51 protein-coding genes and 3 pseudogenes (1 of these 54 only partly in view) are annotated in these 56,442 nt (G+C 70.1%); 27 read left to right on the top strand and 27 right to left on the bottom strand.

The features are described from left to right. The 6 genes from ACYVDG_RS04685 to ACYVDG_RS04660 form a co-directional block, all read left to right on the top strand. Positions 1 to 494: the 3' portion of a tripartite tricarboxylate transporter TctB family protein gene (locus ACYVDG_RS04685; protein WP_460747040.1), read on the top strand. 13 nt of this gene lie to the left of the window's left edge; 494 of the gene's 507 nt are visible here — the last part of the coding sequence; the start codon falls outside the window, past its left edge; the stop codon is at positions 492 to 494. After that, on the top strand, positions 491 to 1,999 hold the full coding sequence (locus ACYVDG_RS04680) for a tripartite tricarboxylate transporter permease (protein ID WP_460747039.1): 1,509 nt from the start codon (positions 491 to 493) through the stop codon (positions 1,997 to 1,999). The genes ACYVDG_RS04685 and ACYVDG_RS04680 overlap by 4 nt, the downstream gene beginning before the upstream one ends. 51 nt (positions 2,000 to 2,050) lie before the next feature. Continuing rightward, positions 2,051 to 2,920, top strand: a complete 870-nt coding sequence (locus ACYVDG_RS04675; RefSeq protein WP_460747038.1) for a dihydrodipicolinate synthase family protein — start codon at positions 2,051 to 2,053, stop codon at positions 2,918 to 2,920. Positions 2,921 to 2,963: 43 nt separating this feature from the next. After that, positions 2,964 to 4,667, top strand: coding sequence for a dihydroxyacetone kinase family protein (locus tag ACYVDG_RS04670; RefSeq protein WP_460747037.1), 1,704 nt, complete (start codon positions 2,964 to 2,966; stop codon positions 4,665 to 4,667). 204 nt (positions 4,668 to 4,871) lie between these two features. Continuing rightward, positions 4,872 to 5,693 carry an SAM-dependent methyltransferase gene (locus ACYVDG_RS04665; protein WP_460747036.1) on the top strand — a complete coding sequence of 274 codons (822 nt, stop codon included), beginning with the start codon at positions 4,872 to 4,874 and terminating at the stop codon, positions 5,691 to 5,693. A gap of 80 nt (positions 5,694 to 5,773) precedes the next feature. Continuing rightward, positions 5,774 to 6,160 (top strand): hypothetical protein, encoded by a 387-nt coding sequence (locus ACYVDG_RS04660; RefSeq protein WP_460747035.1) that lies wholly within the window; start codon positions 5,774 to 5,776, stop codon positions 6,158 to 6,160. A gap of 38 nt (positions 6,161 to 6,198) precedes the next feature. On the opposite strand, the gene ACYVDG_RS04655 is transcribed toward ACYVDG_RS04660, so the two are convergent. Then, positions 6,199 to 6,639 (bottom strand): MerR family transcriptional regulator, encoded by a 441-nt coding sequence (locus ACYVDG_RS04655; protein ID WP_460747034.1) that lies wholly within the window; start codon positions 6,637 to 6,639, stop codon positions 6,199 to 6,201. A gap of 61 nt (positions 6,640 to 6,700) precedes the next feature. On the opposite strand from ACYVDG_RS04655, the gene ACYVDG_RS04650 reads away from it, so the two are divergent. Together ACYVDG_RS04650 and ACYVDG_RS04645 are read left to right on the top strand one after the other, a co-directional pair. Beyond that, on the top strand, positions 6,701 to 7,579 hold the full coding sequence (locus tag ACYVDG_RS04650) for an NAD(P)-dependent oxidoreductase (RefSeq protein ID WP_460747033.1): 879 nt from the start codon (positions 6,701 to 6,703) through the stop codon (positions 7,577 to 7,579). Positions 7,580 to 7,631: 52 nt separating this feature from the next. Next, positions 7,632 to 7,937 carry a hypothetical protein gene (locus tag ACYVDG_RS04645; protein ID WP_460747032.1) on the top strand — a complete coding sequence of 102 codons (306 nt, stop codon included), beginning with the start codon at positions 7,632 to 7,634 and terminating at the stop codon, positions 7,935 to 7,937. Positions 7,938 to 8,072: 135 nt separating this feature from the next. Here the strand turns inward: ACYVDG_RS04645 and ACYVDG_RS04640 are convergent, their stop codons facing one another. Continuing rightward, the gene (locus tag ACYVDG_RS04640; protein WP_460747031.1) at positions 8,073 to 9,143 is read right to left on the bottom strand and encodes a LacI family DNA-binding transcriptional regulator; all 1,071 of its coding nucleotides are present in this window, start codon (positions 9,141 to 9,143) and stop codon (positions 8,073 to 8,075) included. A 166-nt stretch (positions 9,144 to 9,309) separates the two neighbouring features. On the opposite strand from ACYVDG_RS04640, the gene ACYVDG_RS04635 reads away from it, so the two are divergent. The 4 genes from ACYVDG_RS04635 (at position 9,310) to ACYVDG_RS04620 (ending at position 15,085) form a co-directional block, all read left to right on the top strand. Next, complete coding sequence (locus ACYVDG_RS04635) at positions 9,310 to 10,596, top strand: ABC transporter substrate-binding protein (protein ID WP_460747030.1); 1,287 nt, start codon at positions 9,310 to 9,312, stop codon at positions 10,594 to 10,596. A gap of 69 nt (positions 10,597 to 10,665) precedes the next feature. Next, the gene (locus ACYVDG_RS04630; RefSeq protein WP_460747029.1) at positions 10,666 to 11,547 is read left to right on the top strand and encodes a carbohydrate ABC transporter permease; all 882 of its coding nucleotides are present in this window, start codon (positions 10,666 to 10,668) and stop codon (positions 11,545 to 11,547) included. Positions 11,548 to 11,552: 5 nt separating this feature from the next. Next, positions 11,553 to 12,437, top strand: a complete 885-nt coding sequence (locus ACYVDG_RS04625) for a carbohydrate ABC transporter permease (protein WP_460747028.1) — start codon at positions 11,553 to 11,555, stop codon at positions 12,435 to 12,437. Between the two features lie 17 nt (positions 12,438 to 12,454). Beyond that, positions 12,455 to 15,085: a family 78 glycoside hydrolase catalytic domain gene (locus ACYVDG_RS04620; protein ID WP_460747027.1), complete on the top strand. Its 2,631-nt coding sequence runs from the start codon at positions 12,455 to 12,457 to the stop codon at positions 15,083 to 15,085. 142 nt (positions 15,086 to 15,227) lie between these two features. On the opposite strand, the gene ACYVDG_RS04615 is transcribed toward ACYVDG_RS04620, so the two are convergent. The 10 genes from ACYVDG_RS04615 to ACYVDG_RS04570 form a co-directional block, all read right to left on the bottom strand. Next, positions 15,228 to 15,647, bottom strand: a complete 420-nt coding sequence (locus ACYVDG_RS04615; RefSeq protein WP_460747130.1) for a DUF418 domain-containing protein — start codon at positions 15,645 to 15,647, stop codon at positions 15,228 to 15,230. A gap of 124 nt (positions 15,648 to 15,771) precedes the next feature. Then, positions 15,772 to 16,734: an alpha/beta fold hydrolase gene (locus ACYVDG_RS04610; protein ID WP_460747026.1), complete on the bottom strand. Its 963-nt coding sequence runs from the start codon at positions 16,732 to 16,734 to the stop codon at positions 15,772 to 15,774. 120 nt (positions 16,735 to 16,854) lie between these two features. Next, positions 16,855 to 17,664, bottom strand: a complete 810-nt coding sequence (locus ACYVDG_RS04605) for an ABC transporter permease (RefSeq protein ID WP_460747025.1) — start codon at positions 17,662 to 17,664, stop codon at positions 16,855 to 16,857. Beyond that, complete coding sequence (locus ACYVDG_RS04600; RefSeq protein ID WP_460747023.1) at positions 17,661 to 18,551, bottom strand: ATP-binding cassette domain-containing protein; 891 nt, start codon at positions 18,549 to 18,551, stop codon at positions 17,661 to 17,663. The genes ACYVDG_RS04605 and ACYVDG_RS04600 overlap by 4 nt, the downstream gene beginning before the upstream one ends. A gap of 92 nt (positions 18,552 to 18,643) precedes the next feature. Continuing rightward, a complete protein-coding gene (locus ACYVDG_RS04595) occupies positions 18,644 to 19,600 on the bottom strand; it encodes a tyrosine-type recombinase/integrase (RefSeq protein ID WP_082768409.1) in 957 nt (318 codons plus the stop codon). 299 nt (positions 19,601 to 19,899) lie between these two features. Beyond that, positions 19,900 to 21,327 carry a chromate efflux transporter gene (gene chrA, locus ACYVDG_RS04590; protein WP_061081137.1) on the bottom strand — a complete coding sequence of 476 codons (1,428 nt, stop codon included), beginning with the start codon at positions 21,325 to 21,327 and terminating at the stop codon, positions 19,900 to 19,902. Further along, positions 21,324 to 21,755, bottom strand: a complete 432-nt coding sequence (locus ACYVDG_RS04585) for a chromate resistance protein ChrB domain-containing protein (protein WP_061081138.1) — start codon at positions 21,753 to 21,755, stop codon at positions 21,324 to 21,326. The genes chrA and ACYVDG_RS04585 overlap by 4 nt, the downstream gene beginning before the upstream one ends. Continuing rightward, positions 21,752 to 22,249: a Chromate resistance protein ChrB gene (locus ACYVDG_RS04580; protein ID WP_358504899.1), complete on the bottom strand. Its 498-nt coding sequence runs from the start codon at positions 22,247 to 22,249 to the stop codon at positions 21,752 to 21,754. The genes ACYVDG_RS04585 and ACYVDG_RS04580 overlap by 4 nt, the downstream gene beginning before the upstream one ends. Then, positions 22,246 to 22,461 carry a DUF378 domain-containing protein gene (locus ACYVDG_RS04575; protein WP_168443873.1) on the bottom strand — a complete coding sequence of 72 codons (216 nt, stop codon included), beginning with the start codon at positions 22,459 to 22,461 and terminating at the stop codon, positions 22,246 to 22,248. The genes ACYVDG_RS04580 and ACYVDG_RS04575 overlap by 4 nt, the downstream gene beginning before the upstream one ends. A gap of 49 nt (positions 22,462 to 22,510) precedes the next feature. Then, positions 22,511 to 23,476: a DUF1259 domain-containing protein gene (locus ACYVDG_RS04570; protein ID WP_358504903.1), complete on the bottom strand. Its 966-nt coding sequence runs from the start codon at positions 23,474 to 23,476 to the stop codon at positions 22,511 to 22,513. 104 nt (positions 23,477 to 23,580) lie between these two features. Here ACYVDG_RS04570 and ACYVDG_RS04565 point away from each other — a divergent pair, with 104 nt between their 5' ends. Together ACYVDG_RS04565 and ACYVDG_RS04560 are read left to right on the top strand one after the other, a co-directional pair. Beyond that, positions 23,581 to 24,234, top strand: coding sequence for an ABC transporter ATP-binding protein (locus tag ACYVDG_RS04565; RefSeq protein ID WP_106247094.1), 654 nt, complete (start codon positions 23,581 to 23,583; stop codon positions 24,232 to 24,234). Then, positions 24,231 to 24,350: pseudogene (locus tag ACYVDG_RS04560) on the top strand (hypothetical protein); the annotation flags it as partial. The gene ACYVDG_RS04565 and the pseudogene ACYVDG_RS04560, both read left to right, overlap by 4 nt. Before the next feature lie 48 nt (positions 24,351 to 24,398). Here the strand turns inward: ACYVDG_RS04560 and ACYVDG_RS04555 are convergent. The 5 genes and pseudogenes from ACYVDG_RS04555 to ACYVDG_RS04535 form a co-directional block, all read right to left on the bottom strand. Then, a pseudogene (locus ACYVDG_RS04555) lies at positions 24,399 to 25,184 on the bottom strand (IS30 family transposase); the annotation flags it as partial. Between the two features lie 280 nt (positions 25,185 to 25,464). After that, a complete protein-coding gene (locus ACYVDG_RS04550) occupies positions 25,465 to 25,986 on the bottom strand; it encodes a hypothetical protein (RefSeq protein WP_358504906.1) in 522 nt (173 codons plus the stop codon). A 49-nt stretch (positions 25,987 to 26,035) separates the two neighbouring features. After that, the gene (locus tag ACYVDG_RS04545; RefSeq protein WP_061081144.1) at positions 26,036 to 28,657 is read right to left on the bottom strand and encodes a DUF2309 domain-containing protein; all 2,622 of its coding nucleotides are present in this window, start codon (positions 28,655 to 28,657) and stop codon (positions 26,036 to 26,038) included. A gap of 140 nt (positions 28,658 to 28,797) precedes the next feature. Then, positions 28,798 to 30,369, bottom strand: coding sequence for a proton-conducting transporter transmembrane domain-containing protein (locus tag ACYVDG_RS04540; protein WP_358505034.1), 1,572 nt, complete (start codon positions 30,367 to 30,369; stop codon positions 28,798 to 28,800). Positions 30,370 to 30,374: 5 nt separating this feature from the next. Beyond that, positions 30,375 to 30,701 carry a hypothetical protein gene (locus tag ACYVDG_RS04535; RefSeq protein WP_358504910.1) on the bottom strand — a complete coding sequence of 109 codons (327 nt, stop codon included), beginning with the start codon at positions 30,699 to 30,701 and terminating at the stop codon, positions 30,375 to 30,377. 126 nt (positions 30,702 to 30,827) lie between these two features. Between ACYVDG_RS04535 and ACYVDG_RS04530 the strand changes: the two genes are divergently transcribed. The 5 genes from ACYVDG_RS04530 to ACYVDG_RS04510 all read left to right on the top strand — a co-directional run bounded on the left by ACYVDG_RS04530 (position 30,828) and on the right by ACYVDG_RS04510 (position 35,276). Then, complete coding sequence (locus tag ACYVDG_RS04530; RefSeq protein ID WP_460747022.1) at positions 30,828 to 31,127, top strand: MarR family transcriptional regulator; 300 nt, start codon at positions 30,828 to 30,830, stop codon at positions 31,125 to 31,127. Continuing rightward, entirely contained in the window at positions 31,124 to 31,996 is an 873-nt protein-coding gene (locus tag ACYVDG_RS04525; protein ID WP_061081146.1) for a DUF6671 family protein, read from the top strand. Before ACYVDG_RS04530 ends, ACYVDG_RS04525 begins: the two co-directional genes overlap by 4 nt. After that, positions 31,993 to 33,006, top strand: coding sequence for a TerC/Alx family metal homeostasis membrane protein (locus tag ACYVDG_RS04520; protein ID WP_460747020.1), 1,014 nt, complete (start codon positions 31,993 to 31,995; stop codon positions 33,004 to 33,006). The genes ACYVDG_RS04525 and ACYVDG_RS04520 overlap by 4 nt, the downstream gene beginning before the upstream one ends. A gap of 443 nt (positions 33,007 to 33,449) precedes the next feature. Then, complete coding sequence (locus tag ACYVDG_RS04515; RefSeq protein ID WP_061081148.1) at positions 33,450 to 33,749, top strand: winged helix-turn-helix domain-containing protein; 300 nt, start codon at positions 33,450 to 33,452, stop codon at positions 33,747 to 33,749. Between the two features lie 138 nt (positions 33,750 to 33,887). Then, entirely contained in the window at positions 33,888 to 35,276 is a 1,389-nt protein-coding gene (locus ACYVDG_RS04510) for a UDP-N-acetylmuramoyl-tripeptide--D-alanyl-D-alanine ligase (RefSeq protein WP_061081149.1), read from the top strand. Here the strand turns inward: ACYVDG_RS04510 and ACYVDG_RS04505 are convergent. From ACYVDG_RS04505 to ACYVDG_RS04495, 3 genes and pseudogenes are all read right to left on the bottom strand, one after another. Beyond that, positions 35,263 to 36,288 (bottom strand): L-threonylcarbamoyladenylate synthase, encoded by a 1,026-nt coding sequence (locus ACYVDG_RS04505; protein ID WP_358504919.1) that lies wholly within the window; start codon positions 36,286 to 36,288, stop codon positions 35,263 to 35,265. The two genes, ACYVDG_RS04510 and ACYVDG_RS04505, sit on opposite strands and share 14 nt — an antisense overlap. Before the next feature lie 267 nt (positions 36,289 to 36,555). Further along, entirely contained in the window at positions 36,556 to 39,594 is a 3,039-nt protein-coding gene (locus ACYVDG_RS04500; protein WP_061081151.1) for a Tn3 family transposase, read from the bottom strand. A gap of 144 nt (positions 39,595 to 39,738) precedes the next feature. Beyond that, a pseudogene (locus tag ACYVDG_RS04495) lies at positions 39,739 to 39,900 on the bottom strand (ATP-binding cassette domain-containing protein); the annotation flags it as partial. Between the two features lie 113 nt (positions 39,901 to 40,013). On the opposite strand from ACYVDG_RS04495, the gene ACYVDG_RS04490 reads away from it, so the two are divergent. Next, positions 40,014 to 41,102, top strand: coding sequence for a TetR/AcrR family transcriptional regulator (locus ACYVDG_RS04490; RefSeq protein WP_460747019.1), 1,089 nt, complete (start codon positions 40,014 to 40,016; stop codon positions 41,100 to 41,102). Positions 41,103 to 41,130: 28 nt separating this feature from the next. Here ACYVDG_RS04490 and ACYVDG_RS04485 read toward each other — a convergent pair whose 3' ends face one another. From ACYVDG_RS04485 to ACYVDG_RS04475, 3 genes are read right to left on the bottom strand one after another with little or no spacing between them, the layout of a single operon-like run. Beyond that, positions 41,131 to 41,883 (bottom strand): hypothetical protein, encoded by a 753-nt coding sequence (locus ACYVDG_RS04485; protein WP_460747018.1) that lies wholly within the window; start codon positions 41,881 to 41,883, stop codon positions 41,131 to 41,133. 40 nt (positions 41,884 to 41,923) lie between these two features. Further along, the gene (locus tag ACYVDG_RS04480; RefSeq protein WP_460747017.1) at positions 41,924 to 43,165 is read right to left on the bottom strand and encodes a vWA domain-containing protein; all 1,242 of its coding nucleotides are present in this window, start codon (positions 43,163 to 43,165) and stop codon (positions 41,924 to 41,926) included. Then, entirely contained in the window at positions 43,162 to 44,274 is a 1,113-nt protein-coding gene (locus ACYVDG_RS04475) for an ATP-binding protein (protein ID WP_460747016.1), read from the bottom strand. The genes ACYVDG_RS04480 and ACYVDG_RS04475 overlap by 4 nt, the downstream gene beginning before the upstream one ends. A gap of 201 nt (positions 44,275 to 44,475) precedes the next feature. Between ACYVDG_RS04475 and ACYVDG_RS04470 the strand changes: the two genes are divergently transcribed. Beyond that, a complete protein-coding gene (locus ACYVDG_RS04470; RefSeq protein WP_460747015.1) occupies positions 44,476 to 45,690 on the top strand; it encodes a PP2C family protein-serine/threonine phosphatase in 1,215 nt (404 codons plus the stop codon). A gap of 19 nt (positions 45,691 to 45,709) precedes the next feature. On the opposite strand, the gene ACYVDG_RS04465 is transcribed toward ACYVDG_RS04470, so the two are convergent. From ACYVDG_RS04465 to ACYVDG_RS04450, 4 genes are all read right to left on the bottom strand, one after another. Continuing rightward, the gene (locus tag ACYVDG_RS04465; protein WP_460747014.1) at positions 45,710 to 46,510 is read right to left on the bottom strand and encodes a cyclase family protein; all 801 of its coding nucleotides are present in this window, start codon (positions 46,508 to 46,510) and stop codon (positions 45,710 to 45,712) included. Between the two features lie 220 nt (positions 46,511 to 46,730). Then, the gene (locus tag ACYVDG_RS04460) at positions 46,731 to 47,171 is read right to left on the bottom strand and encodes a hypothetical protein (RefSeq protein WP_460747013.1); all 441 of its coding nucleotides are present in this window, start codon (positions 47,169 to 47,171) and stop codon (positions 46,731 to 46,733) included. 126 nt (positions 47,172 to 47,297) lie between these two features. Next, a complete protein-coding gene (locus ACYVDG_RS04455) occupies positions 47,298 to 48,017 on the bottom strand; it encodes a winged helix-turn-helix domain-containing protein (RefSeq protein ID WP_460747012.1) in 720 nt (239 codons plus the stop codon). 237 nt (positions 48,018 to 48,254) lie between these two features. Continuing rightward, positions 48,255 to 48,644: a hypothetical protein gene (locus tag ACYVDG_RS04450; protein ID WP_460747011.1), complete on the bottom strand. Its 390-nt coding sequence runs from the start codon at positions 48,642 to 48,644 to the stop codon at positions 48,255 to 48,257. 244 nt (positions 48,645 to 48,888) lie between these two features. Here ACYVDG_RS04450 and ACYVDG_RS04445 point away from each other — a divergent pair, with 244 nt between their 5' ends. The 6 genes from ACYVDG_RS04445 to ACYVDG_RS04420 all read left to right on the top strand — a co-directional run bounded on the left by ACYVDG_RS04445 (position 48,889) and on the right by ACYVDG_RS04420 (position 55,999). Continuing rightward, complete coding sequence (locus ACYVDG_RS04445) at positions 48,889 to 50,562, top strand: glycoside hydrolase family 13 protein (RefSeq protein WP_460747010.1); 1,674 nt, start codon at positions 48,889 to 48,891, stop codon at positions 50,560 to 50,562. 54 nt (positions 50,563 to 50,616) lie between these two features. After that, positions 50,617 to 51,768, top strand: a complete 1,152-nt coding sequence (locus tag ACYVDG_RS04440; RefSeq protein ID WP_460747009.1) for an FAD-dependent oxidoreductase — start codon at positions 50,617 to 50,619, stop codon at positions 51,766 to 51,768. 270 nt (positions 51,769 to 52,038) lie between these two features. Continuing rightward, positions 52,039 to 53,067 (top strand): iron-siderophore ABC transporter substrate-binding protein, encoded by a 1,029-nt coding sequence (locus tag ACYVDG_RS04435; RefSeq protein WP_460747008.1) that lies wholly within the window; start codon positions 52,039 to 52,041, stop codon positions 53,065 to 53,067. Positions 53,068 to 53,175: 108 nt separating this feature from the next. Then, entirely contained in the window at positions 53,176 to 54,141 is a 966-nt protein-coding gene (locus ACYVDG_RS04430; protein WP_460747129.1) for a FecCD family ABC transporter permease, read from the top strand. Beyond that, a complete protein-coding gene (locus ACYVDG_RS04425; RefSeq protein WP_460747007.1) occupies positions 54,138 to 55,193 on the top strand; it encodes a FecCD family ABC transporter permease in 1,056 nt (351 codons plus the stop codon). Before ACYVDG_RS04430 ends, ACYVDG_RS04425 begins: the two co-directional genes overlap by 4 nt. Continuing rightward, positions 55,190 to 55,999 (top strand): ABC transporter ATP-binding protein, encoded by an 810-nt coding sequence (locus ACYVDG_RS04420; protein ID WP_460747006.1) that lies wholly within the window; start codon positions 55,190 to 55,192, stop codon positions 55,997 to 55,999. The genes ACYVDG_RS04425 and ACYVDG_RS04420 overlap by 4 nt, the downstream gene beginning before the upstream one ends. The last annotated feature ends 443 nt before the right edge of the window (positions 56,000 to 56,442 follow it).

Here is a 56,442-nt window from a genome sequence, read left to right as displayed (position 1 = left end):
CTGTTGACCAGGCAACGCCGCCGGAGGCGCAGGACGGGCGTCCCCGCCGCAAGCTCCGCGACCTCGTCCCTGCCGGGGCCGGCGCGTTGCTCGCCGTGTCCGTGTTCGCTTTGGCCGCCCAGATCCCCGAGGGCGCGCAGCTCACGCAGTTCAGCCCCCGCTGGTGGCCCGAACTGCTGTCGGTCGCCCTGCTGGCCCTGAGCACCTGCCTCGCCGTGCAGGCCTTTCGGAGGCCTTCCGGCGCCGCCGAGGACATCGCACCCGAACCCGCCACGCGCGAGGGCACCCGGCGCCTGGTCCTGATGCTCGCGGCCGTCGCGGGATACGGGGTGCTCTGGTACTTCATCGACTTCCGGGTCTCGACCACGGTCCTGTTCATCGCTCTGACCTGGTTCGGCGGCGGCCGCGGCTGGAAGGCGCTGATCCTCTTCCCCGTCCTGGCGACAGGGGTCCTCTACCTGCTGTTCGGCGTCCTGCTGAGAGTGCCACTATGAGTCCGATCATCGAGGGGTTCAGCGCGCTGCTGGATCCCACCGTCATCCTGTGCATCGCCGTGGGTGCCCTCCTGGGCATGCTCGTCGGTGCCTTCCCCGGCGTAACAGCGACCATGGCCGTCGCCCTGGCCAGCGGCTTCACCCTTTCGCTCGACCCGTTGCCCGGCCTGGCCGTATTGCTCACCATCTACGTCGCGGCCAACTTCGGCGACCGTGTCCCGGCGATCCTCATCAACACACCGGGAACGCCAGCCTCCATCGCCACGACCTTCGACGGCTACGCCATGTCGCGCCAGGGGAAGGCGGGGCTGGCACTGACCTCGTCAGCTTTCGCCTCCGCATGGGGCACGCTCGTCGGTGTCATCCTGCTCATGGTCGCAGCGATCCCGCTGTCACAGCTGGCCTTGAACTTCGGTCCGGCCGAGATGTTCGCCCTGGTCGTCTTCGGACTGACGATGATGGTCGGGGTGTCCGGAGGGCGGATCGTTAAGGGGCTCATGGCGGGCGGGCTCGGCCTGCTCCTGGCGGCTGTGGGCCGCGACCCGATCACGGGTACGCCCCGGTTCACGTTCGGCGCGACCGAGCTCTCCGACGGCATCCCCTTCATCGCCGCGATCATTGGTCTGTTCGGCATCGCTGAGGTGATGAACCAGATCCTGGTGCACCGGCGGGGCCGTGCCGCGGAGCCGATCAAGAAGTTCGGCCGCTGGTTCCCCACCCGTGGTGACTGGCGCACCATGTTCAAGCCGCTCGCGGTCGGCAGCGGTGTGGGCGGGGTCGTCGGCGTCGTCCCCGCAACTGGCGGTGACATCGCGGGCATCCTCGGTTGGGACCAAGCGCGCCGGGCCTCCAAACGGCCGGAGGAGTTCGGCAAGGGCTCCCTGGAAGGTCTCACCGCGGCCGACACCTCGTCCAACGCGACCCTGGGCGGATCCGTCACCACGACCCTGGCCCTGGGCTTGCCCGGCGACTCGGTCATGGCCGTCATGATCGGCTCCATGGTCGTCTGGGGCATCCAGCCTGGGCCCTCCCTGTTCGCCAACCAGCCCGACCTGGTCTACAGCATCGCCGGCATCATGCTGATCGCGACCGTCGTCGCCCTGGTGATCAGCCTGCTGCGTATGCGCGGAGTGGCCAAGCTCCTGGAACTGCCGCAGCACTTCCTCTGGGCGGTAATCCTCGTCTTCTGCATGGTCGGTACCTACGCGGTGAACAACAGTGTGTTCGACGTGGGAATCATGCTCGTCTTCGGGCTGGTCGGCCTGTTCCTCAAACGCTTCGGCATTCCGCCCGGCCCGGTCGTCCTCGGCCTGATCCTGGGGAACCTGGCCGAAGGCAACCTGCGCAGGGCCTTGGAGATCGACGGTATACAGACCATTCTGACCAGCCCCATCGCACTGCTTCTACTGGCGGTGAGCGTGCTCGCGCTCGCCATTCCGCCGCTCCGCTCCGCCTGGCGCACGCGCCGGGCACGCCGGGACGAGGCCGCCACCGTCTCGACCTGACCCCTGTACCGCCCCCCGCGCCACTCACGATTCCCCTGAGGAGAACCACGCATGCCCGTGCAAGCACAGGTGATCACCGCCCTTCCCACCCCGTTCACCAGGGAGGAGGGGCTGGACACCCAAGGCGCCTCCGAGCTTTTCACCGCAGTTCGCGACCGGGGGGTGGACGGCGTGTTCGTCGCCGGGACCACGGGGGAGTTCACCGCCCTCGACGACGATGAGCGCCTGAGCCTCATCCGGATCGCGCTTGACGTCTTCGGACCGGACCGCGTCTACGCCCACGTGGGGGCGGCCGCACCCCGCCAGGCCGCGCGACTGGCCCGCGCCGCTGTGGACGCCGGGGCAAGCCGGCTGGCCGCGATCACTCCCCATTTCCTACCCGCCCCCGAGGATGCCCTAGTGCGCTACTACGAGCGCCTGGTGGCCGCGGCCGGTGATGCTGAGGTCCACGCCTATCTGTTCCGGGCGCGCTCCACCACGGAGGCCCGACCCCAGGTCCTGAGGCGTCTCGCTGACGCGGGTGTCCGCGGCGTGAAGATCAGTGGTGAGACCGATGCTTCGGTCTCGAGCTACCTGGCGGCCGCTCCCGACGGCTTCTCGGTTCTGTCCGGCAATGACATCGCGTTCGAGGAATTCGTCCGCTCCGGCGGAAAGGGAGTGGTTTCCGGGGTCTCCTCGGTGTTCCCCTCACCCTTCGTGGCCTTGCGCGATGCCCTCAACAAGGGGGACGACGAGGGTGTCCGCGCAGCCCAACCGCTGATCGAGCGAGCGGTATCGGCCGTCCAAGCGGGCAGCATCCCGCACCTGAAGGCGGGACTAGCTGTCCAAGGTCTGTTCGCCGGACCCGCGCGCGTGTGCGGGGACGCCGTGTCCGAGGCCGACCTGTCGGTCCTCCGGGAGACGGCAGAAGCACTGGCCTGACCACTGGCGGACGGAGGTCGCGAGAACGAGAGGTAGGCGCACCGTGGCACTAAAAAAGATCATCAACCGGCCCGAGGACTTCGTCGACGAGGTGACTGAAGGGTTGCTACTGGCGCACCCGGACCGCTTGCGAGCGGCCACCGTGGACCGGCGGGCTCTGGTCCGTGCCGACGCTCCGCTGGACGGGCGCGTGGGTATCGTCACCGGAGGGGGCTCAGGGCACCTGCCGCTGTTCCTCGGCTACGTTGGCCAGGGGCTGGCCACAGGAGTGGCGGTGGGCAACGTGTTCTCGTCCCCCTCCGCCGAACAGATCGCCGCAGCCACACGCGCCAGTCACGGGGGCGCTGGCGTGCTCTACCTCTACGGCAACTATGGCGGCGACGTCTACAACTTCGACTTGGCAGCCGACGTCGTGGCGGCGGAGGGGGTCGAGACGGCGACGGTACTGGGCACCGACGACGTGATGTCGGCACCCAGAGGCAAGGAGGAAACCCGGCGAGGTGTGGCGGGGCTCTTCTTCGCCTACAAGATCGCCGGTGCCGCGGCCGAGCGCGGCGACGACCTCGAGTTGGTCCGCGCGGCGGCACAGCGGACCGTGGACGCCACCCGCACCATGGGAGTGGGATTGTCCCCGACGATCCTCCCCGCGGCGGGCGAGCCCACCTTCACTCTGGACGAGGGCGAGATGGAAGTCGGGATCGGCATCCACGGAGAGCCCGGGAGCCACCGGGGCGCCTTGGAGACCGCGGATGAGATTACCGACCGCTTGCTCACCGAGATCCTGGCCGAGCTCGACCCCGGGGCCGGGAACCGAGTCGCTGTACTGGTTAACGGACTGGGCGCGACGCCTCTGGAGGAGCTGTACCTGATCTACCGGCGTGTCCACCGGGTACTGAGCGAGCGCGGAGTCATCGTCCACCGGCACTACGTGGGGGAGTTCGCCACGAGCCTGGAGATGGCGGGTGCCTCGGTTTCCCTCCTGTTGCTCGACGGCGAGCTGGCCGGGCTCCTCGACGCGCCCGCCGCGTCCCCGTTCTTCGCCCAGGGCACCACGGCCGCGCCGACCGCGCGTGCGCCGAAGGCCGCTGGCAGCGGACTGGAGGGCGGGGCGGCCCCGCGCGTGCGCCGTACCGATCGGGTGAGCGAGCTGAGGCGAGTGCTCGCGGACACCCTGGATCGGATGCCCGCACACGCCGGGGAACTGCGGGACCTGGATTCGAGGCTCGGAGACGGGGACCTGGGGGTCACGGTCTCCTCCGGAGCGCTGGCGGCCCGGCAGGTACTGCTCGAACTGCCAGAGGATGCCCACGATGCGGATGTCCTGCGCGCTGCCGCCACGACCTTCGCAGCGGCCAACCCGTCGACGTTCGCCGCACTGACCGGTGCCGGGGTGCTTGCCGCCGCAGCGGAGGCGGAAGGGTTGGACGCGGTCTCAGCCGCGGCCGCAGCACGTTTGACCGGCGCTGTCTCTCGCAGGGTGCGGGAGCGGGGCGGTGCTAGTCCCGGCGACAAGACGTTCGTGGACGGACTGGTGCTGGTCGAAGAGGCCCTTGTCGGTGTGCGGGACCCCGGCGAGGCCGTACACGCGGCTGTCCTCGCCGCTGAGCGGGCGGTCGCCGAGACGAGTGCGCTGACCTCGGCGAAGGGGCGCGCTGCCTGGGTCGGTGAGCGCGGCGCCGGTGAGCGGGACCCTGGTTCCGTGGCTCTGCTCCGGTTCTTGGAAGCGTGGCGCGACAGTCTCGCCTGAGGTCGTTCAGACCGGTACCGGCACGTTGACGGTTCCCTCCGGCCGGGACGCCGCCTGTACCGAGTGCTGCGAATCCGAGCGAAAACGTGCCGTCGGATAGCCTCGCCGCGAGTAGATCCCCGCTGCAGGCAGGCTTTCCGGGTGCGGGAGCGCCGGGAAACCCGCACTGCGGAGGGGGCACCCCCTGCGTATCGAGGTAGAGGTATGACTGACGACCCGTCCCCGTCCGCCCTCGCCGGTTCCGGTGCCGCGCGGCAGATCGACACCACCAGGACCCACTCCGCCCGGATCTGGAATTACTGGATGGGCGGCAAGGACCACTACCCGATCGATCGCGTGGCCGGCGACCAGGTGGCCGCGTCCTACCCGGAGATCGTGGACCTGGCCCGCAGCAGCCGGGAGTTCCTGGTCCGCGTCGTGAACCACCTGGCGGGCGAGGCGGGCATCCGCCAGTTCCTCGACATCGGTACCGGGATGCCCACCGCCAACAACACCCATGAGGTCGCCCAAGCGGTGGCACCGGAGTGCCGCGTGGTCTACGTGGACAACGACCCCCTCGTACTCGCGCACGCGCGCGCACTCCTGGTCGGCACACCGGAGGGCGTCACCGACTACATCGACGCCGACCTGCGCGAACCCGACACCATCCTGCGGCGGGCCGCCGAAGCCCTGGACTTCGACCAACCCGTCGGGCTGATGCTCATGGGGGTCCTGGGCCACATCCCCGACGAGGAGGTACTGCCGATCGTGCGCCGCCTCCTGGCCGCCCTTGCGCCCGGCAGCTACCTGGCCAGTTACGACGGCACCAACACGAGCGAGGCCTACAACCGGGCCATCGAGGAGGGCAATAAGCACGGAGACGTCCCCTACCTCCTGCGCAGCCCGGAGGAGTTCGCCGCCCGGTTCGAAGGGCTGGAGCTGCTGGAGCCCGGCGTGGTCCCCTGCCCCGAGTGGCGTCCCTACCCCGTCGAGGCCGGTATCCGCCGCGGCATGGACCAGTACGGCGGGGTGGCGCGCAAGCCGTGACGCCCAGCACGTCCGCAGCCGGCCATGTTCGGGGTGGCGCAGTCCCGACTGATCAGCGGGGGGCGTGGTATGGATCAGACATGGCTGAACACACCCCGGCCACCCCAGGCCAGCCCGCCGAACATCCCGACAGCGGCATCACCGGTGGCCAGACCGGTGATGCCGTCGCAGCCGAGGTCCATGCCCAGCTGGAACACCGGCTCGTCGGATACGACGCGGCGGCCCGGAAGTCCGAGGCCGACGCCCGCAAGGCCGAGGCGGAGTCCCGGCAGGCCAAGGAGATGCGCAAGGCGCGCGGCAGCACCAACGCGACCATCGGCGGCGCCTTGTTCTTCTCGCTGCTGTTCGGAGCCCCGAGCAGCCTCTCGGCGCTGGGTTCCGGCGGCGTGGCGGCCTTCGCGGTCGTATGGATCGCGCTGGCGGCGATCAACACAGCGATTGTGCTGGGGCTGACCCGCCGGATCTGACCCGCCGTGCGCCCGGAGCGCAGAACATCCTCGCAGCGTCAGGTCGTACCGCTCGGTTGGGAAACTGCCGCCTGCCCTGCCTCGATGATGGCCTCGAGTGAGGAGCGGGCCGACTGCAGTTCGTCGATCCGGCCGGTGATGCGGTCCCGCTCCTTCACCAGTTCGGTGACGAGTTCACCGCACGCCGGAGCGACCACCTGACCGTCGTCCGTAGAGCAGGGCAGGACCTCCCGGGCCATCTCGGAGTTGAGGCCCGCTGCCAGCAGGACCCGGATGCGGCGCACCAGGTCCACGTCTCCCTCCGAGTAGGCCCGGTAACCGTTGGCCTGACGGCGGGGCCGGAGCAACCCCTGTTCCTCGTAGTAGCGCAGAGCACGGGTGCTCACCCCTGCACGCCGCGCCAGTTCGCCGATCCTCACCGCGCCTCCCGCTACTGACTTGACCTTCACGCTGGCGTCAAAGTCTACGTTCGGTGCCATGACAGCAAACACAGCACACGAACACGGCGCCGGGACCTCTACGACGCCCGACAGTGCCCCCGTGACAGTGATAGGCCTCGGACCCATGGGTCGGGCCCTAGCGGAGTCCCTGCTCCGGTCCGGGCACCCGACCACCGTCTGGAACCGCACGCCGGGGAAGGCCGACCAGCTCGTCGGCCAAGGGGCGCGCCTGGCGGGCTCCGCTGCCGAAGCGCTGGCGGCCAACGGTGTCGCGGTCCTCTGCCTGATCGACGGCGCGGCGGTCGACAGCGTCCTCGACCGGGCCGCACGCGAGACCGACCTGTCCGGTCTGGTAGTCGTCAACCTCACCGCCGACACCCCGGAACTGACCCGGGGACTCGACCAGCGCCTTGCCGAACGGGGGATCACGCTGCTGGACGGAGCGATCATGACGGGCGCCGAAACCATCGGTACCCGGGCCACCCGCGTCCTGTACTCGGGTCCGCAGGAAACCTACGAAGCCCACCGGGACCTGCTCTCGGCCTTCGGTGGCACGGCGCACTACCTCGGTTCGGAGGTGTCAGCCGCGGCCACCTACGACGTCGCCCTGCTCACCCAGTTCTGGACCTCGATCGGCGGTGTCGCACACGCCCTCGCCTACGCACGTGCACAGGGCCTGGACGTGAACCTGGTGGCCCCGCACGCCGCGGCGATGTCGCGACTCGCGGCCGACGTTCTGCCCGAGCTGGCCTCCGACCTCGTCGAGGGGAGTTTTTCGGGGGCCGACAGCTCCTCTCTCGATTCGGTCTCGGCCAGCCTGGGCCACCTGCGTGCGGCGATGACGGCGGCGGGTGTGCCAGAAGGGGGCCTCGAAGCCACCCACGCCGTCGTGGAGCGGGCCCGCGACGCCGGTTACGGGGGTGACTCTCCGAGCAGGCTCGCCGATGTGCTCGGCCCACACGCGGCCGACGGTTCCTGACTGGGGAGAGGTGGTGGTGTGCCTGGCAGCGGGGGCGGGCACGCCCCGTGGCATGGCGGACGCTGAGCGCACCGGGGACGGCCGTTACGTCGTGGTCAAGGGACGTCGGTGGCGCGCCAGCGATCCGTCCCTGCCCGACCGGGTACGTGAGCGCCTGGTCGGACATCTGATGTCGGCCCGCCGGGATGTCGCGGCGGCCCTGCGCGCGGAGGACCCCGATGCCGAACGGCGGGCGAGGCGAAGAGTGCAGTGCGCCAAGGAAGGTCTGGGGGAGCGGGGTGCCCCCTGGTGGGAGTTGGCCGCGGACGAGCGGCGCCTTCGCTGGGAGGAGGCGCTCCGGCGCCTGGACACACCGTGACGGTCAGAGTCTCCGGAATACGGAGTTGTGGCTCCCGCCGGGAGCGCGGGGCTCGGGACGGTCGGGCCCCGCGAGGGTGGTGGGGCAACGTTCCGCCGTGGCCGATTCCGCCCTGCACACCTGAGAGGTGCGCCCTCAGGTGTCGGCGACGCCCACGATCGTGTCCGTGCTTGCTCGTGGGATCAGCCGAGGTGAGAGCACGATGGTGCGGTGTTCGTGCTCCGGGTGGCGGGCGACCTCCTCCAACAACAGGCTGGTGGCGATGCGTCCCATCTCGTCGCCGGGCTGGCTCACGGTGGAGATGGGCACAACGTGGTCGGAGGCGAAGTGGTTGTTGTCGTATCCGATGACCAACAGGTCCTCTGGCACCCGAACACCCGAGTACAACAGGGCTTGGACGGCTCCGGCGGCCAGTGCGTCGGAGGCCGCGACCAGGGCGTCGGGCCGTTCCTGTTCCGGGAGGTCGACGATGTCTGATCCTACTGACAGTCCCGCCGGGGTCGTGAGGCGGTCGGTCTCCCACACGTTCAAGGACACTGTCCCGTCCGCCTCGGCGACAGCGCGCTCGACCCCGCGAAGGCGCCCTTCGATGGCGCTCAGTGTGAGTGGGCCGCCCGCGAAGACCAGCCGCCGGGCACCGGCGTCGATGACGTGGGAAGCGGCCAGATATCCGCCCGCCTCCTCGTCGACGACGACCCCGCAGCTTTCCCCGTCCACCCCCGCCCAGTTGACGTAGACGATCGGCAAGTTGCGTCGGCGCACCTGTTCGGCGCGGTCCATCGGCCCGTCCAGCGGGGCCAAGAGAATCCCGGAGACCCGGGACTCTTCGAACAGGTCCAGGGACGAGTCCTGTTTGGCCAGGTCCACGTCGCTGTTGGCCAGCAGGAATCGGACGGATTGCTGGTCGGCAAGGCGTTCCGCGCCGCGCACTATGTCGAGGAAGTAGGAGTTGGCCAGGTCGACCACGACGAATCCGAACGTGTCGGCGTGGCCGACCACCAGCGAGCGGGCGACGTGGTTGCGCACGAAACCGAGTTCCGTGATCGCGGCCTGCACACGTTCGCGGGTCGGTTCAGCCACGACGGAGGGGCGGTTGAGGACGTTGGAGACGGTGCCCCGGGAGACGCCGGCCCTGCGCGCCACATCCTCCATCGTGGGGACGGAAGCGACTCTGCGCGCGTGACCTTCGGTTTCCTGCTCTGCCATCGTGTCGGGAACCCCCACGTCGTCGTTATTGCCAGGATCCACCTTATGGGCGTACGCTTTGGAGCGCTCCAGAGCATGTGTTCCACGGCACACCTGGAGCGGCAATTTGGAGCGCTCCAATTGCGGTGAACGCACGGAGCGCCCACCCCCCAGCAGAGGAGGAATGATGGTCTCTCCAGGAACCGGCCCCCGCCTGGCTGCCCTCGCGGTGGCCGGGGCCACCGCTTTCGCGCTCACCTCTTGCTCGGGTCCGGAGGGGGCGGGGACATCGGACTTCGACCTCCTGATCAACACCGAGAACCAGGAGATCCCCGCGGTACTCAGCACCCTGGCTGAAGAGGAGTGCGCGGCCGAGGATGAGTCCCTGCCCCTCTCAGTCGAGACGGTGCCCCAGAACAATCTCGACCAGCAACTACAGCTGCTCGCCGGTCAGGGCGGTCTGCCCGCCCTCTACTCCGCTGGTAACGCCCCCGCTCTGACGGAGACGCTCGCCGACTCCGGACACGTCCTGGACTTCGAGGAGGCGCTCACCGACCTCGACGCCCTCGACCGGCTCGAACCGGCTGCCGTCTCCACGATCGAGGACCTGTACGGCGGCTTCCGCGTCCTGCCGTTCGAGTACAACATCGAGGGCATTTGGTACAACCAGGAGCTGTTCGCCGAACACGGCGTGGACGTTCCGCAGACATGGGACGAGTTGGTCGCCGCCGCCGAGACCTTTTCCGAGGCCGACGTGCTCCCCTTCTCCGCCAGCGGCGAGCAGGGGTGGCCCATTACCCGCTTCATCGGCAACTACCTCTACCGCGATCTCGGTCCCGAAGCCTTGGAGCTGGTCGCCAACGGTGAGGTCGAACTCACCGACCCCGACTACGTGCGTGCTGCCGAGGCCGTCGCTGACCTCGGGGATGCGGGGTTCTTCGGCGAGGGTGTCGGTTCTATCGACATGGACACCTCCACCAACCGTTTCCTGTCCGGTGAGGCGGCCATGTTCTACATGGGCAGCTGGGCACTGAGCGACTTCAACGACGAGGAGCGCAACGCCATCGGGGAGGACAACATCGGCTTCATGCCCTTCCCCGAAGTCGAAGGCGGTGCGGGGAACAGCGGTCAGCTGGCCGCCAACGTAGGCCTTCCCGTGACGATGAACGCCAGCGCCCTCAACGAGGAAACCGAAGCCTGGCTGACCTGTATCGCCGACCACTACGGCACCACCGCGCTGGAGCAGGAGAACCGGGTGTCGGGGTTCGTCGTGGAGGACGAGGGCACCGATGTACCCCTGCTTACCCAGGAGGTGCGGGATCAGGTCGCCGACACCGACGATCCCGTGCTGTGGTTCGAGGCTCTTTTCTCGACCGAAGCCACAGACACAAGCCAGAACAACGCCGCACCCCTGGTCAGCGGATCGCTCACCGCCGAGGAGTTCATGAGCATGGTCCAGTCCGACCAGTTCTGACCCCGTCCGCCACACCGCGCAGGCACCGGCGGGCTCCGCGCTGTGCCCGCGCACGAAGGAAACCCGACGATGAAGCAGGTTCTCGGCGACCGCAAGGCGGCACTCGTCCTCATCGGTCCGGCACTGGTCGTGTACACGATCGTGATGCTGGTACCGGTTCTCTGGTCGCTCGGCTACATGTTCTTCACCGGCAACGCCATCACCGGCTTCCGGTTCACCGGGCTCGACAACATCGTCCGGCTGTGGGACGACAGCAAGGTCCACGAAGCCCTCTGGTTCACCCTCAAGTACGCGGTCGTGGTAACCGTCGGCCAGGTGCTGGTCGGCTACGCCCTCGCGCTGCTCTACGTTTTCGTCCTACGCCGCTACTCGTCCTTGGTACGGACCCTGGTCTTCTTCCCGGTGGTCCTGCCCACGGTCGCGGTTGCCCTGATGTTCCAACAGCTGTTCGCGATCGCTCCGCAGGACGGACCGGTCAACGCGTTCCTGAACGTGCTGGGGTTCGCCTCCGTCGACTGGTTCGGCGACGGCGGCAGCGCGTTCCTGGTGATCGTGGTCATGGATATCTGGCGGTCCATGGGCTTCTACGGTGTGCTCCTGTACGCCGGCCTGGTCGACATCCCCGAGGACCTCTTGGAGGCTGCCCGGATGGACGGCGCCGGCCGCTGGACGCTGGTGCGCCACATCGTGCTGCCGCTGTCCTTCCCCGTGCTGATCTCCTCGTTGATCTTCAGTATCAACGGGACGCTCAAGGTCTTCGACAGCATCATCGCTCTGACGGACGGCGGCCCAGGTACCTCCACCAGTCCGTTGACCCTCTATATGTTCCAGACCTCGTTCACGTACGGCGAGTACGGCTACGGCAGTTCCGTGGCGACACTGCTCACCCTGCTGTGCCTGGTGGTGACCGTGCTCGTCTTCCGTATCTCGCGCCGTGATCTGACCAGGTGATGCCCATGACGATCCGTGCCCTCCCGTCCTACCCCGCGGGCACAGCGCTGCGGCGCGTACGCAACCCCCACCTGCGTCGGCTCCCGTCCCACCTGCTTGTGGCTCTGCTCCTGGCCATCGTGTTGGGGCCGCTCGTGTGGCTTCTGCTGGGGTCCTTCAAGACCCAGACCGAGTTCCTCGAGGGGCCCGTGTGGGCCCTGCCCGCGCAGTTCAACTTCGACAACTACGTCACGGCCTGGACCACTGGGAACTTCTCCCAGTACCTGCTCAACAGCGTCGTCGCGGTGTTCCCGGCTCTGTTCCTAATGCTGCTGCTGGGAACCGCGGCCGGATTCGCGCTGGAGGTCCTGGTCTGGAAGGGCCGCGGCGGGGTACTGCTGCTGTTCCTGGCGGGGATCATGGTCCCGATCCAGATGATCCTGCTGCCGCTGTTCACGGTCTACTACCGCACCGGGCTGACCGGGACGCTGTGGCCGCTGGTCATCACTTACACCGCAGCCGGCTTGCCGCTGACAGTGTTCTTGATGGCCACCTACTTTCGGGCCGTGCCGCGCGAGATCTTTGAGGCCGCCGCTATGGACGGGGCCGGAGTAATCCGCTCCTTCTTCCTGATCGCGCTGCCCATGATGCGCAACGCAGTCTTCACCGTGGGGCTCGTCCAGTTCTTCTTCTTCTGGAATGACCTTCTCATCGCACTGACCTTCACCAACGTCGGCTCGCTGCGCACCCTCCAGGTGGGCCTGCTCAACTTCACCGGCCAGTTCGGCACCGTCGAGTACGGCCCCTTGTTCGCGGCGATCTGCCTGAACGTTTTCGCCATGCTCATCCTCTACCTCGCCCTCAACCAGCGCATCCAAAAGGGGCTGACTGCGGGATCGATCAAGGGATGACCAGGGAAAGGAAGAGTTTGTCCCAGCACAATCACGTTCGCGTCCCCAGCCCTGTCCGATGCGAACACGACCAGGAGGCTCTGGGCATCGGGGTGGCCGCACCCCGCCTGAGTTGGCAGACCGAGGCGCCCGTCGGCTGGCGCCAGGCCTACTACGACATCGAAGTCCGGCACGGCGAAGGGGCGACGGAGACGGTCACTGTCCACTCTGAGGACCAAGTCCTCGTCCCTTGGCCGGTTGCACCCCTGAACTCACGCGAAAGCGCGCGCATGCGGGTCCGGGTCACGGGCACCGACGGCTCCAACTCAGGCTGGAGCCCGTGGGCCGACGTGGAGGCGGGCCTGCTGCGGGCCGATGACTGGACCGCCCGGCCGGTCCGAGCCCCTTGGCAGGAGAGCCCCAATACCGAGCGCCGACCCTATCTCGTGCGTAGAGAGTTCGATCTCCCCGGGCCCGTTGTCCGGGCCCGTCTGTACGCCACCGCCCACGGGGTGTTCGAGGCAGAGATCAATGGTCGGCGGGTGGGTGACGACGTCCTTTCTCCAGGCTGGACGGCCTACCACGAACGCCTGCGCTACCGCACCTACGACGTCAGCGATCTTCTTCATGAGGGACCCAACGCGATCGGTGCCTGGCTTGCCGACGGTTGGTACCGGGGAAGGCTGGGGTTCAACGGCGGCCACCGCAACCTCTACGGCACCGACCTGTCCTTCCTCGGCCAGCTGGAGGTCGAGCTCGCCGACGGAACGCGGCTGGTGATCGACACCGACGAGGAGTGGCGTGCTCACCACGGTCCGATCCTCTCGAGCGGCCTCTACGACGGTGAACACTACGACGCCCGGGAGGAACACAGGGCATGGACCCGTCCGGGCTTCGACGACTCCGCCTGGCGGCCGGTGATGCCTGTGGAACGGGATCCCGCCACTCTCACGGCCCCGGAGCAGGCGCCGGTCCGCTGTACTGAGGAGATCCACCCCGTCGAGATCAGGCGCACCCGCCAGGGGACCCTGCTTTTCGACTTCGGACAGAACCTCGTCGGCCGACTGCGGGTGCGAGCGGACGGACCCGCCGGGCACACCATCCGCATCCGTCACGCGGAGGTTCTGCAGGAAGGTGAACTGTACACGCGTACCCTGCGCCTGGCCCCTTCCGTGGACACGCTCGTTCTCGATGGCCGCGGCGCCCGGGAGTGGGAGCCCCGGTTCACCTTCCACGGATTCCGCTACGCCGAGATCGAGGGGTGGACCGACGCCCCGGTCCCGGGCGACATCGTGGCCCGAGTACTGCACACCGATATGGAGCGCACCGGACACTTCGACAGTTCGGATCCCCTCCTGAACCGGCTCCACGAGAACATCGTCTGGAGTATGCGCGGCAACTTTCTCGACCTGCCCACCGACTGCCCCCAACGCGATGAGCGCCTGGGATGGACAGGCGACATCCAGGTCTTCGCACCCACTGCCGCATTCCTCTACAACTGTGCCGGTCTGCTCTCCTCGTGGCTGCGCGACCTGGCCCACGAACAGCTCGGCGACGGCACCGTGCCGTGGTTCGTCCCCACGATCCCGGGGGGTCCCGTGTGGACGCCCTCGAGACCCGGGGCGGTCTGGGGCGACGCTGCGGTCCTCACCCCCTGGGTCCTGTACCGACGCTACGCCGACACCGAGATACTCCGGCGCCAGTATCCGAGCGCCAAAGCCTGGGTGGACCTGGTGGAACGCCTGGCCGGCCCCGATCGCCTCTGGAAGGAGGGATTCCAGCTGGGCGACTGGCTCGACCCCACGGCTCCCCCCGAGGACCCGGCAGCGGCAATGACCGACCGGCACTTGGTGGCCACCGCCTACTTCGCCCACTCCGCCCGGCACTTGGCCCACACGGCCCGTGTGCTCGGTCAGTCCCGGGACGCCGCGTACTACGGCCGCCTGGCCGACGAGGTGTGTGAGGCGTTCATGGGTGCCTACGCGGGTGAGGACGGGCGGATGAGCAGCGACACCCCCACCGCCTACGCGCTCGCTCTGGCCTTCGACCTCGTGCCGACGGACTTGCGGCAGAGCACGGGGGACCGCCTCGCCGCGCTGGTGCGCCAGGGCGGTCACCGCATCTCCACCGGGTTCGCGGGTACCCCCGTGGTCTGCGATGCCCTCACCGACACTGGACACCTCGAGACCGCCTACGACCTGCTCCTGGAGGAAGGGTGTCCATCCTGGATGTACACCGTGCTGCAGGGTGGAACCACCATCTGGGAGCGGTGGGACAGCATGCTCCCTGACGGCACGGTCAACCCTGGCGAAATGACCTCGTTCAATCATTACGCGCTAGGGGCGGTCGCTGACTGGATTCATCGGGTCATCGGGGGGATAGCACCGCTGGAGCCCGGTTACCGCCGGGTGCGGTTCGCCCCCCGCCCCGGCGGTCGGCTCACCCATGCCCGGGCCGAGTTCCAGTCCGGGTACGGCACCGTCGCCTGTGCCTGGGAGTTGGCGGGAGGGGAACTCCGCTGTGACGTAGAGGTGCCGGTGGGCGCCGGTGGATCGGTGGAGCTTCCCGGTGCGGAGGCCGTCGAAGTCGGCCCCGGCCGCCACAGTTTCCGCTTGGACTTTGACGGGGGCACTGCTAGGAAGAACGGAGGCGCTGCTGTGAAGAGTTGACCGTTCGCACCAAGGCCGAAGGTCATCTTCGTCCGGTGGCCGCGTGGTCGGGGACCCCGGGGTGGATAGGCGGGCTGCTTGGTGCCCGCCGGTTATTCGACGAGTGTGCACTGGGGGCGGGCGCCGCGGAGCTCGGAGTTCGTCAGCTTGGGCGCCGGACCAGCCGACGCATCAGTGTGTCGGCTGGTCCGCGGTTCCCGATGCGTTCCAGCCGCGCCGCCACGGCAACTCCGACCAGCCAGACCGTACCCCCTACGCACAGCGCGCCGAGACTGTCCAGCCTCGGACCCGCTCCGCCGAGCTGGGGATGCAGTATTGCCGTGACCAGCACAGAGTTGAGCAGGTAGACGGTGAGTGAGCGCTGCCCGGCCGATGCGGCAGCTCGTACAACCGGCCCCCTCCGCGAGTCGAGCCGGATGCTCAGCAGCCTGAAAGCGGCGGCGTATCCGGCACCGCCGAGCACACCGGTGAGTACCTGCACCGCCATCAGAGCACCCTGCGAAAGCCACTCGGCCCGCAGGGTTCCCACGGTGATCAGCGCCGTGGGTAGAGCCCCGAGCAGGGAGACGCTGATGTCGCTGAGGAGGTGATAGACGGGCTGGGAGGCCTATGAAGGAATCTCATAGCGCATCCGGGCACCCGCCTGCCGCGTTGCCAGCGGTCAGCCTGGTGCCCGGGCCCTCGACCTACAGCGTCCCGAGGAAGTCCAGCAGGGCCGCGTTGACCTCTTCCGGGCGCTCCTGCTGGGTCCAGTGGCCGCAGCCGGGCAGGGTGATGTCGGCGTGCAGCTTGGGGGCGATCATCGGCAGCATCTCCCGCAGCTCGGGCACGCCCTTGAGCGAGACCACCATGTCCTTGTCACCCACCACGTACAGGGCCGGAACCTCGATGCGCAGCCCCTGGAAGGCGGCCATCAGCCCCTGGTTGCGCTCGATGTTGCGGTACCAGTTGAGCGGCCCGGTGAAGGCGTCCGGGGCCGAATAGTCCTCGGCGAAGACCGCGACGTCCTCGGCGGTCAGCCAGGCGGGAAGTTCGGCCGGTTCGGGCAGCGAATCCACGAGCCCCGTGCCCTCGGGGACGATCCACGGACTCGGCTCGTCCGAGGGACCGTCGCCCGAAGCCCCCACCAGCAGGCGCCGGATGGTCGAGGCCGGGTCCGCCGACAGTTCGGCGTCGGCCTTGCCGGGCTCCTGGAAGTAGACCTGGTAGTAGCGGTCCCCATAAATGGCGCGGGACGAGGTGATGGACGGCATCCCCGTCGGCGGCAGCGGAGGCACGCTGAGCCCCACCACGGCACGGACCAGGTCGGGGCGGAGCAGCGCCGTGGTCCAGGCGACCGGCGCACCCCAGTCGTGCCCGACCAGCACGGCTTCTTCGGCGCCCAGCGCGCCGATCAGCGCGGTGACGTCGCCGACCAGGTGGGGGAGGGAGTACTCCTCGACGCTTGCCGCCCGGTCGCTGCGGGCGTAGCCGCGCTGGTCGGGCGCGACCACCCGGTACCCGGCGTCGGCGAGGGCGTCGAACTGGTGCCGCCACGAGTACCAGCTCTCGGGGAAGCCGTGCAGCAGCAGGACCAGCGGGCCCTCACCCTGTTCGGCGACGTGCAGGCGGAGGCCGTTCACCTCGACGTGGTGGTGCTTGATGGTCAACCCGACTCCTCTCGTGTCCTACCGAGCCCCGTTCGGGACCGGACCGGCGGAGTCAGCGTAGGGGAGGCGGTCCCACGTGAACAGGGTGAGGGGCGACAGGCGGGGCCCAACGGGATCCGGTCAGCGTTCGCGGTTGAAAGCCCACACCGCCAAGGGCGCGAACACCACGACAAGACCCGCGGACCAGGCCAGGGTCAGGGTGGCCGCGGCACCCATCGGGGCGCCGGTGAGCAGGGCCCGGGCGGCGTCCATGGCGTGGGTGGCCGGGTTGATCCCGGCCCAGGTCTGCAGCCAGCCGGGCAGCGTGTCGATCGGCGCCGCCATGCTGGTGCCCAGCAGCAGCGGGAGGATAGAGATGAACGTGATCGCCATGACCCCGCTCTCGTCGCGCAGGAGCACGCCCACGAACACCATCACCCAGCTCAGGGCGAAGCCGAAAGCGATGGCCAGGGCTGAGGCGGCCACCGCGGAGGCGGCGTCGGTCTCCACCCGGAACCCCATGAGGAAACCGATCGCGAAAAGGAGCAGGACCGTGATCACGTACCGGGCCAGGTCGGCGAGGACCGAGCCTAGCAGCGGAGCTGAACGGCCGATCGGCAGGCTGCGGAACCGGTCGTAGACGCCCTTCTTCATGTCGGTGTTGATGGTCAGCCCCGAGGAGAGCATCCCGGCGATGCCCGCGCCCATGACCAGCACCCCGGGGAACAGGTACTGCAGGTAGGCGTCGGTGGAGCCCGACACCGAACCGCCGAACAGGTACACGAACAGGACCATGAATATGGCCGGGGTCATCACTCCGTTGACCAGCGAACCAGGGTTGCGCAGGGATTTGGCCAGACTGCGCCGGGCGAGGACGAGGCTGTGCCGGGCCAGCGGCGCGGGGCGGCGGGTCGGGGCCGATCCGTGGGCGATGCGGGTTGGGGCGCTCATGCGGTGGGCTCCTTCGCGGTGTCTCCGGTGCCGCCGGAGTCGTCGGCGCCATCGGTGTTCCGGGGTGCGGCGTCCTTCCGGGCGGTGCCGGTGAGCGCGAAGAACACCTCGTCGAGGCCGGGCAGGTGGAGGGAGAACTCGGTGACGGAGATCCCCTGTCCGCGCAGGTGAGCAGCTATCTCCCAGGCCACGGTGTCGCCCGCGACCGGTACGGACAGAGCCTGTCGTCCGGTGCGTTCGGGGGCCCGGCCCGCAACCCGCTCCATGACGGCGGCGGCCTCCCCGATCCGGGACTCGTCGGCGGGCCGCAGCGACACGGCCTGCCCGCCCACCACGCGCTTGAGCTCGGCGGGTGTGCCGTCGGCGATGACTCGGCCGTGGTCGATCACCGCGATGTCGTCGGCCAGGGCGTCGGCCTCCTCCAGGTACTGGGTGGTGAGCAGGACGGTCGTGCCCTCGGCGGTGAGTTCGCGGATCATCCGCCACAGGTCCTCGCGCTTGCCGGGGTCGAGGCCGACCGAGGGTTCGTCGAGGAAGACCACGCGGGGCCGCCCCACCAGGCTGGCGGCCAGGTCAAGGCGGCGGCGCATCCCGCCGGAGTAGGTGGCGACGGGTCGGGCCGCGGCGTCGGCCAGTTCGAAGCGGTACAGGAGCTCGCGGGCCCGGGCGGTGGCCTCGGACCGGCGCAGGTCCAGCAGCTGGCCGATGAGGACCAGGTTGGCCCGGCCTGAGAGCTCCTCGTCGACCATCGACTGCTGCCCGGTGAGCCCGATCAGGCGGCGCACCTCCGGGGCCTCGCGCACCGTGTCGAATCCGCCGACGGAAGCGGTGCCCGCGTCGGGTCGGGCCAGGGTGGGGGGCGACCGGAATACGTGACGAAGCGGCAACAGAGCTTATGTCCCCTGGTGAGGCTCCTCCACCGGCACGCCGTCCGGCTGGCCGTCGACGACGGTGAGAAGGGCACGACGTTGATCGCTGTTCAGCGGCGTGGAGCGCGCCGGTTGTACGGGTCGTGTTCGGCGGTGATCCGGGCAGCGGTCTCCTCGCCCAGGCGCACGTACTTGCCCAGGGTGGCCAGGTGGGCGTGGCGTGATTTGGCCTGGAGTTCGGGGGCGCTGCGGCCTTCGGCGGCCAGGTGCTTGAGGGCGGAGTGGCGCAGTTGGTGCAGCGTCCACCCCTGCCCGTGCGGGTCGTACTTCTTCGAGGCCTGCTTGAACAGGTACTCCGCGCGCGGGTAGGACAGCCGTCCCCGGCCGGTGGTGGGGTCGACGTCGGCCAGGGCGCGGGCTCGGGCGCCGGCGGTCGGGGAGCGGCGGTTGGAGCAGAACACCGGGCCTGTGGTGCGCCCGTTCAACAGCCGGGGCAGCAGGCGGGCGGTGGGGGTGGCCCAGTGCACGTACTCGATCGCACCGCCCTTGGAGCGAACCCGGGCCCGGCGCATGGCCATGTCCAGGTCACCCACGTCCAGGGTGAGGATCTCCTCAGCGCGGGCCGCGGTCTCGTACAGCATCCGCCACAGCACCTTCTCGCGCAGCCTCACGTCCGGGTCGGTGAACAGGGCTTCCAGCCGGGCGGCGGGGACGGACTTGTCACCGCGGCGGGGCTCCTTGCGCCGCTCCAACAGATGGGTGGGGTCGGTGGTGAGCCACTCCCGGCGCGCGCAGTAGGAGGCGAAGGAGCGCAGGGCGGCCAGGTGCTTGTTCCACGTGGCCGGGGCCGCGCTCTCCCAGCGGGCCAGGGCGGCGGCCGCCGCGTCGGGGGTGAAGGCAACCTCGACCGGCGCGGAGGGTCCGCACACGGCCGCCTGCTCCAGGGCAACAAGGGTCTGGGCGTAGGCGCGGCGGGTGTGCGGCTGGCCGCGGAACCGGTCCAGGAACTCGGCGCTCGCCTGGGCGAGGGTGAGGGCGCCGGGGCGGGGCAGGGGGTGGACGGTCACAACACCTCCCGGCTGGTGTGACAGAGAATGTTACGGAGTCACCTGCGGCCGGCGAACACCTCGACGCAGGCCGCGCCGGGCACACCCGGATCCGTGTGACAGAGAATATTTGATTCTCTGTCACACGGCTTGTCGGTGTCAGCGATGCAGCATCAGGGCTGGAAGTGCGTGCCGTCATGCTCACATGTCTTTGCGGTTCGTCGCGCCTCCGGGATTTCAGGTCAGTGCGCTGACTTCCACGTGCCAGGACGTCTCTGCCGGTGCACGCGCAGCCGTCGGTGGAGTCCGTCTGGCCCGGTTCACAGCGGCAGCAGGGTGCTGGCCAGGCCCAGGGCGGCGCATACGCCCAGCACCCGCAGGATCGGCCAGCGCAGGGCGAAGGTCAGCATGAGCGCGATGAGGGTGATGACCACCGCGACCGGGCTCACCGAGGCGACCTCGGGCACGGTGATGTGCAGGGGGCCCCAGTCCCAGGTGCCTGTGGTGGTGAACAAGGTGTTGAGGGCGAAGTACAGGGCGAGGTTGGCGATGACGCCGACCACGGCGGCGGTGATACCGGTCAGCGCCGCCGAGATCGCGGTGTTGTGGCGCAGGCGTTCGACGTAGGGGGCGCCCAGCAGGATGAACAGGAAGCAGGGCACGAAGGTCACCCACGTGGTCAACAGCGCCCCCAGGGTCGCGGCGGCCCAGGGGTCCAGGGTGCCGGGGTCGCGGTAGGCGGCCAGGAACGCCACGAACTGCACGACCATGATCAGCGGGCCCGGGGTGGTCTCGGCCAGGGCCAGGCCGCGCACCATCTCTCCCGGCGCCAACCACCCGAAGGTCTGCACGGCCTGCTGGGCGATGAAGGACAGCACCGCGTAGGCGCCGCCGAAGGTCACCACCGCGGTGAGGGAGAAGAACAGGCCCTGGGTGGTGAAGATGCTCTCGGATCCCAACAGCAGGGCCACTACGGCTACCGGCGCCGCCCACAGCCCCAACCCGATGGCCAGGATCCTGGTGAAACGGCTCGCGGTGGGCCGGTCGTGGTGCAGGGCCTCGTCGGAGATCAGGGGCGCGGGCCCGTCAGCGGCGTCGCCCACGCGGGCGGGGCGGGCGAAGTCGGGGTCGCGGCGTGAGAGCAGCCAGCCGACCAGGGCGGCCAGGGCGATCACCAGTGGGAAGGGCACGGCGAACAGGGCGAGTGCGGCGAAGGCGGCCACGGCCAGGGTGATCAGGGCCGGGTGGGTGAGTGATCGTTTGGCCACCCGTAGGACGGCTTGGGCGACGATGGCCAGCACGGCCGGGGCGAGTCCGGCGAAGGTGGCGGTGACGGCGGTGGTGTCGCCGAAGGCGACGTAGATCGCCGACAGGGCGCCCAGGGCCAGGATGCCGGGCAGCACGAACAGGGTGCCGGCCGCGATGCCGCCGCGGGTGCCGTTGAGCAGCCAGCCGAGGTAGATCGCGAGCTGTTGGGCTTCGGGGCCGGGCAGCAGCATGCAGTAGTTGAGGGCGTGGTTGAAGCGCTGCTGGCCGATCCAGCGCCGCTCCTCGACCAGGGTGCGCTGCATGACGGCGATCTGCCCGGCCGGGCCGCCGAAGGTCTGCAGGGAGACCAGGAACCACACGCGCAGGGCCGTGCGGAAGGGGACCAGGTCGCCCACGGGCGCGGCGTCTCTCCGCGCTTCCCCGGCGCCGCCGGGGGCGTCGTCGGATTCGGTGGTGGGGTGGTGGGGGTCGGTGCTCATGCGGGTTCCCGTCCCAGGAGGCTCTGGCGCCGGTAGTACTCGTACAGGCCATCGAAGAGGGGACCGGTGACGGCCAGGGTGCGCTCGTCGCTACCGGTCATCGACAAACCGCGCAGGACCACGTCCAAGCCGGGGGCCTCGGGGGCGTCGTAGCGTTCGTCGTCCAGGTCGGCCTCGTGGACGACCTCGGCGATCTTCCACAGCGCCGCGTCGGTGAGGTCGTAGCGGCGCAGGATGGTCTCGAAGCTGCAGTCGCCGCCGTGGTGGCCCAACTCGACGCCGCGCATGTCGAAGGCGGTGGCCTGCTCGGGCACGTCGGCGGGGTCGGTGACGAACACGAACTCGGCCTCGGGGTCGATGCGGCGGCGGATCAGCCAGGCGCAGGCGGCTCGGTCGATGTGGATACCGGCGCGGGTGGACCACTTCATGCGCTCTCCTGTTCGGTGTGGTCTGGATGTAGGGCCTCGACGGCCTCGCGTGCGGTGCGGCGCTCGGGCGGGGGGAAGTAGTCGCGGCGGGCGATGCGGCGCAGTTGGGTACGCAGCCGGCGCATCGCCCGGAGGCGTTCGGGTTCGGGCAGGCTACGGGCGTGGGCGGCCTCGGCCCGCACGGCGCGGTATTCGGCCGCGCGGGCCTGGGCCATGGTCTGGGCCAGGTGATGTTCCTGGGCCCGGGCGGTGGGCCGGGCCAGCCACACGGTGGCCGTCCCTCCGGCCTCCACGACCTCCTCGGCGATCCAGTCCAGGTGTTCGCGGGTGCGCGCATCGGCCGGCAGCGCGACCAGGCCGTCGCTGATCTGGGCGACCCCGAGCTGTTTGAGTTTGCGCCACACGCTGATGCGGGGGGTGGAGGGCTCGCGCGGGATCCGGTAGCTCAACAGCACCCACTCGCCCGGCCCCTGCGCGGCGGGCTCAGCGTTCATTGCCGGGCCCGTCTGCCCACACCGATCACGCGGGCGATCCAGTACAGTCCGGCTGCGGCGATGAGGATGAACACCGTGTCGTCGAGTGGGTCGGCGATGGGTTCGAGCAGGCGGTCCAGCACGTTGACGTCGGTGACGAACGCCCCCCAGGCGAACGCGCCGATCAACAGCAACACGAAAGCAACCCAGTCCAGCGCGTTTTGCGGTCGCAACGCAGGGACTCCTCTCCTGGTGTGGTCCTCGATCGATCGGAAGTGGCCGCTAGCCGGTGGGCTCGACCTGGTGCTGGTCCACCGCGTTCCTCAACGCCCTGGCGAGCGTGGCCGCGTCATCGTTGGCCCAAAAGTGCATGTAGAACAGACGCGGTTGGTCGTTGAGGGCGTGGTTGTGCAGCGCGACGATGTCGATGCCGCCCTCCCGCAGCGCCTGGATCACCCCCTGGACCTCGTCAGCGGTCATGACGAAGTCGCCGTTGACCGCCGCCTTACCCCCGCCGGTGGGCTGGAAGTTGATCACCGTGGCCACCCCCATGCCTGAGGGCAGCACGTGGTCACCGGAGGTGACCTGGCCGGTGCGGGCGAAGGAGAACTTGTACACCCCGCCCTGGGCGCGGCCCTGGGTGCCCATCGCCTCATCCACGGCCGCGGTGTCCAGATCCAGCTCCTGCGACGGCCCGTCCTGGGCCTCGCGCGGGGTGGCGGTGGCCTCCAACGCCTCGTCGACCCCTCGCGCGAGCGCGGCCGCGTCCTGGCCGTGGGCGTGGAAGTGGGTCCACCACACCGCGGGCTCGTGGTCGAGCAGGTGCTGGTGCACCGCGGTCTGGTCGATGCCGTTGTCCTGCAGGGCGTCGGTGACCCCGGGCAGCTCCTCCTCGGTGACCACCAGATCGCCCATCATCATCGTCGTGCCGTCCTCATAGCGGGTGAAGGCCGCGTAGGAGCCCAGGGCGAACCCCGCTCCGATCTGCACCCCCCGGGAGGTCACGTCCAGGTCGGAGCGGGGAAAGCCCACCCGGTAGACCGTGTCATCGGAGAGCTGTCCCTCCCGTCCCAGCGCGTCGGCCACCTGCGCCCAGTCCTGGGCCTGTGTGGTGGCCGGCTCGACCAGGGCCTCGGACGATTGCTGGTCCTGCTGTTGCTGGTCCGCCTGGCCCGCCGAGCAGGCACTCAGCACAACCACCAACCCCAGCGCCAGGGCCGCCTTCGACCTGCTGTGGTGCGTGATCACATCCACTCCTTCCCCCGTACCTCCACCGAACATGTAACCATGGTTTCATAACTATCCGTATGTGGGGTGTAGGAAACAGGGAGTGTGCGGGCGTGGTGTTCTCCATGACCGGTGTCGGATTCGACCAGCAGGGGGCTCCCCTCCTCGACGGGATCGACGCCGAGGTCGGCCAGGGGCGCCTGACCATCGTCACCGGCCCCAGCGGCGCCGGGAAGACCACACTGCTGCGCCTGCTCAACCGTCTGGCGGAGCCCACCCGCGGGCACCTCGCCTTCCACGGCCGCCCGCTGGCCGAGACCGACGTGCTCGCCCCGCGCCGCCGTGTGGTGCTGGTCGCCCAGCACCCGGTACTGCTCACCGACAGCGTCGCCGCCGAACTGCGCGTCGGGCGCCCCGACCTCGGCCAGGCGGCTGCCGCCGATCTTCTGGGTCGCCTCGGCCTGCCGACCGGTCTTCTCCACCGCCCCACCGCGGGCCTGTCCGGAGGCCAGGCCCAGCGCCTGTGCCTGGCGCGTGCCCTGGCCCTGCAGCCCGAGGTGCTGCTGTTGGACGAACCCACCAGCGCGCTGGACGGGGCCGCCGCCCGGGTCGTGCCCGAGGTGGCCCGCACCCTCACGGCTGCCGGAACCAGTGTGCTCGCCGCCACCCACGGCCGCTCCTGGATCCGCGCCGCCGACGCCGTACTCGTCCTCGACCACGGCCGCCTGGCCGCACACGGGCCACCCCAGAGCCTGGACTACCTGATGGAGGGACCATGACCGCGGCACCGTCATGGGGCGTGGTCGCGCTGTGCACCGTCTTCGTCGCGCTGGCCCTGGCACTGGCCCATGCCCAGCGTCTGGCCCTGAGCCGGGATCTGCTGTGGGCGGCGGTCCGCGCCGCGTTGCAACTGGCCGCTGTCGGCGCGGTGCTGGGTGTGCTGTTCGCCGTGGCCGGGCACCGCCCGGTCGGCGGCCTCGGCCGGGCGCTCGCTGATCATCACCATGTTCTTGGACATGCGGGGCTGGCGGGTGCAAGCGGAGCGGCGGGGCCGGCGCATGGTGCGTCCGGTGCGCAGCAGCTTGGCCAGGTCGCGGCGCAGCTGGCCGCGGCCCTGGACGTAGAGGGCCTGGTAGATCGTCTCGTGGCCCACGCGCATCTCCTGGTCGTCGGGGAAGTCCCGGCGGAGCAGGTGAACGATCTGCTCGGGGCTCCAGCGCTGATCCAGGCGCTGTTGGACATACTCGCGCAGCCGCGAGTTGGCGTCGAGCTTGCGGGTCTTGGGTCGCTTCCTGCGCTCGTCCGTGCGGACCTGGGCGGCGTAGGGGCCGTACCGGTGTTTCTTGATGGAGGCGTAGTAGGAGCGGTTGCGGCGGACCTCGCGGCTGATCGTGGACGAGGCCCGGTCCAGCTCGGCGGCGATCGAGCGGATCGAGGACCGCAGACGCAACATGTCGGCGATCTGCGTCCGCTCCTGCTGGCTCAGGAAACGCGAAGAGCCCGGAGAGGCCCCGGGGCCCCTGAGGGGTGCCACGGGCCTCTCCAGGCTCTTGTGCGCTCTGCGACCGTTGCGCCAGACCTTGCCGGTACGCCGGTTGATGCCGACGATCCGGCAGGCCTCTCTGCTGCTGTAGCCCTGGTCCGTGAGCCGGAAGTATTCCTCCCGCTCACGGACGAGCTTCTTGCGCCCCTGCGGTATCCGGCGTTCTTTGCGGATCTCGTCGTCCATCGCACCCCTTCAGAGATGGGGTGTTGCAACGACCACTAGAACTCAAGGGCCAGCTAGGGGGCGTTTCTCTAGGCGGTGACGTTCCCTCAGGCCAGCGGGACGTGGACTGAAGGTCAAGGACCTGTGAAGCTGGCCGCGGTGGCCTGAGGGCCTCACGGCGTGTCACCGCTCCGGCTTGACAACTCCATCGGGAATCTCCTCGACTCGTGATCGATGACCGGGACGGGCACCCCGGTCGCCTGCCCTGATGCGCTGGGTGATGCGGTGCACGGAAAGGCGATCACCCTTCCGTGGTCTTCAGCGGCCCGACGATTCCTCGTTCTCGGTCATCGACGTACCAGTGCTCGGTGATCAGCCGCGGATACCGGGCCTGTAGCGCCGCCATGCTCGTCTCCACGGCATCGTCCTCGGCGAATACGGGAACGAACGCCTCCGGAACGGCCGGTTCGGGCGCTGCGTCCGCCACCAGGGCATCGAGGATCCGGTTGCGCAGCTCGAACGGGTCCTGTGTTTCCCGCAGGGCGGGCCCGTCCGTCCAGCACAGGGTCCAGATGCCCGCCAGCGAGAACGACCTCTCGATCCCCACCGCTTCAGAGGGCGGTTGAGAGGGGGTGACGTCAGCGGCGCCAGGGAGCAGGACGGGCAGCCCGGCTTCGAGCTCGGGGCGGATCCACAGTCCGAGCAGCCGGTTCGATCCCGGTTCATCCCCGAACTGCCGTCGATGGTTGACCAGATAGTCGCTCACGTTCTCGACCGCGGACCTGACGTCGTCCACGCTTCGAACCAACAGGAGCATGTTCATCGGGTACTTCCCTTTCCTGGAGTGAAGTGGCGCTGCACGTGCCCGATCGTCATGTGCTCAGCGGTGCGGACGGACAGCTGCCCTCGGGGGTGACCGTGGCCGGAAGCCAGGGCCGCCAACCGGTGGAGGTGTAACGGAGCCAGGGTTCATCGGGGCGCTCGCGTGCGGCGAGACCGACCCAGTCGTGGTCGAACATGTGGCGCAGCACGGTGTGACGCGCAATGAGGGTGTCCAACCGCTGCAAGGGTGCCTGCACGATGGCGAGCAGGCGTTGCGGTTCGTGCCTGGTGTGGTGGCCGTCGGTGAGGGACTGCCAGGGCAGGCCGGACCGAAGGTCGCCGGTGTGACCGGTCATGACACCGAGGCCACCGCCGACGACATTGTGGAGGGCCTTGCTGCCGGCGCCGAAGGCCTGGGGGTCGGTGGCGGCGAAGTAGTACTGGCTGTTGATCCAGTGCGCGACGACGAGCGGCGCCGTGAGGATGGTCTCCAGGACGGTGCCGGCCGGGTCGAGGTCGGGGTCGTAGTCGTGGAGGAACAGACGGCCGTGCAGGTCGATGCCCCGGGTGAGGGCGCGGGGTGCGATGAGGAAGGCCGCGTTGTCGGCCAGACCCCATTCGGGGAAGACCTGGGCCCAGTCACGGGCGCGCGTGCGGGTGTGGCGCGCCGCGTGCCGTGGGCGGGGCCGGGAAGGTGCGCCCGGTAGGGTGGCGCAGCGCTCGGCGGCCAGGTGTGCGCCGGCCGTGCGAAGATCGGCGGTGAGCCGGTCGACGTCCCGGCGGTGGGTGTCGGGCAGGAGGTGGGTGTCCAACAGGCGCACGGTGTCGGTGGTGGTGTCGTGTTCGGCCGGAACGAACCGGGTGTCGTCGGGAATGCCGATGCCGCGTTCGGCGAGATGTCGGCGAACCTGCGGATCGTTGAGCAGGGCGGCGGCGGCGCGGGCGTTGGGACCGCCGGGGTGCCCCCCGCATGCACCGCAGTCCAGCGCGGCCTGGTAGGGGTTGTTGTCGGTGTGGGCACGGTGCCCACAGAATACGACGAGGCGTGCGAACCCCTGGGTCAAACCCATCAACGTGAGAATGCCTTCGGCGGTCGCGGTGCGCTCCTCGGAGGTGAAGGCGTCCTCGAGGGAGATCTCGGTCGCAGGGTCGGGGGTGATACGGCGGGTCCACCACGCGCGGGCGGCGCCGACGGCACCGGGAGCGAAGGTCTTGGCCGCGGCCAACGGGCCCAGGAGCCAACCGGCCGATTCGGCGAGCACGAACGGCGCCACCAGGTCGTCCTTGGCGGCGTGCAGGGAGTGGTCGGCCGCGGCCAGTACCCGGCGGCCGGTCAGCGACCGTTCGGCCGCGCGCCGTCGACCCTCGCTGGGGCGTTCGGTGACGGTGTGCCGGGGCGTGATCGGGCCCGGGCACTGGGCACGAGCGGTTCCTCCGGCGAGGTCGCGGTAGCGCATGGCGACGGCGAAGAATCCGGCGAAGCCCAGGGTCTGGTAGTCACCGAGCGCTTCCAGGTGGCGACGCAGTCCCTCGGAACGGGGATCGATGCAGCACACCACCTGTGCCCGCGGAGGGGCGTCGGTCCACTCGGGCACCGAGCGGCTCAGGGTGCGCAGCAGTCGGCTCCGGTAGTGGTCTTCGTAGGCGTCCAGCCAGACGAGGGCTCGTTGCTCCACCGGGAGTCGGTCGAGGAACCGCGCCAATTCGGTGCGCTGTGCCGCGTCGGTGTCGGTGATCTCCAGGGCCGCCAGAAGGTGGCGGGCCCGATCGTCGGGTTCGGTGGTGGCCTGCCCGGTGTCGAGCAGGTCGGCGGAGGCCGAGTTCCACGCCGTACCGTGGGTATGGGTCTCGGTGAGCGCGGCGGCTTCGGTGGTCAACCGCAGGGCGAGGTAGGCGACCAGGTCGATACCACTGCCCTGCAGTTCGCCCCGCCAGCGGATGTGGGCGGCGAATCCGGGAAGGCATGCCAGATGGGCCTGGAGATAGCGGGTGCGCTGGTCGTCCGGGACACCGAGGGCGGCCAGAGCCTCCGCAACGGCCTGCTCGGCCCGTTCGGGCAGGTCCCGAAGACGTGTACGCACGCGCCGCGGCAGGGTCGTGTCGTGTGCGGCCAGAGCCCGCCACGCGTGGTAGAAGCCTCGGTCGCGGCCGGGCATCCGCCAGGTGGACTGGCCCTCGTCCAAATAGGCCGAGCACCACTGGATCGTGTGGGTGTCGAGGAGGGCGGCCATGTCCGGGGCCAGCGCTTCAGTCGCTGTGCGTGCCTGGCGGATCGGCGGGGGGTTGGTGATGCCCTGGTGCAGATCGGCCGACAGGAGTTCGACCGGGTCGTAGGGCCGGCCGCCGAGGGTGAGCGGTCGGCATCGCAGCACCTCGGGGTGGCGGCGGATCAGCGCGGCACGCACGTCGTCGTCGGTGATCCGCCCGTGCCGCCAGGCCGCCCGCAGCCAGCTCTCGTCCGGGGTGACCCGCGCTCCGAGCAGGTCCGCGGCGGTGATGGCCGCGTCCGCGAACGGGCGGTCCACCAGGCCGGACAGTGGGTTGACCGCGATGAAGTCGGCGAGCGGCCAGGTCGGCGCCAAGAACGCGGCGGCATCGGCGATCACGGCACGCACGGCGGCCGCCGAGGTGGCGGTCTCGGGAGCGGCCTTGGTGATGGGTCCGATGGTCATGGGTTGCGACTCCTCCTGCTGTGATGACGGTGGCGGAACGCGCGACCGCGTGAAGCCCTGGGTCCGCGCTTCCGGGAGGCCCGGGTGGCTCCGGTCAGAGCGCCGGACGCCGTCCGGCGGTCCCGTCGAGGGGCCGGCGATCACGCCCCGGCTCCCTCAGGTAGGGGCACCGGCCGTGGGTGCGGTGCGGGCACCGCACGTGACGGGAGACCCGGAGTGGTGTGCGTGCGCTGCTGTCCGGCGGACAACGCCAACACGTAGAGGCGGTCGCGCCAGCGGCCGAGACCGAGTGCGGATGCCCGGTGGACCAACAGCGCTCCGATCACCGGCACCGCCACCACGATCGCCGGCAACCAGGCCGGAACTGCGGCGGTGGCGGCAACGGGCACGCTCGGGGCCAGGAACTCCGTAACCACGGCCACCACGCCCAGGTAGCCGATCACCGCACCCGGCAGCACGACCACCACGGTGGCCAGCGCCCCCACGGTCGGGTGGCGCCGCAGCCATCCCCACGCCAGCCGTGCGGCGGTGGCCGCGGCGAAGATCAGTAGCGCCGAGCCTCCGGCGTGCGGAGGCAGCCACCAGATCGCGACGGCCACGGCCGCAACCGCGACGACTCCGGCGAGGACGGCCACCTGCGCCGAACGCGCGGGGGTCGACCGGGGCGCGGGCGGAGCCAGGATGCGGTGGGTGTGGCGCTGCACCGCCGACCCCGAGCCCAGGAACAAGGTGGCTTTGAACAGTCCGTGCGCCACCAGGTGCACCACCGCCGCCGCGTAGAGGCCGAGCGCGCAGGTCATGAGCATGAACCCCATCTGCCCGATCGTGGAGTGCACCAGCGAGCCCTTGACGTCGGGGCGGGTCAGCATGATCGCCGTGGCGGCCACAGCGCTGACGGCGCCGATGGCGAACGCCAGGTGTGTCGCCGCCGGGGCTGCACCGAAGATCGGCGACAGCTTCACCAGGAGCACTCCGCCCGCGTTGACCACGCCGGCGTGCAGCAGCGCCGAGACCGGGGTCGGCGCCGCCAAAGTCGCCGACAGCCACCGGTGCCAAGGCAACTGCGCACACCGTGCGGCTGCGGCGATCACCAGCGAGCAGGCCACCGCCGTGCCCACCGCGCCGCCGAAGGCTACGCCGTTCTGGTCGCGCAAGTCGAGATCGCCCCAGGCGGCGACCGCGAGAACCACCCCGGACCACAATGCGACGTCTCCGATGATGACCACACGTGCGGTACGGCGGGAGGCGTCGATGGCCGAAGGGGCGGGTCGGTACATCCCCACGAGTCGCCACAGGGCGACACCGGTCAGCGACCACGCCACCGCCAGGGTGACCATCGTGACCGCGGCCACCATCACCGCGGTCGCGGCGGTCAGCGCCCCGGCCGTGATGGCGAACCCGGCCGCGGCCGGGTCGCCGCGCAGGTAGCGCAGGGCGAACACCTGGACCACCGCGCTGATCGCGCACACCAACAACAGCACGATCGCCTCGAGGCGGTCGGCCGCCAACCCGGTCCAGACGTGCCCGTCCGGAGCGGCCAACACCATCGCCACCGGTCCGCCGAGGGCCACCGTCACGGCCAGAGCCCCGGCCAGTGCGGTCGTCGACAGTGCCGCGCCCGCGCCCAGCGCGGGTGCCAGGGGTCGCAGGCTCCGGATCGATCCGGTCATCGCCGCGACGGCGGGAAGGGCCGCCAAGGCCACCAGCATCATCCCCGTCACGCGGCCGCACCTTCCGTCTCAGCGCCCTTCGCGGCGCGACCCGAGACCGGGGCCGCGGTGACGTCGATGGCGATGGTTTCCGAGGAATGTGCGGGCAGGGCACGTCCGTGGAAACCACTGATCCGCACCCGTGCCGACTCACCGCGGGTCACGCGGCGGAGCGGCCGTCCCCGTCCCGCTCCGAGGGCACCGATGGAGCCCGGCGAGCCGGTGTTGATCGTCGCGTCCGGTGACGGGGACCACCGGCGCATCCGACCCCGCGAAGCCTCGTCGGCCGTCGGCTCACCACCGGTCGGCACACGCGCCATCTCGATGCCACCCATGACACTCACCTCCCAAACACGTCACTGATAACGCGTGTTAGTATACACGACATGGATCGTACGACATCAATAGCGCGTAATGAAAATCGTGCTATCAGTCACCTGCCACGGGGTGCCATGGTGGATATGCAGGAGTGGACGTTTCTCACCAACCACGCCCACGTACTGCTGTGCGTGGTGCGGGATCCCCAGGCCCGGTTGCGGGATGTCACCGAGCAGGTCGGCATCACCGAACGGGCCGCACAGCGCATCGTGGCGGACCTCGTCGAAGCCGGGTACCTGGAACGAGAGCGCGAAGGGCGCCGCAACCGGTACCGGATGCACCCCGAGTTGCCGCTGCGCCATCCGATGGACCGCGACACCGCCATCGGAGAACTCCTGGCCGTGCTCATCGGCACCCGCAACGGCCCTGACGAGGCCCTGTGACCACCACCGCCCACCCCTACGCGGACGCACGCGTCGCACTGGCCACCAGACACGCCAAGGAGAGGGTCCTGGGCCCGGCCTTGGCCCGCATCCCGGGTCTGCGCCTGGTCCTCGCCGACGACGTCGACACCGACGAGCTGGGCACTTTCACCGGTGAGGTCCCACGCGCGGCATCGCCGTCCGTGACCGCCGTGCGCAAGGCACGCCTCGGTCTACGGTCGACCGGCCTCGGGCTCGCCGTGGCCAGCGAAGGCTCCTTCGGTCCGCATCCCATGGCTCCGATGCTCAGTGCCGGCGACGAGATCCTCGCCTTCCTCGACACCACCCGGGACCTGTGCATCGTGGAGCGCCGCCTGGGCCTCACGAACTTCGCCCACACCACCGCCCGACGCCTCGATGAGACCACCGAGGCGTTCTTGGGCCGAACCGGTTTCGGCCCCCACGCGATGATCGTGCGCCCCCACACCCCAATCGATCCGCAGGACCCCGGCCCTATCAGCAAAGGCATCCGGACCCGCGCCGAACTGGCCGCCGCGATCAACGAGTGCGCCCTACGGTCGGCGGACGGCCTGGCCCGGCTGGAGACCGACATGCGCGCCCACCTCAATCCCACGCGCATGCGCGAGATCGGCCTGCTCGCCGACCGGCTCACCGACCGCCTCGCCACGCTGTGCCCCGCCTGCGGCACCCCCGGATACGGCCAGGTCGACCGAGAACCCGGCCTTCCGTGCGACAGTTGCTCTGAGCCCACATCACAGACCCTCGCCGTCATCCACGGATGCCAGCGGTGTCCTCATCGCAGCAGCCACCCCAGAGACGACGGTCGGGTCAGCACCGACCCCACGTTCTGCGACGGGTGCAATCCGTGATCGAACCCCGCGGTCCGACATCACCGACGCGACCGTCGGCAGGGCCCACCGGCGCAGACCTGACCATCGCCGCGCTGAAACCGCACCGCGTCGGGTTCCGGGAGGCGACCGCGTGGTCGGTCTTCTACATCGCGGTGGCCCTGATCTTCGGCGTGTGGTTCACCCTGGCTCACGGCGGTGAGCTCGGCACCGAGTACTTCGTCGGCTACCTGGTGGAGAAGAGCCTGTCCGTCGACAACCTCTTCGTCTTCGTCATCATCATCACCACCTTCGCGGTACCGGTCGAGCATCAGCACAAGGTGCTGACGTTCGGCATCGTGCTCGCCCTGGCCATGCGGGCGGTGTTCATCGCACTCGGAGCCGCGCTGTTGGCACTGTTCTCCTTCATGTTCCTCGTGTTCGGCCTGCTGTTGATCTACACGGCGATCCAGTTGTTCCGGCACCGCAACGAGGACCCCGCGATCGAGGACAACTCCGTGGTGCGTCTGGCCCGGCGGGTCCTGCCGGTCACCGACGGGTTCGTCGGTGGCAGGATCTTCACCCGGGTCGACGGCCGCCGTGTGGTCACGCCGATGCTCATCGTGCTGATCGCGATCGGCACCGTCGACCTGCTGTTCGCCGTGGACTCGATCCCGGCGATCTTCGGGATCACCCAGGAGCCCTACATCGTGTTCACCGCGAACGCGTTCGCCCTGCTCGGGCTGCGCGCACTGTTCTTCCTGGTGAAGGGCTTGCTCGACCGGCTGGTGTACCTCTCGACCGGGCTGGCGCTCATCCTGATGTTCATCGGCGCGAAGCTGCTTCTGCACTGGGCCCACGTGGACCTGGACGAACGGGTCCCGGAGATCCCGACGCTGGCGAGCCTGGTGGTGATCATCGTGATCCTGGTCGTGGTCACCGTGGCGAGCCTGGCCAAGACCCGCCGCGACCCTACGGCCAAGGCCCACGCGGGCTCACTTCGCGCGCACGACGCCGAGGCCGGGCGCGAGGACACCACCGAAGAGCCGTGAGCCGGGCCGAGCGTCAAAGAACATCCATCGCCGGCCAAGGCCTGCCGCCGGCGCGGTCACGAGCCCGAGCCGGCGCGGACGACACCACGAGTCCGGCGTCGTGGGGCGCGAATTCCAGGGCATCCAACACGGGCGGCGACGCCACCGACGTCTCGACCTCGACCCCGGGTTCCTGAAGGGCGACCGACGACGGGCCTCCGCCAGTGCGGTCTTCGCACGTTCCCGAAGAACAGCCGAAGATGGCACGACGTCCGGTTCACCGAAGGAGCGGATGGTGCGCGGCACATGCGAGGCGTTCATCAGGCGCAGATTCGAGCGACGCGAACGGACCTCCGCGGCGGCCCAGCCGAGGGCGACCACAGAGCCGGACGAGTTATACGACATGAAATACGCGTGCCGAAAAACGCGATACGCACTACGGGAAGGTGGGGTAAGGTACTGGCATGCAGGAGTGGACGTTTCTCACCAACCACGCCCACGTACTGCTGTGCGTGGTGCGGGATCCCCAGGCCCGGTTGCGGGATGTCGCCGAGCAGGTGGGCATCACCGAGCGGGCCGCACAGCGCATCGTGGCGGATCTCGTCGAAGCCGGGTACCTGGAACGAGAGCGCGAGGGGCGCCGCAACCGGTACCGGATGCACGCGGAGTTGCCGCTGCGCCATCCGATGGACCGCGACACCGCCATCGGAGAACTCCTGGCCGTGCTCATCGGCACCCGCATCGACCCTGACCAGGTGGCGTGACCGCCACCGCCCACCCCTGTACGGACGCACGCGTCGCACTGGCCACCGGACACGCCGAACAGCGGACCCCGGGCCTGGTCCTCGCCGACGACGTCGACACCGACGGGCAAGAGCCTTCGCGCGCAGGAGTCCAACCACGTGATACCTCTGACCGCAACCGCCATCGCCGAGGCCACTGGAGGTCGCCTGACCGCCGGCACCGACCCCCTCCTGTGGGTCACGGCACCCGCAAGCATCGACTCACGCCGGGTCCACCCCGGCGGCCTGTTCGCCGCGCTCTCCGGCCGGCACACCGACGGGCACGACCACGCCCCGGCCGCCATCGCCGCGGGCGCGGCGCTGGTGCTCGCCTCACGGCCGGTGGCCGCCCCGGCCGTCCAGGTCGCCGATGTCACCGTCGCGCTCGGCGCGCTGGCCCGCCACGTGGCGGGCCACCTGTCGGCGACCGTCATCGGCATCACCGGATCGAACGGCAAGACCAGCACCAAGGATCTCGCCGCCCAGGTGCTGGCGCACCACGGACCCGTCACCGCCACCGGCGGTTCGTACAACAACGAACTCGGCTTCCCCCTCACGATCCTGCACGCCACCCCCGACACGCGCTACCTCGTCCTGGAGATGGGTGCCCGGGGCCGCGGGCACCTCGGCTACCTGTGCGACCTGGTCACGCCCCATGTAGGCCTGGTGCTCAACGTCGGCACCGCCCACATCGGCCAGTACCCCGACGGACAGGCCGGGATCGCCGTGGCCAAGAGCGAACTGGTCGCCGGACTCCCCGACGCCGACCACGGCGGCCTCGCCGTCCTCAACGCCGACGATCCGCTCGTCTCAGCCATGGCGGACCGCACCCGTGCCCGCCCTCTGTGGTGGAGCCACCACCCCCATCCGACGCGCGTGCACGCCCGCGACGTGCGCCTCACCCAGGACGGTCGCGCGGGATTCACCCTGTGCACCCCCGAGGGCACCGCGCCCGTCACGCTCTCGCTCACCGGTCGGCATCACATCGGCAACGCACTCGCCGTCGCGGCGACCGCTCATGGCCTGGGTCTGGACACCGCGATGATCGCCCAGGCGCTGACCGAGGCACGGCCCAGGTCCGCCGGACGTATGCAGACCATCGTCCGGGATGACGGTATTACCCTCATCCACGACGCGTACAACGCGAATCCGGACTCGATGTCGGCCGCTCTCACCGCGCTGACCTCGGTGACCGCGCGTCGCCGCATCGCGGTCCTGGGAGAGATGGCCGAGCTCGGAGAGCACGCCGCTCAAGCCCATCGCCACCTGGGCGTGCTCGCCGCACAGGCCGCTCTCGACCTCCTGGTCGTGGTCGGCGATGACCACGCCGCCCTGATCGCCGACGCCGCCCGCGCCGCATGCGACCACCTCGACATCGTCTCCGTCCGTGACGCACGGCAGGCCCACGACGTCCTCCACCGCGGCCTTCACCCCGGCGACCTCGTCTTGATCAAGGCCTCCCGGGCCGCCCGCCTCGAAGACCTCGTCGCCGCCCTCAACGACCGCTGAACCGGCCGGAGCCACGACTCGCCTGATCGCGGGGCCCGGCCGCCCGGCCGAGCCGGTCCGCGATCGCCGATCCGATCCCCTCCAGGGCGGGAAGTGATGCCACGATGACCTCGCATCCGTGCCGGTCGAAGTCATGGAGGAACCCATAGAGCCGCTGCGCGTACTGTGCGGCCGAGTCCGGTACCGCGATCACGTGCTGCGCGGAAGACGACACGGCATCACCCGCGAACTCGGGGGGAAGAAGGACACCGACCCGTTGCCCTTGCGCCGCCAGCAGTTCGGCTTCGTCGAGGACCCGGTCCGGTTCGACCAGGAGCACCCGGGCCCGCGGCGCGTAGTGCGACGGGAACTGGCCTGGAACCCGGACAGCGCTCTTGGCCCGCACCGACACGGCACGGCCCAGTACGTGCTCGAGGTCCTCTCGACTCACACCACCGGGGCGCAGGATCGCCGGCTCACCCGTGAGATCGACGATGGCGGACTCGACGCCGACCGAGCACGGGCCACCGTCGAGCACATAGTCGACGTCCGCGCCCAATCCCGCATGGACATGACGGGTCGTCGTAGGGCTGACCTCGCCGAAGCGGTTGGCCGAGGGCGCCGCCACCCCGCCGCCGAAAGCCGTCAGCATCTTCAAGGCGACCGGATGGTTCGGCACCCGCAGCGCGATGGTGTCGAGGCCACCGGTGACCACACGGGGAACACGGGCCGCCCGCCGAAGCACCAGCGTCAGCGGGCCCGGCCAGAAGCGTTCGGCGATGAGGTGCGCCGTGTCGGGCACGTCGGCCGCCCATTCAGCGAGCTGGTGCGCGCCGCCGAGGTGCACGATCAGCGGATGCGTCGTCGGCCGCCCCTTCACCGTGAAGACACGTTCCACGGCGCCGACATTCTCGGCATCGGCGCCGAGCCCGTACACCGTCTCGGTGGGGAACGCGACCAGACCGCCCGCACCCAAGGTGCGAGCGGCGCACTCGATGTGGTCGAGTACGAGTTCGGGTTGGTCCGAAATCACCGTTCACCCCTCGTAACAACAATCTGACACACCGACATTCAGCGTGATCGGTTACCGTGCTGTATGCCGTCGGCTCTCCCGGGGAGTAGCGCTCTCAGCCTATCCTCGCTGGGCGCTGCAGCGTCCAGACGGACGACGGCCCCGCCCCTGCGCTCCGGCGACACCGAAGCCGACGCGCCCAAGAAGTGACAGAGGCCGCGCGGGGGCCGCCGACCTGTCGGGCCGCCTCACGACTCGGGGAGCCCTGCATCTTCGGGGTGTGAGTCTTCACCGCGTGCTCTCTTGTGTCTGGTCGGTCTCGTCCAGTTCCAGGTGGGCCTGGGCCGCGCCGGGCGGGGACACATCGAGCACGTAGTCGCCGAAGCGGCGGATGTGCGCGCTCATGTACGGGGCCAGACAGGCCACGTCGGGCCCGTAGACGCGGTGGCCCTCGTTCCTGAGCTGGGTCAGGGCCGCGGTGATGGCCACGGCGTTGTAGAAGATCACGCAGTTGGCCAGCAGTTCGTTGAACTTGACCAGCAGCTCCATGTGGTCGGGGTCGTTGTCGGCCAGGGTGCCGTTGTTGCCGAACCGCAGCCAGGAGGAGAACCCGTGGAAGGCCTCCACCCGGTTGGTGACGGCGGTGATGCCCTCGCGCAGCTCGGGTTCGTTGAGGTAGCGCAGCAGCACGGTGGTGCGCATCGCCCGCCCCAACTCACGGAACGCCCGGTACAGCCGGTTCTTCTTGGACTCGTTGCTCAGGCGGCGCAGCAGCACCGAGCTGGACAGCCGTCCCTCCTTGATGGACAGCACGGTGCGCATCAGGTCGATCCAGTGGGTGCGTATGAGTTTCCAGTTGATGACCGCGTCCTCGCCGAACAGCGCATCGATGTGGCGGTAGCGGGCGTTGGCGCTGGGGCGGTAGAAGACCAGGTCCTTCCAGTTGCGGATACGGGGCAGCAGCTCCACCCCCAGCAAAGCGGCCAGTCCGAAGGCCGGCAGGGACTGGCCCTGGGTGTCGGCGTGGAGCGTCTCGGGCTCCAGGCCGCTCTCCTGGCGCAGCAGTCCCTCGAAGATGTAGACGGCCTCCCACACCCCGCACGGAATGAAGTGGGAGAACAGCGCGATATAGGAATCGGCGATGTGCCGGTAGGCGATCCCCCCGTACCCGCCATACCGCACGCTCGTCTCCGCCAGGAGGTTGTCGTCCCAGGTGTCGATCTGGGTGCCGTCCGCCCCCACCCGTGAGCCATCGCCCCACCAGTAGGTGACGTCCAGGCAGCTGAAGGCGTTGACCACATCGGCGCTGGCCCGGTTCAGCTTGTGCGCGGTGACGTGCTCGCGGGCGGGCCCGGCGATCTCGTGCGGCGAGAGCCCGCCGCGCAGGTGACGCGACATCTGGTGCGGCCCCAGGTTGGTGCCGTAGGTGAAGCCGATGACCGAGTAGCGGCCCAACGGGTCCTTGATCTTGGGGTCCGACCCCGACAAGGGCCCGAAGTGGCGGTACCAGCCGATCCAGTGCGCGGTCCGGGTGACGATGTCCAACAGCCCGACCTCGTCCATGCGCTCGGTGACCGCGGCCTCCAGCGCGAGCGCGGAGGCGGTGCGCTCGCGGCCGCGGCGCCGCTTGAGCGTGGGCACCCCGTCCTCGTCGATCGCCAGGTCGGCGTTGTCAGGGTAGGCGGCGTCCGTGCGCGCGGCGTGCGCGTCCAGCAGGCCCCGGACCATGTCGCACAGCCCGTCGGCCGTGTCGGGGATGCCCGCCTCGGCGCAGTAGGCGGCGATCTTGCCCTGGGCCTCCTCGGCGCTCATGAGCTGGTCCAGGAAGCTGGCGTAGGAGTCGGCCCCCACCACAGCCACGTCCCCCGTGCGCAGCTCCGAGGCCAGGTAGGAGAACACGCACACCTCCAACTGGCGGCGCACGAAAACCCCCGGCCGACCGCGCTCGCGGATCGTCTTGGCCCAGTGCTCGGAGACGAAGGAGGTATCCAACGCCTCGCAGCCCTCCAGATGGTCAGGGACATACTCACCGCGTAGGTGCCGGTTGGCGCGGATGAACGCCACCGCCCGCAGCACCGAGTCATCAGCGCTGGTGGGCTTGAGCTCCAACACCTCCAGCAGCTCGAACAGCGCTGCCCGGTGGGAGCGGTAGAACCCCGCCATCAGGCCCGTGTAGTTGTTGCCGTGGTGGGCGGAGATCTCCTCGTGCTCCTGCGAGACCTTGGCGACGCCGCCGGCGTCGGCGAGCGGTTTGAGCATCAGCTCCCCGGCCCGCTCGCACACCGCCGACTCCGCCCACGCGGCGGCCTCGCCGTGGGCGTGGGCCTCCCGGGCTCCCGAGAGCATACGGCCGAACACGCCCCACAGCCGTTCGGTCTCGGCCCGCTGGCGTTCGCGGATCTCCTGCAGGCGCTCGCGCCCCTTCTTGTGGATCGCCGCCATCCGGCGGCAGAACATGCCCGCGACCTCATCGCGAGCCCGCACCCGGGCCACGTGGACCAGGCTGACCACCAACGCGATCCGCTTGTCATCGTTGAACTTGCGCAGTTGGGAGATATCCAGCACCCGCGCCTCAGCGGCGAAGTGCTCGACCTTGGCCTTGGGAACCTCTTCCAGCCACACCTGGGTCGGCCCGAGCAGGTCCAGGTCGCGCAGGTGCCGCAGGTGCTGCTTGAACCGCGACAGCGACGGGCGGCGCGCGGACTGTTTGAGGTCGTCGGCCGGGGAGGTGCGCCGTCCCGCAGGGACCTGGAGCAGCCCTTCCATCCGGGCGATGTCGTCGTCCCCCATGCGCTTGGTGATGCCGAAGAAGAACTCGTAGTTGACCTCGGCTCGCACCCGCGCGGCCATCTTGTCCAAGACGGTGAACCCGGGCAGCTCGAAGCTGTTGCGCGTCAGCTCCTCCAAGGCGACGTTGATCAGGTCGGCCGGGTTGTCCTTGACCCGCGCCTCGGCGCGCATGGTCTCCTCGGCCAGGACACGTGCGGCCTCGCGGTCGCTGTTGACGCCCTGGCGGTCGCGGACCAGTGCCCGGTGGTGGCGCCGGGTCCGGTCCGAATCGTGGGCACACTCCACATCGGCGGCCAGATCCAGGCGGCTGCGCACATGACCAACTACAGCGTCGGGGACCTCGTCCATGCGGGGGAAGTACCCCAGCCGTTGGAAGGCCTTGAGCTGGACCACCAGCGCGAGCAGGTGCTCATCGGAGCGGGTGGCGCGCTGGGCCCACTCGATCTCCTTTGGTGAGGGGGTGAAGACGTCGTACAGCTCCTGGGGCGGCACGCTCTTCTTGAACCGGGGGTAGGCGGTGCGGTCGATCGACGCCATCGGTCCTGCCTTGACTACGAAGCGGAAGTGGCGCGGACAACCTAGCGCTACTCGGTGCAGCGTGTCCGGGAAGTAGTCAAACCGTCACCATCAGGTTCAAGCCCAGGGCCTATTGCCGATCCGTCACGTATTCCGGTCGCCCCCCAGGGTGGCGAGGATGCGGACGGCGGTGGTCTTCCCGGCCCCGTTGGGCCCCAGCACACCGAGGACCGACCCAGGGCGGGCCGCCAGGTCCACCCCGTCCAGGGCAGTGGTCTTGCCGAAGCGTTTGACCAGCCCGTCGGACCGGAACGCGTAGTCAGTCATGGCGCATGCCACCCTCCAAGAATTCAAATGATCATGTCATTTGAATGTTCACAGTATCTGAGTGCTGTTGGTATCTCAACGTAGGATGGAGGGGTACCGCGGCGAGGAGGAAGATGGTTCGGCTCAGCAGGGCACAGCAGCAGGAACGCAACCGGGCGAGGGTGCTCACGGCCGCACGGTCGGAGTTCGCCGAACGCGGCTTCCGCGATGCCAAGATCGACCGCATCGCCGACCGCGCCGAGCTCACCCGGGGCGCCGTGTACTCCAACTTCCCGGGCAAACGCGCCCTGTACCTCGCCGTCCTGGCCGACACCGCCGAACAGGCGCCGCTGGGCGAAGCAGCGGCCGGCGAGTCCGCGGCCACCACCCCGACCGAGGCCCTGGGCGCCTTCGCCCGCGCCTGGGTAGCCCAACTGCCGCTCACCGGCAACGACGAGCGGGTCGGCACCGAACTCATGGCCGAGATCGTCGCCGACCCCCGGATGAGCCGCGTGTTCGCACAGCTCACCTCCCTGCAAGCGGTGCTGCTCGGTCTGGCCCTGGAACACCCTGAAACACGGGAGCCCCAACCCGACCGCCGCCGGGTCCGTGTGGCCGAAAGCGCGCTCACCAGCCTGCACGGTGCCGGGCAGCTGGCCGCCGCGGCGCCGGGCTTCACCGACCCCTTCACCGTCATCCGCTCCTGCGAGAGGCTCGCCGGTCTGGAGCTGGACGACGCCTGGCCACTGCCGCACATCGCCCACATTCCGGACGCCCGAGCCGTGGACCAGCCCTGGTCTCCGACCGCCGCAATCGACGCCCTGCACGGAGAACGGGTGACGGTGGACGACGGGGTCGTCGTGGCGCTGGGACTGCACCGGTTGGCGGCGGTGGAGGAGGCCCTGCGCGCTGCGGGCGAGGACGTCCCGGTCACCGTCGTCCCCGTGACCGCCGAGCCCGCCGAACTCCTCCCGCTGGTCCGGCTGGTCGTCGCCGAACTGCGCGGCTGCCTGTCCCACTCCTTCCCGGCGCGGGCCTGGGCACGGCCGCGGATCGTCCTCGACCCCGGGGTCGCCGCCGCCGTGGGCGTGGCCGATCCGGACGACGACACCGAGACCGCGGTCCGCTTGCTCGGTGGCCGCATCGTCGCCCGTGCCGAGGACCGGGGCGCCGGCCACGCGGTCGCCGCGTTCACCACCGCATCCAGCCCTGCCCGACGCTGAAACCCGCACCGGCCCCGCGCCCGGACACTCATGGCCGGGGTTCCCGCCCGCCCAGTGCTCGCAGCACCGAGGCCTGCTCGACGCCGTGGCCATCCTCCAGAGCGCGGGCGGCCTCATCCGACGTGAACCCGGCCACAGCCCAGGCGGCCACGTCCGAGCGCGGGACCCCCGCGTCCCACCAGGTTCGAAGCAACTCCTCGGCGTCCCGACCCGTCTCGGCCAGCCGGGATGCCTCCTTCGGAGTGAAGCCCAGGGACCGGTACAGCACCGCCTGGGTGGCGTTGACCCCGGCGCGCGCCCACGTCACCGGTTCGTGGCCCCGCCAGCCCGCGTCCAGGTAGGTACGGGCGAGGGCGGGGCGGACTCCTGCGCGCAGCAGCGCGTACATCGTCTCGGCCTGGTCGTCGTCCAGGTCCAGGTCGCGGTCCCGGCCACGGCGGAACAGCCTCGCGAACAGGCGCTTGGGGTGCGGACGCTCACCGGCCAGGTGCCGTTCGGCGGCCTCGGCGCGGGCGTAGCCCAACTCGTGCCAGCGCACGGCCTCGTCCGGCGTCATTCCGGCCTGCAACGCGGGTCCTACCGTGTACGGGGTCAGCCCCGCCGCCCGCCAGGTCCTGGCCGGGTCGGGGCGGTAAACACCGCGTTCCCGCCACCGTTCGGCGGCGTCTAGGACGAACCCGGCGTTGATCCACCGCCGCGCCTCGGCCACCGTGAAACCGCGGGCGGTCCACGCGTGCAGGTCCTCCGGCTCGGGTGCGTGGTCGTCGAAGGCGACGCTCATGATGTCCTCCGTGCGTTGATGAGTGGCCTGGGGTATCGAGTCAGTCGGGGCGTTCGGGCAGGTGAACCGGGTGGGCCCAGCCGGGTGGTGGCGGGGCGTCACCGCTGCCCACCAGTCCCAGCACCACCGGAACCGGAGGCCTGGTCTCCGGCCACGGCGTCCGGCCGTCGGTGAGTACCACCACCAGGTCGGGCCGGGGCCGCAGCGCCAGCGCGGCCGCGATCCCCGCGCGCAGGTCGGTTCCGCCCCCGCCGAGCAGCCGCACATCCGAGGCCCGCCGCACCCGTTGTGCCGGGTAGGCGTGCAGGTCGCAGCAGAGCACGCGCAGGCGCCCCCGCGGGAGCAGTCCCGCCGTCTCGGCGACGAAGCCCGACAGGATCGGCCGGGAGACGCTGCCCGAGGTGTCGACGACCAGCACCGTCTCCGGAACCGGTGCCACCATCGACGGCAGGACCACCGCGCCCGACGAGCGGCGTGACGGGCGCGCGTACGAGAAGTCCACCCTGCCCGCGGTCCGGTGGGAGGCCCGGCGCAGCACCGCACCCAGGCGGGCCCGCCAGTCCTCCGAAGGGCGCAGCCGTTCCTCCGCCCACCGCCGCCAACCGCCCGGAACCCCGCTGCGGTCGGCTGAGCGCTCCTGGATCGCGCGGGCCAGAGCGAGTTCGATGAGGTCGCGGTCCAGGGCGTCCAACTCCGGCTCGCCCGCGCCGCTCTCATACGTGCGGCCCAGTCCGTGTACCGCCCCGCCGCAGTCCACTGGGTCGGCCAGCGCGCGGCCGCCTCGGGTGTGCGCCTCCTCCAGCACCTCCAGCGTCGACGCGTACTCCTCGGCCAGACGACCCTCCGGCATCCCTAGGGCATCCGGGGAGACCACCCCCTCAGGGGTGGGCAGCCCGTCGGCCTCCAGATCGTCGTTGACCTCGGCGTCGGCCGCTCGGTTCCACCGGCGCACCTCCTCGGGAGCGGCTCCCGCGTCAGGAGCGCGTTCGTGGTGGCGGCGGACCAGGTGCCCCACTCCGTGCAGCAGCCACCACCCGAACTCGCCCACCGGGGTGGCCGCCGCGGTACCCGGATCCACGTGTACGCGCCAGGAGGCGTCGGCTGGGAAGGCCCGAAGGCCGGGGTCGGAGACGGGGGTACCGGTGGCCTCGTCCAGCAGGGGCTCCACCACGACCGGGGTGAGTGCGAACAGTGCCCGAGCCAGGTACGGAGCCCGGTGAGCTGCCCACAGCCGGGCCGCGGCGAACCGCTCCAGCGCCGGGGGTGTGTGTTCGGTGCTCATGGCATCAGCCCCGCGGAGCGCAGTACCGGAGCCAGCTCGAGCAGGGCGGTGGGTGGGACCGCCCCGTCCGGGCGCCGGGCCGCCAGGGTGCGCGCAGTGTCGGCAGCCACGTCGGGGGCGGTGCGCGCCACCCGGGCCACCACCTCCCAGGACCCTTCCCATACGGCGGGCGATCCGTCCGCGGTGACGTGCGCGGACAGCGCGCAGAGCAGGGCGTGCAACCGGTCGACCCGGTCGGGGAGGGGATGGTCGGGGTCGGCGAGCAGCTTCTCGGGGGAGGGGAGGTCGAGGGTGCGCAACCAGGAGAGCAGTTCGAGCCCGGCGGCCTCGCCCACTGCTCCGACCACCAGAGCGGCGACCACCGGGTTCCGGGCCGTGTTTCCCCCAGGGTTCCCGGGACCGTCCCCGGCCGCGAGGGCGGTCGCGGCCATCTCCCAGGTGCGCGGACTGGGCCAGCCGCGGCCCGCGCGTTCGGGAGAGCCGGGGACATCGAGGACCAGTTCGGGCCGGACCCTCAGGAAGGAGCCGACAGCGGCCCGGGCCTCGGCGATGCGCGTCGAAGGGGCCACCGGCCCGGGCCCGGCCGCGGTTTCGCCCTCGGTGTCGAAGCCGTGCACGAAGCCCCTGGAGACGTCGGCGGCGGCCACCTCCCAGTCCAGGTGGACGAGCCGGTTGGCCAGGGGCGCGGAGAGCTCCCAGCCGTCGGCGGCCAGCCCCGGCGGGTTGGCGGCGGCCACGATACGCACGCCGTCGGGCAGGGCGAGGTCTCCCACGGTCCGCTCCAGCACCACTCGCAGCATGGCGGCTTGTACGGCGGGCGGGGCGGTGGTGAGTTCGTCGAGGAAGAGCAGGCCCGATCCGGCCTCGGCGAGCCGTTCGGCCCACCTCGGTGGTGCGAAGTGAGTGCCGCCGCTGTGGACGACCGGGAGGCCGGAGAAGTCGGCGGGTTCGCGGACCGAGCCGACCACCACCTCCACCTGCAGGCCCAGTCGATGTCCCAGTGCGCGGACGGTGGCGGACTTGCCGGTGCCGGGCGGGCCCCACAGCAGGACGGGTAGGTCGGTACTGACGGCCAGGGCGAGCGCGGATCGGACGGTGCCGTGGTCCATGACGCCTCCAAGGGTCGTGTGCTGGCCCGGGGTCAGGCCCTGATGTCAACTTAGGTTGACCACCCACGAAAGTCAATCCTGGTTGACTAAGCTGGGGGTGAAACCGAAGCCACCGGTGTGACCAGCCAAGGAACACGCGAGACCGAACCCTGGGCACCGGGGCCCGCCGGTGTGACACTGAGGACCCAGGGAGGTGGAGGCATGGACGATGTGACACCGCTCAGCGAGAGCGAGCTCCTGTTCGAGGAACTCATCAGATCCGTGCACGGGAGCGGACCCATCGATGTTCTGGAGGCCGCCAACCGCTACGGCACCGCGATCGGCCTCGGAAAGATCACCGTGCACCTGGTCGACCTGCAGCAACGACTACTCGTCCCGCTTACCGGCGGCCCCATCCTCGACGTCGACTCCACCGTGGCGGGGGAGGCCTTCCGGACCGACGCCCTGCGCCTGGTCGAAGGCGGGGCCGAGGAACTCAGCCTCTGGCTCCCCCTCAAGGACGGCGCCGACCGCATGGGCGTCCTGCACATCCGCACGCCCCGGCTCGACGAACCCACGTTCCGCCGCTGCCAGACCCTCGCCGCACTGCTCGCCCTGGTCGTCACGTCCAAACGCGCCTACAGCGACACCTACGTCCGCCGCACCCGCACCCGCAACGTGCAGCTCCGCACCGAGATGCTGCGCGCCTTCCTGCCGCCGCGCACCCTCGGTACCACCCGCGGGCTCTCCACCGCCGTCCTCGAACCCGCCTACGAGCTGGGCGGCGACGCCTTCGACCACTCCATCACCCGCAACACCCTGCACGCCGTCATCCTCGACGCCATGGGCCACGACCTCGCCTCCGGGTTGACCGCGTCAGTGGCCATGGCCGGTGCCCGCAGCGCCCGCCGCAACGGGGCCGACCTGACCGAACTCACCGACAACGTGGAGCGGGCGCTGGGCACCTGGCTCCCGGAACGCTTCTGCACGGCGGTCTTCGCCAACCTCGACCTGTCCACCGGTGTGTTCTCCTGGGCCAACTGCGCCCACCCGGCGCCGCTGCTCATCCGCCGCCAGCGCCTCGTGGAGGAGGCAATGGACCGCACCCCCGAGCCCCCGCTGGGCTTGGACGGGATCGTCCCCGACGCCAACCCGCGCACCGTCCACGAGATCGCTCTCGAACCCGGCGACCAGGTCCTCCTCTACACCGACGGTGTCACCGAAGCGCACGACAGCGAAGGGAGGATGTTCGGCCTGGACCGGTTCGCCGAGTTCGTCATCCGCGCCACCTCCGCCAACGAACCCGCCCCCGAGACCCTGCGGCGCCTCATCCACGCCATCCACGACCACCAGCGCGGCAGCTTCACCGACGACACCACCATCATGCTGCTCGAGTGGACCCCCGACCGCGCGGTCCCGTGGCCCAGAAGTACCTGACCGGGCGGGCGGTACCCCCTCAGAACATGGCGAGCACCCGGCTGGGACCGCCGGAGGCGTCCAAGCCGGGCAGCACACCCACGGAGATCAGCGCCCCGCTGGGCGGCAGCTGCTCGAGGCCGGTCAGGGCCTCCAAACCCCAGCGGTCCGCCCGGCCCACCGCCTCGTGCGCGGGAAACTCGGCGGAGTTGCCGGGGTCGGTGCTGAGGGTGTCCACCCCGACCCCCGCGATGCCCCGGTGCTCGGCCAGGAACGCGCAGGCGTCCGGGGAGAAGCCGGGGAAGTGCCAGATGCCGCCCTCGTCGACGCCGCGGACCCGCTCGTCGCCCTCCGCCCAGCGTGCGCTCCACCCCGAGCACATCAGGACCGCCGCACCTGCCGGGATGCGGCCGTGGACGCGTTCGAACGTGTGGATGTCGTCCACGGTCACCGTCGTGTCGGGGTCCTCGGCCGCTCGGGCGCGGATGTCGATGACTGCGGCCGGTGCGACGAGTTCACCCGGGTCGATGTCGGGTACCAGGCGCCCGCCGCCGATCACGTGCCCGGGGGCGTCCAGGTGGGTGCCGGTGTGCTCGGACATGCTCCACCGCTGCACGTAGAACCCGAACTCTCCCTCGGGTGCGGGCGGAGCAAGGGTCTCCCGCACCGGCTTGTCCTCGTCCCAGGACGGCATGCCGGGGGAGATCGTGTGACTGAGATCGACCACCGTCCGGAAGCCCTTCGGCCAGGGGCGGGGCGCGGTCGGTGGCTTCGGCGGTCCGGCGGGGGCGAAGCCGTCGGTGCGGGAGCGTACGGTCTCACCGGTTCCGTGCAGGCACATGGCGGTGAGTCCTCTCGTCTCGGGTGTTTCCCCTGGCCCTGTCCGAGCAGGTGACGCCGACCCTACCGGGATTCAGCACGGGGTGACACTGGATTTTCGAGGACGCGCGGGTACCGAGGACACGAGACCGCACCGCCGACAGTGCGGACGGTGCGGGGTACCGGGAAGCGGGCCTAGGGCCAGGGCACACGTCGGGACGCTACTCATTGGGCAAGGGTCTTTACAGGTAGCCGCTCCCGGCCATCTGGAGCCAACGCCCGTCTGGGGACAAGTACGTCGCCCGGATCTGGATCCGTTCGTTGGTCTTCGGCAGTGGCTGCCAGGCCGTGTAGATCCCGTCCTGGCCGCTCCAGGTACGGAGCGGTTTGTGCTCGCCGATCTCGTTCTCAGGGACCAGATAGACGGTCGCGTCCTTGATCTCGTTGGTGCCCGCGGCGTGCACGGTCCCCTGCACGAGGCGGCCGTTGGGCAGGTCGTTCAACCAGATGCAGACGTAGCTGCGGTCGACCTCACTGAAGCCCTTGCAGGAGTGGGGCAGGCCGTAGTAGTCCGGGTTAGGGTAGATCGCGTCCTCGGCCGCGGCGCTGGGTGCGAAGAGCAGGGAAGCGGCGAGGGCCGCGCCGGCGATCGTGCCGATTGCGGCGGTCAGGGGGGTACGCAAGGGTTCTCCTCCTTCGGGGGTCCGCTGAGTGGTTCGGCGGTTGAGTCGACTGTAGGTCGGGAGGGGCCCTTGCCGTAATCCGCAACCTTTCAGGGTGCCCGTTGCAGCGACCGGTTCCGGAACGCCCTACTCGTCAGGTTCAGGGAGGACGCGCAGGTGTTCCTTGGTGACGAGCCCGAACCGGAGTGCGTAATCCACGAGGACCCGCTGGCGCCACGCGACCCCCGGTCCCTTACCGCTGTGCGGCAGCCGGAGCTTCTCCTCCATGAGGTAGGTGATCTGCCCGTTCACCGCGCTCACCGAGGCGTCCAACCTCCGCGAGACCTCGTTGGTGCTCGGGATGCGCAGGCAGGACGGGTCCCGTAGGCGCGGTTCGCAGAACGCGACCATGACCCGGAAGTAGCCGTTCCACGGGTCCAGCCCGAAGGGAGCGAGAGAACTGTGTTCCTCGCTCTGGGACCGCGGGGGCTGGAAGGGGAGTTCGGGCACGAGCACCAGGAAGCGGTACTCCCGGTCTGCCCCGGGGATCCTGACCCGCGATGTTTCGAAGGGGATGACCATGCCACGGCCTCCCGGACGCACCTGCACGAAACCGGAGACGGGGTCGGTGTGCTCCACGACATAGGTCCGGGTGCCGCTGGTGTTGGTAAGCCGCCAGTGGTAGCCCAAGGACTCGATGATGCCCGCTCTCCGAGCCACCGCCCTGTCCCCGGCCGCGAAGAGGAGGTGCACCCGCATCCCGTCGCCGCCGCGCCCGAACCCGCTGGACTCACCGCGTGCCAGTTGGAACGGGGTGAACGCGACCCCGCCGTCCTCGTAGTCTTCGTGGACCGTGATGGCCGTCATATCTCCGCCTCCGCGCACACGTCGCCTGCACGCGGGAGGCCGTCGGCGGGTAAGGGTGACCTGCTCACGATCTCGCTCCGGTGGGGGAAGGGGGTGTCGCCGGGCGCGGCGCGCCTGTGCTTCCCCCTCTCGGACGGTTCTGCGGCAGTGGAGCGGACCCGTGCAAGGTCAAGGGCCCGACCGACTAGCCGGGCCCCATCACACACCGGGCACAGGGGGGGTGGAGAGATATCGGGATCAGGGGACGGTGACGAACCCGCTCGGCGCGGCGACGTACCGGCCGCCGTCCTTCAAGGTGAAGGACGCGCGGGCCTGGATCGTGGTCCCGGGGTCCACGATGTACCGCTGGGTGGACAGGTCCGTTTCGCCACCGAAGGGCTTGCCGCCGCTGAACTGCAGGTGGACGCCGGGGTTGCGCGCCCCGGGTTCGTCACCGAGCGGTCGAGTGTGCGGTTGTCCCTCATAGATGGCCCCGGACACGCTGATCTGCCCGTCGACCTCCCACACGTTGACGCACACAGTGGCGCTCCCGTGGGTTCGGCACGAGGAGTCGAAGAGGTCGTTGCCGGTCCTCATGTCTGGGGTGGCAGCGGCGCTCGGGGCGTGGAGCAGCGCTGCTGCGAACACAGCGCTCACGGTAAGCGCGAGCGCGCTGAAGATCCTTCGAATAGTCGTTCTCCCTTCTGTTGCCGGCCTGGGCCGGTTACAGAACGATAAGTTCGGCACGCCCCCTCCGGCTATCTGAAACCTTTGAGGGTGCCTGGAACGCCCAGGTCACGGAGCTCGCCGGGGATCCCGTTGGGCGGTTCCCCTTCCGTGCGGGCGCGCGCGGCGATTGAATGGGCGCCCCAGAGCCAACGGAGGAAACCCCATGCCCGAACCCGGTACCGACTGGTGGAAGTCCAGCGTGGTCTACCAGATCTATCCGAGCAGCTTCAACGACAGCAACGGCGACGGTATCGGTGACCTGCCGGGGATCATCGAGAAACTGGACTACCTGCACCAGCTCGGCGTGGACGTGGTGTGGCTGTCGCCGGTCTACCCCTCACCGTGGGACGACAACGGCTACGACATCAGTGACTACACCGACATCGATCCCCGGTTCGGCACCCTGGAGGACTGGGACCGGCTCCGTGACGGGCTGCACGAGCGCGGGATGCGTTTGGTGATGGACCTGGTCATCAACCACACCAGTGACCGGCACCCGTGGTTCACCGCCTCCCGCGCGGGCGACGAGGACAAGCGGGATTTCTACTTCTGGCGCCCCGGCCGTGACGGCGGCCCGCCCAACAACTGGGGCTCGGTCTTCTCCGGGCCCGCCTGGAGTTTCGACGACGACCGCGGCGAGTACTTCCTCCACCTGTTCAGCCCGGGCCAGCCCGACCTGAACTGGGAGAACCCGAAGGTCCGTGCGGCCTTGCACGAAGTGGCCCTGTGGTGGCTGGCCCGGGGCGCCGACGGGTTCCGGATGGACGTCATCAACTTCGTCTCCAAGAACCCGAAGCTCCCGGACGGCCCCGTGCTGGGCGACTACGGCATCTTCGCCGACCACGCCATCAACGGGCCGCGCCTGCACGAGTTCCTGCACGAGATGCACGAGAGGTGCTTCGCCGGGCGGGACGTGCTCACCGTAGGGGAGATGCCCGGGGTGGGCGTGGAGCAGGCCCGCATCCACACCAACCCCGTCAACCGGGAGCTGGACATGGTGTTCCAGTTCGAGCACATGGACCTCGACCACGGTCCCGGCGGCAAGTTCGACCCGGTCCCGCTGGACCTGGTCCGGCTCAAGGCCTCCCTGAACCGCTGGCAGGTGGGGCTCAACGACCGGGGCTGGAACAGCCTGTACTGGAACAACCACGACCAGCCCCGCGTGGTCTCGCGTTTCGGCAACGACGGTCGGTACCGGGTGGAGTCGGCGACCGCGATGGCCACCACCCTGCACATGATGCAGGGCACCCCGTACGTCTATCAGGGCGAGGAGCTGGGCATGACCAACGCCCACTTCACCGACCTCGGCGACTACCGGGACCTGGAGACCCTCAACTACCACCGCACCATGGTGGAGACCGGCAAGGTTCCCGAGGCGGCCGCCATGGCCGGGATCGCCGACATGAGCCGCGACAACGCGCGCACCCCCATGCAGTGGGACTCCGGGACCCACGCGGGGTTCACCGACGGGACACCGTGGATCGGGGTCAACCCCAACCACACCGAGATCAACGCCGAGGCCGCGGTCGCCGACCAGGGCTCGGTCTTCCACCACTACCGCCGCCTGATCGCGCTCCGCAAGGAGTACCCGGTTGTCGTGCACGGCCGCTTCGCCCCGCTGCTGGAGGAGGACCCCCGGGTCTACGCCTACACCCGGTCCCTGAACGGCCAGGTCCTGCTGGTCGTGGCCAACTGGAGCGAGGAGACCGCCGAGCTGGACCTTCCGGAGGACCTCGTGGGATCCCACCCGGAGCTGCTCATCGGCAACTACCCCGCGCCAGAGCGCGCACTCGCCCCGCTGCGCCCTTGGGAGTCCCGGGTCCACCTGATGCGGTGACCGGCCGGTCAGTACTGTGTTGGCAGCCGAACGAGTGGGATTGGGGCTTTGCGCATGAGGATCGTCATCGTCGGGGCGGGGGTGGGCGGACTCGCCCTGGCCCGAGGCCTCACCGGCCACGGCCACGAGGTCGAGGTCCACGAGCGTGCACCCGAACCGCGCGGTGACGGTGCCGGTCTGGGCCTGTACTCGAACGGCACCGCGGCCCTCAGGTCCCTGGGCGTGGACATCTCCGGCATCGGCCGCCGCATCGGCGGCCTGGAGAACCGCGACCCCTCCGGGCGGGTGCGGTACACGCTCGACGTGGACGCGGTCCGCGACCACTACGGGTTCGAATGCCGCACAGTGCCGCGGCGTGCGCTGCTCGAACTCCTCGCCGAAGGGCTGCCCGAGGGCACGGTCCGCTTCGGTCGGATCTGCACCCGGGTGCGGGTGAACCCGGACGGCACCGTGAGCGCGCTCTTCGGTGACGGCAGCAGCGCCACGGGCGACGTGGTGGTCGGGGCCGACGGGGTCCGTTCGGCGGCCCGCCGCGACCTGTGGGACGGCGACCCCGCCCGCCCCACCGGGTGGGCGAGCTGGCAGGCGCTGACCCGTGTGCCCTCGGATCTGGCGGCGGGCACGGTCTCGGCGGTCATCCAGGGGCGGCAGGGCATGTGCGGGATCATGCCGGCGGGGGAGGGGCTCGTTCAGTGGTGGTTCGACGTGCGCTGGCGACCGGACATCGCCCGTCCCGAAACCCCGGTGGGCGTGCTGCGCAAGCTCTTCGGTGACTGGGCGGACCCGGACGTGCGCACGGTGCTGGACCATGCGAAGGACGACGACCTGGGGCTGTTCGAGCACGTCCGGCACCGGGTTCCCAAGGTCTGGGGTGAGGGCGGTGCGACCCTGTTGGGCGACGCCGCGCACGCCTTCCCGCCGTCCACCGCCCAGGGTGCCAACCAGGCCCTGGAGGACGCGTGGGCGCTGAACCTGGCCCTCGCCGACGAGGGAGCCGAGGCCGACCCCGCCGCCGCACTGCGCCGGTACGAGTCCGTCCGCCGGGGGCCCGTCGCACTGGCATCGCTGGCCTCGGGGGCGGAGGCGGTCATGCGCTTCTCCCCGCCCCGGTTCCTAGGCCGGGAACGCATCGGTGCCATGGCCACGCGTCAGTACACCGGCTACCTGGGCCGGATCAGCAACGTGCTCACCGACCGCCGCCCCTGATCCGCGGGGCCGCACTCATCGAGGCCCCGCCGTGCACCCCGGGTGCCCGTTCCACTGGAGCGGGCACCCTTTTTCGGTGGTCCCGGTGGGGCCACATCGGTTCATATTTTTTGAATTACAGCGGAGTGAGGTTAGACTAACCTTTGTTCCGGCTGGGTTCGTCCCGTTTCGCCGGACTCAGCGTGCTGCCCTCCTCGGGGCGCTCCCCAGCGCGCGACCGGCCCGCCCAGTACGACGAGGCCGCCCCACGTCACGAAGAAAGCAGTGAGCATGCACTCCACCCTGCGCAGTGTCGGCGGCATCGGACTCACCACCGCCCTCGCCCTCGGCCTGGTCGCCTGCGGCACCGACACCGAGAACGGCTCCGAGGGCGGCGACGCAGCCGACGGTACCTTCCCGGTCAGCATCGAGAGCGCCCTCGGCACCGCCGAGATCCCCGAGCCGCCCGAGCGCGTGGTCACCCTCGGCCAGGGATCCGCCGAGACCGCCATCGCCCTGGGCAACGTCCCGGTCGGCATCGAGAGCTACGACTGGGGCAGTGACGACACCGGCTACCTCCCGTGGATCCACGAGGCCGTCACCGACGCGGGGGAGGAGCTCCCCGAACAGTTCGCCGGAGAGGACGACATCGACTTCGAGGCGATCATCGAACTCGCCCCCGACGTCATCCTCGCCCCTTGGTCCGGCATCACCCAGGAGCAGTACGACATCCTCGACGACATCGCCCCCACGGTTGCCTACCCCGACCTGCCCTGGAGCACCGAGTGGGACGAGCAGATCGAGATCATCGGGGAGGCCCTCGGCCAACCCGACGAGGCCGGTGAGCTCATCGAGGAGATCGAGGGGCGCTTCGAGGAGGCCGCCGCCGACAACCCGGGGTTCGCCGACCTCAGCTTCTCCTACATCTACACCGACGGCCCCGGCACCCTCGGCGTCTTCCTGCCCGACGAGCAGCGCGTGGCCATGGTCCGCGGCCTCGGACTCGAGGTCGACCCGGTCGTCGAGACCTTCCCCGAGACCGAGGGCACCGACTCCGCCCTCATCGGCCTGGAGAACGCCGACGAGCTCTCCGACAGCGACCTGATCTTCACGTTCTACAGCGACGCCGAGTCCCGCGAGGAGATCGAGGCGCAGGAGCTGTACGGCGCCATCCCCGCCGTGGAGAGCGGTGCCGTGGTCTCCAGCGAGGACAACGCCTTCGTCACCGCATCCTCGCTCATCAACCCGCTCACCGTCCCCTGGGCCATCGACCGCTACGTGCCCCTCATCGAGGAGGCCGCCGAGAACGTGGACGGCTGATCCACCCGCGGCACACCGGTCGACCCACTGACGAAAGAGCACCTCGGCAAGGCGAACGTGAAGACACGAACGGCACCGCACCGGGCCGGGCCCGCCCGCGCAGCCCTCATGCTGGGCGCCGGCGCGGCGGCTCTGGCCGGGGCAGTCCTCCTCAGCCTGGTCGCGGGCGGCCGACCCACCTCGCCGGTCGAGGTGTGGCAGGTGCTCTCCGGCGAAGCCGACTCCTTCACCACCACGGTGGTCGAGAGCCGCTACCCCCGCACCCTCCTCGGCATCGTTGCCGGGGCCGCGCTGGCCCTGGCAGGAACCCTCATGCAGGGCGTCACCCGCAACCCGCTGGCCGACCCCGGGCTGCTCGGTGTCAACTCGGGGGCGGCCGCAGCGGTGGTCACCGTCACCGCCGTGCTCGGCCCCACCTCCGTCGCGGCCAGTGTCTGGTGGGCGCTGCCCGGCGCACTCCTCGCGGGACTGGCCGCCTACACGGTGGGCTCGCGCGGCGGCGACGGCAGCATGGTCCGCCTGGTCCTGGCCGGTGCCGTGGTCTCGGCGGTACTCCACGCCTACGTGCAGGCGGTCGCGCTGAGCATGCCCGACGTCTTCGACAGCTACCGCCACTGGGTGGTGGGTTCACTGGCCGGACGCGGGTACGACGTCATCCTCTCGGTCCTGCCGGTGGTCGGCCTCGGCCTGCTCATGGCCCTGCTGGTCATGGGCGGTCTCAACGCCCTGGCCCTGGGTGAGGAGGCCGCCGTGGCCACGGGGGCCAACGTGTTCTGGACGCGTTCGGGCGGTCTGCTGGCGGGCACCATGCTCGCGGCGGGGGCCACCGCTGCCGCCGGCCCCATCGCCTTCGTCGGCCTGGCCGTTCCCCACGTGGTCCGAGGCCTGGTCGGTGTGGACTTCCGGCTCCAAGTGCCCTTCGCCCTCCTGGTCGGTCCCACCCTGCTGCTGCTCGCCGACGTCCTGGGCCGCACCTTGGTGCGCCCAGCGGAGCTCATGGTGGGTGTGGTCACGGCCTTCGTCGGAGCCCCCGTCCTGCTGTACGTGGTCCGGAAGATGCGGGGGAGCTCGTGAACCACCAGACCGGACCGCGCCCCACCGGGCCCGTCCTGCGGGTGGGCCGCTTTCTCGCCCTGCCCGTCCATCCGCGCTCGGTCGTGGTGGCCGTGCTCCTCCTGGCGGCCCTCCTCGCCGCGGCCGCCGCCACTCTGAGCCTGGGCCGCCTCGGTGTTCCGGTCACCCAGCTTCCCGCCGTCCTGTCCGGGCAGGGGGAGGCCACCCACCTCTTCGCGCTCGAACGGCTGCGCGGCCCCCGGCTGGCCGTGGCCGCGGGCACCGGGCTCGCCCTGGGCCTGGCCGGCGCGCTCTTCCAGTCGGTGACCCGCAACCCCTTGGGGAGCCCCGACGTCATCGGGATCAGCGCGGGGGCCGGCGCCGGTGCGGCCTGCGCCGCGCTCATGCTCCCCGGTGTCGTCCCCGTTCCGCTGGGCGCGCTGGCCGGGGCCGTCCTGGCCATCGTGGTCGTGGCTACGGTGACCGGCACCGGACTGCGCAACCCCGGTCGGCTCATCGTCGCGGGGATCGGCGTGGCCGCCATGGCGCAGGCCTTCACCCACTTCGTCGTCTCGGTTATGGCGCGCGACGAGGCCAGTGTCCTCGCGTCCTACATCAACGGCAGCCTGGGCGCCCGCTCCTGGGAGCATGCCGCCACCATCTGGGGCACGCTCCTCCTGGCGCTGCCCCTAGTCCTCGCACTGGCCGGGCCGATCCCCGTCAACGAGATGGGCGACGAACTGGCCGACTCGCTCGGCGCCCGCGCCTCCGCAAGCCGCACCGCCGCGGTGGTGCTCTCGGTGGTCCTGTCCGCCGCCGCGGTGGGGGTGGCCGGGCCCATCGCCTTCCTCTCGCTCACCGCGCCCCAGATCGCCCGGCGCCTGAGTTCCGCACCCGGGCCGAACCTGGTGCTGTCCGGCCTGACCGGCGCGCTGCTCCTGGTCCTCGCCGACCTCGCCGTCCAGCAGGCACCGGTCGGCGAAGGCCTGCCCGTCGGCGTCTTCACCATGGCGATCGGCGGCTTCTACCTGGGCTACCTCCTCATCCGTGAATGGCGAAAGGGCAAGTTGTGAGTTGCCGAGAGACCGCACCGGTCCTGACCGCGGAAAGCCTCACCCTGGGGTACGGGGGAGACCCGGTCGTGCGCGACCTGGACCTGACCGTCGCCGAAGGCGAGTTCACCGTCATCGTCGGCCCCAACGGCTGCGGAAAGTCCACGCTGCTGAAGGCCCTCGGTCGCGTGAACCGGCCGCAGGCGGGCAAGGTGCTCCTGCACGGGCGCGACGTGCGCTCCCAGCGGCCCAAGGCGGTCGCCCGCCAGCTCGCGCTGCTGCCGCAGAGCCCTCTCGCGCCCGAGGGCATCACGGTCCGGGCGCTGGCCGCGCGGGGCCGCTTCCCGCATCACACCCTGCTGCGGCAGTGGAGTCCGGAGGACGAGACGGCCATTGCCCGCGCCCTTGAACTCACCGGGCTGGCCGACCTCGCCGACGTCCAGGTGGGCGCGCTCTCCGGTGGACAGCGCCAGCGCGCCTGGGTGGCGATGGTCCTGGCCCAGGACAGCGCGGCCTTGCTCCTGGACGAGCCCACCACCTACCTGGACATCGCGCACCAGTACGACCTGCTGGAGCTGTTCGCCGACCTGCACCGGCGCGGCCGCACCGTCGTCGCGGTCCTGCACGACCTCGCCCAGGCGGCCCGGTTCGCCACCCGCCTGGTGATGATGGACGGGGGAGCGGTGGTCGCCGACGGACCCCCCGAGCAGGTGGTGACCGCCGACCGCGTACGGGAGGTGTTCGGCCTGGCCTGCGACGTGGTCCCTGATCCCCGAACCGGTACCCCGCTGGTGATCCCGCACGAGCGGGCGGCCTCAACGAATTGACACCACCCGGGTCTTTCTGAAAGATCGCCTTTGGCGTGTCCTCCTATTTTGGTGCAGGATCCCTCCTTTCCCGCCGCTCGATTGTGGCCGTCTCCGCTACGCGCGTCAAGGTCGTCGCCATCGAGCGCTTCGCGCGTCCAAGGCGCTCCACCTTGACCCGCTTCGCTGCGACGGCGGGTTGGCGGCTATCGGGAACGTTGTGTCCTGAACGTGAACCAGAGGAGGAAGTAGGAACTCTCTAGGCAAGCGGTGCTGCACGCAAAGATGAAGGATCTGGCCCTTCGGAGCCGTCCTGCGGGGGAGGGCTTCAAACCATCTCATGCCGCGTTAGCTGAAGACTGTCGTGGTGAGCGATGAGGAAAAGGCGCACTGGATGTGTCAGGTGGGGATCGGGAAGGCGAGCGCAAGCGAATCACTGATGACGTGTCGAAAGAGCAAGATGA

It is taken from the genome of Nocardiopsis oceani, from assembly GCF_054777395.1.
Note: the sequence above shows the minus strand (reverse complement) of the source record. Positions and strands in the feature narration are given on the sequence as shown.

Coding starts and splice junctions, on each gene's coding strand:
- ACYVDG_RS04445 (WP_460747010.1), top strand. CDS start 48,889: ATGCCCGAACCCGGTACCGACTGGTGGAAGTCCAGCGTGGTCTACCAG.
- ACYVDG_RS04485 (WP_460747018.1), bottom strand. CDS start 41,883: ATGAGCGTCGCCTTCGACGACCACGCACCCGAGCCGGAGGACCTGCAC.
- ACYVDG_RS04500 (WP_061081151.1), bottom strand. CDS start 39,594: ATGGCGTCGATCGACCGCACCGCCTACCCCCGGTTCAAGAAGAGCGTG.
- ACYVDG_RS04545 (WP_061081144.1), bottom strand. CDS start 28,657: ATGACCATCGGACCCATCACCAAGGCCGCTCCCGAGACCGCCACCTCG.
- ACYVDG_RS04635 (WP_460747030.1), top strand. CDS start 9,310: ATGGTCTCTCCAGGAACCGGCCCCCGCCTGGCTGCCCTCGCGGTGGCC.
- ACYVDG_RS04665 (WP_460747036.1), top strand. CDS start 4,872: ATGACTGACGACCCGTCCCCGTCCGCCCTCGCCGGTTCCGGTGCCGCG.
- ACYVDG_RS04465 (WP_460747014.1), bottom strand. CDS start 46,510: ATGTGCCTGCACGGAACCGGTGAGACCGTACGCTCCCGCACCGACGGC.
- ACYVDG_RS04675 (WP_460747038.1), top strand. CDS start 2,051: ATGCCCGTGCAAGCACAGGTGATCACCGCCCTTCCCACCCCGTTCACC.
- ACYVDG_RS04640 (WP_460747031.1), bottom strand. CDS start 9,143: ATGGCAGAGCAGGAAACCGAAGGTCACGCGCGCAGAGTCGCTTCCGTC.
- ACYVDG_RS04580 (WP_358504899.1), bottom strand. CDS start 22,249: ATGAACGCTGAGCCCGCCGCGCAGGGGCCGGGCGAGTGGGTGCTGTTG.
- ACYVDG_RS04540 (WP_358505034.1), bottom strand. CDS start 30,369: ATGATGCTGGTGGCCTTGGCGGCCCTTCCCGCCGTCGCGGCGATGACC.
- ACYVDG_RS04530 (WP_460747022.1), top strand. CDS start 30,828: ATGCAGGAGTGGACGTTTCTCACCAACCACGCCCACGTACTGCTGTGC.
- chrA (WP_061081137.1), bottom strand. CDS start 21,327: ATGAGCACCGACCCCCACCACCCCACCACCGAATCCGACGACGCCCCC.
- ACYVDG_RS04455 (WP_460747012.1), bottom strand. CDS start 48,017: ATGACGGCCATCACGGTCCACGAAGACTACGAGGACGGCGGGGTCGCG.
- ACYVDG_RS04655 (WP_460747034.1), bottom strand. CDS start 6,639: ATGGCACCGAACGTAGACTTTGACGCCAGCGTGAAGGTCAAGTCAGTA.
- ACYVDG_RS04585 (WP_061081138.1), bottom strand. CDS start 21,755: ATGAAGTGGTCCACCCGCGCCGGTATCCACATCGACCGAGCCGCCTGC.
- ACYVDG_RS04435 (WP_460747008.1), top strand. CDS start 52,039: ATGCACTCCACCCTGCGCAGTGTCGGCGGCATCGGACTCACCACCGCC.
- ACYVDG_RS04660 (WP_460747035.1), top strand. CDS start 5,774: ATGGCTGAACACACCCCGGCCACCCCAGGCCAGCCCGCCGAACATCCC.
- ACYVDG_RS04630 (WP_460747029.1), top strand. CDS start 10,666: ATGAAGCAGGTTCTCGGCGACCGCAAGGCGGCACTCGTCCTCATCGGT.
- ACYVDG_RS04565 (WP_106247094.1), top strand. CDS start 23,581: ATGACCGGTGTCGGATTCGACCAGCAGGGGGCTCCCCTCCTCGACGGG.
- ACYVDG_RS04475 (WP_460747016.1), bottom strand. CDS start 44,274: ATGGACCACGGCACCGTCCGATCCGCGCTCGCCCTGGCCGTCAGTACC.
- ACYVDG_RS04440 (WP_460747009.1), top strand. CDS start 50,617: ATGAGGATCGTCATCGTCGGGGCGGGGGTGGGCGGACTCGCCCTGGCC.
- ACYVDG_RS04515 (WP_061081148.1), top strand. CDS start 33,450: ATGCAGGAGTGGACGTTTCTCACCAACCACGCCCACGTACTGCTGTGC.
- ACYVDG_RS04490 (WP_460747019.1), top strand. CDS start 40,014: ATGGTTCGGCTCAGCAGGGCACAGCAGCAGGAACGCAACCGGGCGAGG.
- ACYVDG_RS04470 (WP_460747015.1), top strand. CDS start 44,476: ATGGACGATGTGACACCGCTCAGCGAGAGCGAGCTCCTGTTCGAGGAA.
- ACYVDG_RS04480 (WP_460747017.1), bottom strand. CDS start 43,165: ATGAGCACCGAACACACACCCCCGGCGCTGGAGCGGTTCGCCGCGGCC.
- ACYVDG_RS04430 (WP_460747129.1), top strand. CDS start 53,176: ATGCTGGGCGCCGGCGCGGCGGCTCTGGCCGGGGCAGTCCTCCTCAGC.
- ACYVDG_RS04625 (WP_460747028.1), top strand. CDS start 11,553: ATGACGATCCGTGCCCTCCCGTCCTACCCCGCGGGCACAGCGCTGCGG.
- ACYVDG_RS04605 (WP_460747025.1), bottom strand. CDS start 17,664: ATGAGCGCCCCAACCCGCATCGCCCACGGATCGGCCCCGACCCGCCGC.
- ACYVDG_RS04680 (WP_460747039.1), top strand. CDS start 491: ATGAGTCCGATCATCGAGGGGTTCAGCGCGCTGCTGGATCCCACCGTC.
- ACYVDG_RS04645 (WP_460747032.1), top strand. CDS start 7,632: ATGGCGGACGCTGAGCGCACCGGGGACGGCCGTTACGTCGTGGTCAAG.
- ACYVDG_RS04550 (WP_358504906.1), bottom strand. CDS start 25,986: ATGAACATGCTCCTGTTGGTTCGAAGCGTGGACGACGTCAGGTCCGCG.
- ACYVDG_RS04535 (WP_358504910.1), bottom strand. CDS start 30,701: ATGGGTGGCATCGAGATGGCGCGTGTGCCGACCGGTGGTGAGCCGACG.